This is a genomic window from Succiniclasticum sp., from assembly GCF_056977735.1.
This window is the reverse complement of record NZ_DBMCWA010000006.1, coordinates 1-57671: the sequence shown is the minus strand read 5'-3', so window position 1 is coordinate 57671 and position 57671 is coordinate 1. Positions and strand designations below refer to the sequence as shown.

60 protein-coding genes and 3 tRNA genes (1 of these 63 running past the window's edge) are annotated in these 57671 nt (G+C 49.7%); 7 read left to right on the top strand and 56 right to left on the bottom strand.

The window, feature by feature from the left end:
* From ACZOWY_RS04750 to ACZOWY_RS04715, 8 genes are all read right to left on the bottom strand, one after another.
* On the bottom strand, positions 1–718 hold the 5' portion of the coding sequence (locus ACZOWY_RS04750) for a hypothetical protein (protein WP_484393364.1). It extends 233 nt beyond the left edge of the window; 718 of the gene's 951 nt are visible here — the first part of the coding sequence; the start codon lies at positions 716–718; its stop codon lies off the left edge, out of view.
* A complete protein-coding gene (locus ACZOWY_RS04745; protein ID WP_484393361.1) occupies positions 715–1104 on the bottom strand; it encodes a hypothetical protein in 390 nt (129 codons plus the stop codon). The genes ACZOWY_RS04750 and ACZOWY_RS04745 overlap by 4 nt, the downstream gene beginning before the upstream one ends.
* 130 nt (positions 1105–1234) lie before the next feature.
* Entirely contained in the window at positions 1235–1645 is a 411-nt protein-coding gene (locus tag ACZOWY_RS04740; RefSeq protein ID WP_484393359.1) for a hypothetical protein, read from the bottom strand.
* Positions 1642–2127: a pilus assembly FimT family protein gene (locus ACZOWY_RS04735; RefSeq protein WP_484393356.1), complete on the bottom strand. Its 486-nt coding sequence runs from the start codon at positions 2125–2127 to the stop codon at positions 1642–1644. The genes ACZOWY_RS04740 and ACZOWY_RS04735 overlap by 4 nt, the downstream gene beginning before the upstream one ends.
* Entirely contained in the window at positions 2096–2512 is a 417-nt protein-coding gene (locus tag ACZOWY_RS04730; RefSeq protein WP_484393355.1) for a type II secretion system protein, read from the bottom strand. The genes ACZOWY_RS04735 and ACZOWY_RS04730 overlap by 32 nt, the downstream gene beginning before the upstream one ends.
* Before the next feature lie 20 nt (positions 2513–2532).
* Positions 2533–3729, bottom strand: a complete 1197-nt coding sequence (locus tag ACZOWY_RS04725; RefSeq protein WP_484393351.1) for a type II secretion system F family protein — start codon at positions 3727–3729, stop codon at positions 2533–2535.
* Between the two features lie 178 nt (positions 3730–3907).
* Positions 3908–5014 (bottom strand): SLC13 family permease, encoded by a 1107-nt coding sequence (locus tag ACZOWY_RS04720; RefSeq protein WP_484393349.1) that lies wholly within the window; start codon positions 5012–5014, stop codon positions 3908–3910.
* A 76-nt stretch (positions 5015–5090) separates the two neighbouring features.
* Positions 5091–5969: a LysR family transcriptional regulator gene (locus ACZOWY_RS04715; protein WP_484393346.1), complete on the bottom strand. Its 879-nt coding sequence runs from the start codon at positions 5967–5969 to the stop codon at positions 5091–5093.
* 164 nt (positions 5970–6133) lie between these two features.
* Here ACZOWY_RS04715 and ACZOWY_RS04710 point away from each other — a divergent pair, with 164 nt between their 5' ends.
* From ACZOWY_RS04710 to ACZOWY_RS04700, 3 genes are all read left to right on the top strand, one after another.
* Positions 6134–7051, top strand: a complete 918-nt coding sequence (locus ACZOWY_RS04710; protein ID WP_484393344.1) for an alpha/beta fold hydrolase — start codon at positions 6134–6136, stop codon at positions 7049–7051.
* 67 nt (positions 7052–7118) lie between these two features.
* A complete protein-coding gene (locus ACZOWY_RS04705; RefSeq protein ID WP_484393342.1) occupies positions 7119–8387 on the top strand; it encodes a 3-isopropylmalate dehydratase large subunit in 1269 nt (422 codons plus the stop codon).
* Entirely contained in the window at positions 8384–8905 is a 522-nt protein-coding gene (locus ACZOWY_RS04700) for a LeuD/DmdB family oxidoreductase small subunit (RefSeq protein ID WP_484393340.1), read from the top strand. The genes ACZOWY_RS04705 and ACZOWY_RS04700 overlap by 4 nt, the downstream gene beginning before the upstream one ends.
* Positions 8906–9005: 100 nt before the next feature.
* Here the strand turns inward: ACZOWY_RS04700 and ACZOWY_RS04695 are convergent, their stop codons facing one another.
* The 37 genes from ACZOWY_RS04695 to ACZOWY_RS04515 all read right to left on the bottom strand — a co-directional run bounded on the left by ACZOWY_RS04695 (position 9006) and on the right by ACZOWY_RS04515 (position 38222).
* Positions 9006–9263: a type II toxin-antitoxin system HicB family antitoxin gene (locus ACZOWY_RS04695; RefSeq protein WP_484393339.1), complete on the bottom strand. Its 258-nt coding sequence runs from the start codon at positions 9261–9263 to the stop codon at positions 9006–9008.
* Positions 9264–9389: 126 nt separating this feature from the next.
* Complete coding sequence (locus ACZOWY_RS04690; RefSeq protein ID WP_484393337.1) at positions 9390–9617, bottom strand: hypothetical protein; 228 nt, start codon at positions 9615–9617, stop codon at positions 9390–9392.
* Between the two features lie 5 nt (positions 9618–9622).
* Complete coding sequence (locus tag ACZOWY_RS04685; RefSeq protein WP_484393336.1) at positions 9623–10846, bottom strand: DNA polymerase Y family protein; 1224 nt, start codon at positions 10844–10846, stop codon at positions 9623–9625.
* 263 nt (positions 10847–11109) lie between these two features.
* Positions 11110–11185: transfer RNA gene (locus ACZOWY_RS04680), tRNA-Trp, on the bottom strand.
* Between the two features lies 1 nt (position 11186).
* A tRNA-Gly gene (locus ACZOWY_RS04675) sits at positions 11187–11262 on the bottom strand.
* Between the two features lies 1 nt (position 11263).
* A tRNA-Asp gene (locus ACZOWY_RS04670) sits at positions 11264–11340 on the bottom strand.
* A 111-nt stretch (positions 11341–11451) separates the two neighbouring features.
* Positions 11452–12045, bottom strand: a complete 594-nt coding sequence (gene pyrE / locus ACZOWY_RS04665; protein ID WP_484393333.1) for an orotate phosphoribosyltransferase — start codon at positions 12043–12045, stop codon at positions 11452–11454.
* A 13-nt stretch (positions 12046–12058) separates the two neighbouring features.
* Positions 12059–12778: an orotidine-5'-phosphate decarboxylase gene (gene pyrF, locus ACZOWY_RS04660; RefSeq protein ID WP_484393331.1), complete on the bottom strand. Its 720-nt coding sequence runs from the start codon at positions 12776–12778 to the stop codon at positions 12059–12061.
* 150 nt (positions 12779–12928) lie between these two features.
* Positions 12929–13864, bottom strand: a complete 936-nt coding sequence (locus ACZOWY_RS04655; RefSeq protein ID WP_484393329.1) for a dihydroorotate dehydrogenase — start codon at positions 13862–13864, stop codon at positions 12929–12931.
* Positions 13858–14631, bottom strand: a complete 774-nt coding sequence (locus tag ACZOWY_RS04650) for a dihydroorotate dehydrogenase electron transfer subunit (protein WP_484393327.1) — start codon at positions 14629–14631, stop codon at positions 13858–13860. The genes ACZOWY_RS04655 and ACZOWY_RS04650 overlap by 7 nt, the downstream gene beginning before the upstream one ends.
* A gap of 80 nt (positions 14632–14711) precedes the next feature.
* On the bottom strand, positions 14712–16004 hold the full coding sequence (locus ACZOWY_RS04645; RefSeq protein WP_484393325.1) for a dihydroorotase: 1293 nt from the start codon (positions 16002–16004) through the stop codon (positions 14712–14714).
* Complete coding sequence (locus ACZOWY_RS04640) at positions 15988–16947, bottom strand: aspartate carbamoyltransferase catalytic subunit (protein ID WP_484393323.1); 960 nt, start codon at positions 16945–16947, stop codon at positions 15988–15990. The genes ACZOWY_RS04645 and ACZOWY_RS04640 overlap by 17 nt, the downstream gene beginning before the upstream one ends.
* A gap of 268 nt (positions 16948–17215) precedes the next feature.
* Entirely contained in the window at positions 17216–18571 is a 1356-nt protein-coding gene (locus tag ACZOWY_RS04635; RefSeq protein ID WP_484393322.1) for a hypothetical protein, read from the bottom strand.
* 49 nt (positions 18572–18620) lie between these two features.
* The gene (locus ACZOWY_RS04630; protein WP_484393321.1) at positions 18621–18824 is read right to left on the bottom strand and encodes a glutamate decarboxylase; all 204 of its coding nucleotides are present in this window, start codon (positions 18822–18824) and stop codon (positions 18621–18623) included.
* An 11-nt stretch (positions 18825–18835) separates the two neighbouring features.
* A complete protein-coding gene (locus tag ACZOWY_RS04625) occupies positions 18836–19840 on the bottom strand; it encodes an electron transfer flavoprotein subunit alpha/FixB family protein (RefSeq protein ID WP_484393320.1) in 1005 nt (334 codons plus the stop codon).
* Positions 19827–20027: a 4Fe-4S binding protein gene (locus ACZOWY_RS04620; RefSeq protein WP_484393319.1), complete on the bottom strand. Its 201-nt coding sequence runs from the start codon at positions 20025–20027 to the stop codon at positions 19827–19829. The genes ACZOWY_RS04625 and ACZOWY_RS04620 overlap by 14 nt, the downstream gene beginning before the upstream one ends.
* A gap of 10 nt (positions 20028–20037) precedes the next feature.
* Entirely contained in the window at positions 20038–20832 is a 795-nt protein-coding gene (locus ACZOWY_RS04615) for an electron transfer flavoprotein subunit beta/FixA family protein (RefSeq protein ID WP_484393318.1), read from the bottom strand.
* Between the two features lie 243 nt (positions 20833–21075).
* Positions 21076–21435: a CGGC domain-containing protein gene (locus ACZOWY_RS04610; protein WP_484393317.1), complete on the bottom strand. Its 360-nt coding sequence runs from the start codon at positions 21433–21435 to the stop codon at positions 21076–21078.
* Positions 21436–21634: 199 nt separating this feature from the next.
* Complete coding sequence (locus tag ACZOWY_RS04605) at positions 21635–22582, bottom strand: dipeptidase (RefSeq protein ID WP_484393316.1); 948 nt, start codon at positions 22580–22582, stop codon at positions 21635–21637.
* Positions 22583–22846: 264 nt separating this feature from the next.
* On the bottom strand, positions 22847–23983 hold the full coding sequence (locus ACZOWY_RS04600) for a hypothetical protein (protein WP_484393315.1): 1137 nt from the start codon (positions 23981–23983) through the stop codon (positions 22847–22849).
* A gap of 62 nt (positions 23984–24045) precedes the next feature.
* Complete coding sequence (locus ACZOWY_RS04595; protein ID WP_484393314.1) at positions 24046–24762, bottom strand: hypothetical protein; 717 nt, start codon at positions 24760–24762, stop codon at positions 24046–24048.
* Positions 24763–24827: 65 nt separating this feature from the next.
* Positions 24828–25670 (bottom strand): metal ABC transporter permease, encoded by an 843-nt coding sequence (locus tag ACZOWY_RS04590; RefSeq protein WP_484393504.1) that lies wholly within the window; start codon positions 25668–25670, stop codon positions 24828–24830.
* A 149-nt stretch (positions 25671–25819) separates the two neighbouring features.
* Positions 25820–26533: a metal ABC transporter ATP-binding protein gene (locus ACZOWY_RS04585; RefSeq protein WP_484393313.1), complete on the bottom strand. Its 714-nt coding sequence runs from the start codon at positions 26531–26533 to the stop codon at positions 25820–25822.
* A 137-nt stretch (positions 26534–26670) separates the two neighbouring features.
* Positions 26671–27738 carry a metal ABC transporter substrate-binding protein gene (locus tag ACZOWY_RS04580; RefSeq protein WP_484393312.1) on the bottom strand — a complete coding sequence of 356 codons (1068 nt, stop codon included), beginning with the start codon at positions 27736–27738 and terminating at the stop codon, positions 26671–26673.
* 53 nt (positions 27739–27791) lie between these two features.
* Positions 27792–27959: a hypothetical protein gene (locus ACZOWY_RS04575; RefSeq protein WP_484393311.1), complete on the bottom strand. Its 168-nt coding sequence runs from the start codon at positions 27957–27959 to the stop codon at positions 27792–27794.
* A 130-nt stretch (positions 27960–28089) separates the two neighbouring features.
* Entirely contained in the window at positions 28090–28707 is a 618-nt protein-coding gene (locus ACZOWY_RS04570) for an energy transducer TonB (RefSeq protein WP_484393310.1), read from the bottom strand.
* Complete coding sequence (locus ACZOWY_RS04565; protein WP_484393309.1) at positions 28707–29111, bottom strand: ExbD/TolR family protein; 405 nt, start codon at positions 29109–29111, stop codon at positions 28707–28709. The genes ACZOWY_RS04570 and ACZOWY_RS04565 overlap by 1 nt, the downstream gene beginning before the upstream one ends.
* The gene (locus ACZOWY_RS04560) at positions 29108–29665 is read right to left on the bottom strand and encodes a MotA/TolQ/ExbB proton channel family protein (RefSeq protein WP_484393308.1); all 558 of its coding nucleotides are present in this window, start codon (positions 29663–29665) and stop codon (positions 29108–29110) included. The genes ACZOWY_RS04565 and ACZOWY_RS04560 overlap by 4 nt, the downstream gene beginning before the upstream one ends.
* Positions 29666–29748: 83 nt before the next feature.
* The gene (locus ACZOWY_RS04555) at positions 29749–32481 is read right to left on the bottom strand and encodes a response regulator (protein WP_484393307.1); all 2733 of its coding nucleotides are present in this window, start codon (positions 32479–32481) and stop codon (positions 29749–29751) included.
* 288 nt (positions 32482–32769) lie between these two features.
* Entirely contained in the window at positions 32770–33561 is a 792-nt protein-coding gene (gene tatC, locus ACZOWY_RS04550; RefSeq protein ID WP_484393306.1) for a twin-arginine translocase subunit TatC, read from the bottom strand.
* Entirely contained in the window at positions 33536–33721 is a 186-nt protein-coding gene (gene tatA / locus ACZOWY_RS04545) for a twin-arginine translocase TatA/TatE family subunit (protein WP_093913018.1), read from the bottom strand. Before tatA ends, tatC begins: the two co-directional genes overlap by 26 nt.
* Before the next feature lie 168 nt (positions 33722–33889).
* The gene (gene tatB / locus ACZOWY_RS04540; RefSeq protein WP_484393305.1) at positions 33890–34186 is read right to left on the bottom strand and encodes a Sec-independent protein translocase protein TatB; all 297 of its coding nucleotides are present in this window, start codon (positions 34184–34186) and stop codon (positions 33890–33892) included.
* Between the two features lie 198 nt (positions 34187–34384).
* A complete protein-coding gene (locus ACZOWY_RS04535; RefSeq protein ID WP_484393304.1) occupies positions 34385–35776 on the bottom strand; it encodes a hypothetical protein in 1392 nt (463 codons plus the stop codon).
* Positions 35777–35797: 21 nt separating this feature from the next.
* The gene (locus ACZOWY_RS04530; protein ID WP_484393303.1) at positions 35798–36883 is read right to left on the bottom strand and encodes an MBL fold metallo-hydrolase; all 1086 of its coding nucleotides are present in this window, start codon (positions 36881–36883) and stop codon (positions 35798–35800) included.
* 22 nt (positions 36884–36905) lie between these two features.
* On the bottom strand, positions 36906–37052 hold the full coding sequence (locus tag ACZOWY_RS04525) for a hypothetical protein (protein ID WP_484393302.1): 147 nt from the start codon (positions 37050–37052) through the stop codon (positions 36906–36908).
* A complete protein-coding gene (locus ACZOWY_RS04520; protein ID WP_484393301.1) occupies positions 37049–37990 on the bottom strand; it encodes a hypothetical protein in 942 nt (313 codons plus the stop codon). Before ACZOWY_RS04520 ends, ACZOWY_RS04525 begins: the two co-directional genes overlap by 4 nt.
* On the bottom strand, positions 37956–38222 hold the full coding sequence (locus ACZOWY_RS04515) for a hypothetical protein (protein WP_484393300.1): 267 nt from the start codon (positions 38220–38222) through the stop codon (positions 37956–37958). The genes ACZOWY_RS04520 and ACZOWY_RS04515 overlap by 35 nt, the downstream gene beginning before the upstream one ends.
* Before the next feature lie 443 nt (positions 38223–38665).
* Here ACZOWY_RS04515 and ACZOWY_RS04510 point away from each other — a divergent pair, with 443 nt between their 5' ends.
* A complete protein-coding gene (locus ACZOWY_RS04510) occupies positions 38666–39139 on the top strand; it encodes an RrF2 family transcriptional regulator (RefSeq protein ID WP_484393299.1) in 474 nt (157 codons plus the stop codon).
* Between the two features lie 128 nt (positions 39140–39267).
* Here the strand turns inward: ACZOWY_RS04510 and ACZOWY_RS04505 are convergent, their stop codons facing one another.
* From ACZOWY_RS04505 to ACZOWY_RS04475, 7 genes are all read right to left on the bottom strand, one after another.
* Complete coding sequence (locus tag ACZOWY_RS04505; RefSeq protein ID WP_484393298.1) at positions 39268–40101, bottom strand: 5'-nucleotidase, lipoprotein e(P4) family; 834 nt, start codon at positions 40099–40101, stop codon at positions 39268–39270.
* 146 nt (positions 40102–40247) lie between these two features.
* Positions 40248–41714: a glutamate synthase-related protein gene (locus ACZOWY_RS04500; RefSeq protein ID WP_484393297.1), complete on the bottom strand. Its 1467-nt coding sequence runs from the start codon at positions 41712–41714 to the stop codon at positions 40248–40250.
* Between the two features lie 82 nt (positions 41715–41796).
* The gene (locus tag ACZOWY_RS04495; protein WP_484393296.1) at positions 41797–43248 is read right to left on the bottom strand and encodes a metallophosphoesterase; all 1452 of its coding nucleotides are present in this window, start codon (positions 43246–43248) and stop codon (positions 41797–41799) included.
* Between the two features lie 19 nt (positions 43249–43267).
* A complete protein-coding gene (locus tag ACZOWY_RS04490; RefSeq protein ID WP_484393295.1) occupies positions 43268–47086 on the bottom strand; it encodes a DNA polymerase III subunit alpha in 3819 nt (1272 codons plus the stop codon).
* Between the two features lie 119 nt (positions 47087–47205).
* On the bottom strand, positions 47206–48039 hold the full coding sequence (locus tag ACZOWY_RS04485; protein ID WP_484393294.1) for a tetratricopeptide repeat protein: 834 nt from the start codon (positions 48037–48039) through the stop codon (positions 47206–47208).
* A gap of 198 nt (positions 48040–48237) precedes the next feature.
* Positions 48238–49377 carry a M20/M25/M40 family metallo-hydrolase gene (locus tag ACZOWY_RS04480; protein ID WP_484393293.1) on the bottom strand — a complete coding sequence of 380 codons (1140 nt, stop codon included), beginning with the start codon at positions 49375–49377 and terminating at the stop codon, positions 48238–48240.
* A gap of 52 nt (positions 49378–49429) precedes the next feature.
* Positions 49430–49912, bottom strand: coding sequence for a 2-thiouracil desulfurase family protein (locus ACZOWY_RS04475; RefSeq protein ID WP_484393292.1), 483 nt, complete (start codon positions 49910–49912; stop codon positions 49430–49432).
* Positions 49913–50579: 667 nt separating this feature from the next.
* Here ACZOWY_RS04475 and ACZOWY_RS04470 point away from each other — a divergent pair.
* Together ACZOWY_RS04470 and panF are read left to right on the top strand one after the other, a co-directional pair.
* Positions 50580–50846 carry a YhdT family protein gene (locus tag ACZOWY_RS04470; RefSeq protein WP_484393291.1) on the top strand — a complete coding sequence of 89 codons (267 nt, stop codon included), beginning with the start codon at positions 50580–50582 and terminating at the stop codon, positions 50844–50846.
* The gene (gene panF, locus ACZOWY_RS04465) at positions 50846–52345 is read left to right on the top strand and encodes a sodium/pantothenate symporter (RefSeq protein ID WP_484393290.1); all 1500 of its coding nucleotides are present in this window, start codon (positions 50846–50848) and stop codon (positions 52343–52345) included. The genes ACZOWY_RS04470 and panF overlap by 1 nt, the downstream gene beginning before the upstream one ends.
* A gap of 158 nt (positions 52346–52503) precedes the next feature.
* Here panF and ACZOWY_RS04460 read toward each other — a convergent pair whose 3' ends face one another.
* From ACZOWY_RS04460 to ACZOWY_RS04445, 4 genes are all read right to left on the bottom strand, one after another.
* On the bottom strand, positions 52504–53328 hold the full coding sequence (locus tag ACZOWY_RS04460) for a mechanosensitive ion channel family protein (protein WP_484393289.1): 825 nt from the start codon (positions 53326–53328) through the stop codon (positions 52504–52506).
* A 167-nt stretch (positions 53329–53495) separates the two neighbouring features.
* Positions 53496–54398 carry a response regulator gene (locus tag ACZOWY_RS04455; RefSeq protein WP_484393288.1) on the bottom strand — a complete coding sequence of 301 codons (903 nt, stop codon included), beginning with the start codon at positions 54396–54398 and terminating at the stop codon, positions 53496–53498.
* Between the two features lie 46 nt (positions 54399–54444).
* Positions 54445–56331 (bottom strand): sensor histidine kinase, encoded by a 1887-nt coding sequence (locus ACZOWY_RS04450; RefSeq protein ID WP_484393287.1) that lies wholly within the window; start codon positions 56329–56331, stop codon positions 54445–54447.
* On the bottom strand, positions 56315–57082 hold the full coding sequence (locus ACZOWY_RS04445) for a LuxR C-terminal-related transcriptional regulator (RefSeq protein ID WP_484393286.1): 768 nt from the start codon (positions 57080–57082) through the stop codon (positions 56315–56317). The genes ACZOWY_RS04450 and ACZOWY_RS04445 overlap by 17 nt, the downstream gene beginning before the upstream one ends.
* A gap of 353 nt (positions 57083–57435) precedes the next feature.
* Between ACZOWY_RS04445 and ACZOWY_RS04440 the strand changes: the two genes are divergently transcribed.
* The coding region (locus tag ACZOWY_RS04440; protein WP_484393099.1) for an SLC13 family permease at positions 57436–57671 on the top strand (236 nt) is incomplete at its 3' end.

Here is a 57671-nt window from a genome sequence, read left to right as displayed (position 1 = left end):
TGTCACCTATGGTCACATCTTCGCCAAAACAAAGTATCCCATCGCCATTTACTTTTAGGCCTTTCGGAAGAGAAATTTCTTTCCTGCTGAGATATATCCATCCGCTCAATCCGTCACGCTGCATTTCCAATGGAGAGGGAAAACCAGTCGAAGCCCATTCTGCAATTTCCCCTATGGAAAACTGCGGAAAAACTGCGCCACCTGATTTGCTTGTGATAGTATTTTTCTTCTCTCCTGTTTCTTCCTTTCCTGCGGAACCTGACAAATCTGTAACCGGGTTTTCGAGCAGTTGAATCAATGGAGCAGGAAAGAACATGACACACTGCCGCAGTGAAAATTCATTCGAATTGGAATCTGCTACTTCAACTTTAAGAAATCGCAAACCCAAATCCTTCACCCTGTTAACTGAAACCACGATCCGTACTTCATTGTTACCGGGCTGTAAAAGGGGCAGGTTATAAACAGCATCACTGATTGCTGTTTCTTTTTCCTGCTGTAAAGAAATTAACATAAAACTTTGGGCAATAGTTTCCAGCTGCTTCCGGCATAAAAACTCACGAACGGCCTCCGCCTCCTGGTAAACACTGCGTCCATAACATAAGACTATACCCGAACAAGCCATCAGGAACAGCAGGAGCGGAAGTATAATGAATCCATTCTTCCTGTCCGTGCCTCCCACTGCCCCCTGATCATCAGACTCACTAACAAAACATTTCATAAAGAACTTTCATTTACTACAAAACCATTGCTTAAAAACAAAGCTGAAGCGATCCTTCTTTCCAAACCACTTTCCGGATCCTTAAACGCCATAATGACACCAATTTTATTCTTTCCTAACGGAAAAGTTTTAAAATCAGTCAACTTGATTTCCGGATTTGAAAATGAATTGACACCTGTCGTTGAATCTTTTAATGTCTTCCGATATAACATCGTATTCGACAAATACCAATACGCGCGAACATTTTTATATGTTTTCCAACAGATAATCTGATCCCGGTTATTGAAATCTTTTGCCAGCTTTACTTTTGCCGAGTTATAGGAAAGTTCTCTACGAATTATGCTTTCTGTATAGCGGGCTGCCTTTGCAATTTCAATAGCCGCCAATAGTTTCCTGCTATTGTTAAAGAATACCTGCACCGCGCTGCAATATACACTACTGGCAATAACAATAACCATAAAAACAATGTTTAATTCTAAAAGAATCGAGCCAGATTTTCTTTTATCAAAGCATCGTTCAGGATGTTTGTCCATCTGCCTTTTCTATTGGTATAAATTCCAGACGGTTTACCAATACCTTTCCTGTAGCTTTATTTCGCATTTCTTTAACAAGGAGAATATACGGTCCAAGTGTCTGCGTCGATATTACTTTTTCATAATCCTTTTCATAAGAATCATTTAATTTGTCAGCTAATACTTCTTTTTGCCAGACCGCTTGATCTTCCTCCATTATAGAATATGCCTGCAGCATCTCATTAGTATGTGCCATAGCGTGTAATGAACAAGAGATACAGCCGACCAATGCTGTAGTAAATGCAAGCAACACCAGAAATACAGGGATTATCATCAATATGACAAAACCATCCGAGTATCTCCCTTGCTGAAGCTCTTTTCGAGTAATTCTCAAAATCGTGTTTTGCCGTTTCATAAATTCACACGTTCTACCCGTACCCTCCCTGTAACAGGCTCAAGGCTCACTTTAACCTGAACGGAGGTAATCCTTTCATGCTGCAGTATAAATTGTCCACTTACAGACGGAGATCCATTGATGGAAAATTTGATAATGTAAGCAGGAATACTGCTAAATCGTACTGCTACAGACCCACCCGACGCAAAACCTCGTTTCTTATCAACCAGATTCGGCCTCCGGAAGACCCAATACCCTTTACGCCCGTTGCTTAATTCCACATACCCCATATCTGAACCCGCAAGAGCTCGTTCCCTGGTAAGAAGAATATCCTGAGCAAATTCCCGGGCCGTACTTTCCACCTGCACCACCGCTACCGTTTTTTCATATACGGAAATTCCTATAAACAGTCCTGAAAGGAGAATCCCATACAGGAAAACAGCTGTCAGCCATTCAACCAGCAGATAACCCTCAGCCCTGTGTCTCCGCTTCAACACTGCCATTAGAAGTTACAGTATTACCCTCTGCATCAGAACCGGTCAAAGTGTAAGTGCTACCGGATACAGAATACTGGAAATCTTCATTTTTGGCATCTTTAAAGCCTTTGTTTTGGGCAACATAGTCAGGGACTAAACTATCAAGTGAAGCAGGAACGCTTCCCTGCTCGAGTTTATATGTGGCAATTGCCTGATCCAATGTCGCAAGATCATTTCTCAGCTTTGCGTTACGTGCTTTAGAGCCTGCTCCGTCAATCGCAGGCATTAACATGGTAGCCATCACACCGATAATTATCGTAACTGCAATTACTTCAATCAGACTGAATCCCGCTTTGTGGGAAACATTCCTCCTTCCAACAGAATTAATTTTTTCTTTTATTCTTTTTAACATAACTGTTCCTCCGGCCATTGTTATTCCGGCATCTTCGTCATTAAATCAAACAGCGGCGACAGCATTACAGACATAACTGCAAAAATCATCGCAGCAATTATGACCACCAATACCGGTTCTAAAACTGCTTTTAAATCCCGGAGGCGGGCAAAAAGCTCCTGTTCCTGGATTTCCGCAAATTCCGTCAGCATACCCGGCAGATTACCGGAACTTTCACCAATGCTCAAAAACTCCAATCCTGTCTGGCTGAAAAGATTTCCCGACTGCATTGCTGCTTCTGTAATACCTACACCACGCAGGACATTCTCCGAAAACTTTTTTGCGTTATTCTTCATAGAGGTATCGGTCAACGCAACAGAAGCACGCAGAATAGCTTCCGGGAAAGAAATACCGCTATGCAGCATCAGCGCCATCAATCTTGTAAAACGTATTTCCAAAAAAGAATGGCGCATTCTCCTGATTCCGGGAAAACACATCAGCAAGGAAAAGATTTTTGCACGTTGCAACAATAACAACTTACCGCTAATCAAACACATACAGGAAAGAGCAACCGTATGATTTTGCAACTGATTGGAAATTGAAAGCAGTATCTGCAAAAGTAAAGTCTCCTTTACCCCAAGCGATTGATATAGCTCTGCAAAAGAGGGTACCAGCTTTACACTAAAAAAAACAAATGTAAGAAAAGCCAATACCAGCAAGAAACCTGGATATATACAGACATTACGTACCAGTTTTGCAAGCTCATCCTGCTGCTTGTAAAAATTTGAAAGAGAAAGAAGAACCTGGGAAATCTGTCCACTCACCTCTCCAGCCTCAACAACCGATACATTCATCCTTGAGAATATGTCCGGCTGTAAAGACATTGCATAAGATAAAGGTTGACCGCTTTGCAGGCTCAGATTTAGCCGCATACAAACCGGCTTGAACTTTTCGCTTAGCCTCCCGGCAACCATCTCTATTCCTTTCACAATAGGAATACCCGCATCCAACAATGTGGATAGCTGTTTGTAAAAAATCGCCCTTTCCTTATTTGAGAATTGCAAACGCGGTTCAAACCAACGCTGAAAGGCCTTTTTATCTTTTATCCTTTCAATGTTTGTAACATACCCATAATTTTTGTGGATGAAGTCAATAACCTGTTCTTCGCATTCTGCATAATATTCGCCGTTATATACTCTTCCACCTGAACTCCGGGCTCGCCATCGGAATAACCGCAATGTATCAGCCTCCTTTCGCCTGGCACAAGTCAAAGTTTAGAGGCAGTCAACAAAAAAATAAAGTGTTTTTTCAAAAAAACTGTGAAGAAAATTTCACATTCAAAGACCATTTTTGTCCTTTTTTGAAAAAACACTAAATATAGCAAATTTTTGTGAAAAAATTGTGAACAATATGGTTTTATCTCACCATCCACCAGTACACGATCCCCCCGATTCCGATCAGTCCGGCGAAGTTGTAGAACAAAAACATGCGCAGGTAGTTCATCACCTGATGGGGATAGGCATTGGCGTACAGCTTGTAGCTGATCACGCTGGCCATGGAGGCGATCAGGGTGCCCAGGCCGCCTACGTCAACCCCCAGCAGCAGTTCACCGGCGTTGCGGGTGAAACCGGCCAGCAGCATGGCGGCAGGCACGTTGCTGATAAACTGGCTGGCCACGATGCCGGCCAGGTATACGATACCCCGGGCATGGTGCAGGTACTGGTGCAGCTGCCGGATGGCATCCCAGTGGGACAGGTTGCCGATAAAGATGAAAAAGCCGATAAAGGTCAGCAGCAGGGAGTAGTCCGCCTGTTTCAGCAGGCTGCGGTCCACCGCGGCTACCACGGCCACTACGGCGGCGGTACACACAAGGGGGCTTATTACGTGCAACACCGAAAGGAAGCACAGCAGCAGCAGGCCGGAAAAGACAAGGATCCGGGAGCGCAGGCCGGTTTCCGTTTCGCTGTGTTCCAGCTGCAGTCTGCGGTTTGGCAGTCCGTGCACCAGAATGGCCAGCCACAGAGCGCTCAGTACAGACAGCGGCCCCAGCACGGAAAAAAAGTAGCTGGTGGTCAGCTGGTAATGGTAATAGATGAACAGGTTCTGTGGGTTCCCCATAGGGGTGCAGGCACTGCCCAGATTGGCAGCCAGTGTCTGGAATATCACGATCCGCCCTACGTCCAGTTTCAGCTGTTTGCCGGTGATCAGGGCCAGGGGTACAAAAATCAGCAGGGAGACGTCATTGGTGACAAGCATGGATGTGAAAAATGGAAGCCCGACCAATACGGCCGCCACGTGCCGTGTGGTGCTGCAGTGAACAAACAGGAAGCTGGCGGCTTTTTCCAGCACCTGCAGCTTCCGGAAGCCGGCTACCACCAGCATAAAGGACAGCAGCATGCCCAGTACGGGAAAGTCTATGTAAGCAGGAGTCGGGTTAAAAAAAAGAGAAGAAACCAGCGCCAACAACAGGGAGACTGTCAGTACTATGTCTCTCTTCAGGATGCTTCTGATTTCTTTTTTCAACTTAACTGACTGTATCGGTAGTTCAATACGCATAATCTGAATTTACCTCAGGTTGTATCTGGAAAACTTTGTTGTATCAACACGCTAGAATTATCTGCCGGATGAACCGGAAAAGCCGGTCCTCGTCATGATAAACCGGCCTGTCACGGCGCGTCACGATACCTGTATGGATGGTCTGCACCGGCTCCATGGACAGCATCGCAATATCATCTTCCGGGCAGATGGCCTGCCGCATCAGGAAGGTGGATGCAACCCCGGTCCGCACAAGGTGCTTTATAGTATGCAACTGGCCGCTGTACAAAAGAACCCGGGGTGAAACGCCCGCTTCCTGAAACATCTCGTTCAGCCGGCGGGTAATGAAAAAGCCCCCGTTCAGCAACACCAGCGGTTCCTTTGCGGCGGAGCGGATGGAAACGGGCATTCTGCCTGCCAGGGGATGGTTCTTCCCCGTGCAGAAACAGATTTCGCTTTTCCCAATGGTATGATACCGCAGCGAAGGAATAAAGTGATCGTCATAATTGGTTACGGAAATGTCCAGCTCGCCCCGTTCAATCATGGGCAGCGCATCGATTCCCCCTGCTTCCACGATGTCGAAGGTCAGCTCCGGAAAGGCACGGGGAAACTCTGTAAACAGAGCCGGCAGCAGCTTTACGCCGATCTGCAGCGGCACGGCCATGCGGATATGGTTCTTACGGTGGGCCATATCCTGTATTTCCTCATCCAGCTGCTGGAACCGGTCCAGCAGGGGTGTGATCTTCGCCAGCAAAACCTGTCCGTCTTCGGTCAGGACAATCTGCTTACCCATACGGTAAAACAGGTGAAGTCCGGTTTCTTTTTCCAGGGCCCGTATGGCCACAGAAAGGGTTGGCTGCGAAACATGCAGGGCTCCCGCAGCCTGGCTGATATTCTGGAATTTTCCGGCCGCATAGAAATAGCGAAGCTGTGTCAGTGTCATAAAGACCTCCGGTTCGTTTGTGCTGTCAACATTATACAATTTCTTATAGCAAAAAGCTATAAGAATATTAAAAAAGAGTATTTTACAAATCTTTTAAAAAATCGGATACTTATTATTAAGAAAGCATTCCATATTTCAATCCATAACAAAACAGGGAGGAGTTCATGATGACAATTGATGAAAAGTACTTTCCCGGATTCCGACAGACACACATTGAAACCGAACCCGGAATTGAAATCAACACGCTCATCGGCGGCAGCGGGAAAGAAGCAATCCTGCTGGTGCACGGGCATCCGGAGACGCACCTGATGTGGCGCTTCCTGACACCGGAACTGACGAGGCATTACACCGTTGTCATCACCGATCTGCGCGGGTATGGCGACAGCAGTAAGCCGGAAGGCCTTCCCGACCATTCTAACTATTCCAAACGCGCCATGGCTGACGATCAGGTGAAAGTAATGCAGGCGCTGGGCTTTGAACGGTTCCATGTGGCCGGACACGACCGGGGCGCACGGGTACTGCACCGCATGATCATGGATCACCCGGAAAAAATAAAGAGCTGCACCCTGATGGACATTATCGCCACGTATGACATGTACAAAGAAACCAACGAAGAATTTGCCACCAAATACTGGCACTGGTTCTTCTACATCCAGGGAAAAGGGTTCCCCGAAACGGCACTTTCCGCAGATCCGGACCGGTTTATCAATTATAATCTGAATTTGAAGATAGGTCCCGCAGCCCGGGCTAACTTCCCGCCGGATGTGCTGGCGGAATATACCCGCTGCTTCAGCGATATTCGCACCGTCCACGGCATCTGCGAAGATTACCGCGCCAGTGCTACCATCGACATGAAGCTTGATGAACCGGACCGCAAGAAGAAGATTGAAACTCCTCTGCTGCTGTTATGGGGGCAGAACGGCGTGGTCGGAAAACTCTGGAACGTAATGGACAAATGGAAACCGCTGGCCAGTAACATCGAAGGTGCCGCTGTTCCCCAGTGCGGTCACTTTGTTCCGGAAGAACAGCCTGAATTCGTATTGGAAAAGATGCTTCCGTTTTTGGAAAAATATAGCGGATAACCGAAAGAAACCGTTCAAACGGTTGCCTGTTTATAGTATCCTGTAATGTAAAAAGGAGGTTTCCATCATGCATGCCATTGAAAAACTGCTGGCAAAAAAAGCCGGCAAAGATTCTGTCCACGCCGGTGAAATCGTAATCTGCGACGTAGACATTGCCGGCATCAACGATCTGTATTACCAGACCGTGAAATCGTTTTACGAAATGGGTGGCGAAACGGTCTTCGATCCGGAAAAAGTCATCCTGTTCTTTGACCACTACGCCCCCTGCGCCACCGAAAAGCAGGCGGACAATCACAAAAAGTTCCGTCAGTTCACAAATGAACAGGGTATCCCCCATCTTATGGATATCAACGAAGGCGTCTGCCATCAGCTGATGGCGGATTACGGTTTCTCCCGTCCGGGACAGATCATTGTCATCACCGATTCCCATACTACCACCCACGGCGCATTCGGGGCTTTTGGCACGGGTGTGGGCGCAACGGATCTGGCCACCATCCTGGTAACGGGAAAACTTTGGTTTAAGGTGCCGGAAATTATCCGCATCAACCTGACCGGCAAACTGCAGCCCGGTGTGTATGCCAAGGACATCATCCTGAACATCATCGGCAAACTGAAAGCGGACTATGGCGTATATAAAGCAGTAGAATTTGCAGGGCCTGTGCTGAAACAGCTCAGCATTTCGGAACGCATGGCCATGTGCAATATGTCTACCGAAATGGGTGCCAAGACCAGTTACATCCAGCCGGACGAAATCACCATGGCCTATCTGGCAGAACACAACATTACTGACTATACGGTTTACGAAACAGATCCGGATTATGTGTATGATGCCGACCTGACCTTCGATGTGACGGAAATCGGCCCCCAGATGGCAGCGCCCTTCAGCGTGGATAACGTGGATGACCTGGCAGCCTTTGCGGGACTGCATGTGGATCAGTGCTATCTGGGTTCCTGCACAGGCGGACGTACGGAAGACTTTGCGGTTGCCGCGAAGATCTTAAAAGGCAAACATATTGCGTACGGTACCCGTATGATTTTGGTGCCGGGCTCCCGTTTTGTTTTGCAGGAATGCCTGGAAAAAGGATACATCCAGACACTAATGGAAGCAGGCGCCACCCTCACCGCGCCAGGCTGTGCGGCCTGCCTGGGCATTCATCAGGGCCTGCTGGCGGAAGACGAAGTCTGCGTTTCTTCCACCAACCGTAACTTCCCCGGCCGTATGGGCCACGTGAAGGGACGTATTTATTTGGGTTCGCCTGCCAGCGTCGCGGCTGCCGCGCTGAACGGTAAAATTACGGATCCGCGTCTGTATCTGGAAGGAGGGAAAGCAGAATGAAACCGATTGCTGAAGGGACAGCGTACGTATTTGGTAACAATATTGACACCGACCAGATCTATCCGGGCAAATATGTGGAACTGACCGAAATGGAAGATATCCGGAAACATGCCTTGAGCGGCAGCGAAGAACCGAATCTGGCAACATTTTTCCTGCCGGGGGATATAATTGTGGCCGGCACAAACTTCGGCTGTGGTTCCTCCCGCGAGCATGCAGCCATGACCCTGAAGGGAATCCAGGTTGGTGCGATTCTGGCTGAATCCTTTGGGCGGATCTTTTACCGCAACGCCATCAACCTGGGAGTCCCTGCTATCACCTGCAAGGGAATTCATGCGCTGGTGAAGCGTGGAGATAAAGTCTGCATTGATTTTACTACAGGGGAAATTATCAATAAAACCACTGGCGCCAGAGCGAAGGCGGAACCGATGAACGAGTATATGATGGGCATTTTGCAAAATGGCGGAATTAAACCTATGATTCGCAAAATGCAGGAAGAAAAGAAAAAGCAGAATAAATAACCGAATATATAAAGAAACAGAGGCTGACGAACGTTGTTTCGCCAGCCTCTTATTTTACTCTGTTTAAATTAAATAAAAACAATGTTTTCCGGATGTAAGTTTACCGTTTCGCCCGTTGCCAGTTATGGGATACGGAAAGAACCCTGTAAGGCGGCTGTGGAATGGGGATGTGCCGTTCCAGCATGCCGGTGATCCATTCGCATTTTGCCACATTCAGGTACCGCAGCGCTTCCTCTTCCGTCTCCCCGTGGGCAATACACCCGGGAAGCAATGGGATTTCCGCATGAAAACCGCCGTCCTCTTCGGGCGTTATTTTATACGGGTAATCCAGGTTCATGTAAAAGTTGATGTCTTTCATAATTGAGTTGTCCCCTGCCAAAATCAAAAAAAGTTCCTATATATTATATCACTTTTCTGAACGGAAAGAAAGAACTATCCGCAACAGCTGATGCGAAAAGTTTCCGCTGAAATGAAAAGTTCCTTGTTATTTTTCCATAAACCAGTGACCCTCTTCGTTGAACAGCAATACCTTCTTACCCCGTATCCGGCAAATGTACCGCATCCCCACTCCTCCGGCTTTCAGCGACGCCGCCCGCCGCACATCCAGGATGCGGTCTATTTCGAACACTCTTCCGTCTTCCCATACGATGGACGTAGGCCGGATAGTTCCATCTATATCAAATTCTGCATTGACTTTCAAATTGATTTTCATTTTCTTTACCTGAAATAGCTGTATGGATGTATCGTATGGTCTTCTTTCGGATTGAAACCGGTCAGCCCAGGGTCAAGCAATGCGCTGGCCCGCAGGATCGCGTTATGCCCGAAACGGCTGCGCAGCCGGTCAACGGTCTTTTCGATCTGTTCCTGTACAAGAAGCTGCTCCGCTGTGTCGTCAAATAATGAAAGTTGTATGTGCTTGTTGCCGGTCACGAGATAAATGGCGGACAGGCTCACGCCGCGCAACGGTTTGGGCCAGCGATAATGCTGGCGGAATAATTCCATGGCGGTTTCCAGAAGCGGCGCCGACGTGCAGCAGGGACAGGTAAGTTTCTTTTGCCGTGAAATGGTGAACAGGTCATTATCCCGCAAATAAATCTGCACCCCCTGGCATTTCACGCAGCAGTCCCGCAGCCGGGCCGCTACCGACTCCGCCAGTACGGTAAAAACCAGTCTCACGTCTTCGTCCGTCTGCAGATCGCGGGGGCAGGTGGTACCGTTGCCGATGCTTTTGATCTGTTCGCTTTCGCTGATCCTTCGTACCGGCGCCGTATCCCGTCCATTGGCAAACAGCCAGAGGACTTCGCCCCACTTCCCCAGCCTGCGTTTCAATACGTTCACATCCATCCGCGCCAGATCGCCGATGGTGTTGACAGCAATCAGTTCCAGTTTCCGCGCCGTAGATTTTCCCACATACAGCAAATCACTGACCGGAAGCGGCCACACGATTTCTTTATAATGCTCATAGGGGATCACTGTGGTTGCATCCGGTTTTTTCATATCGCTGCCTAATTTGGCAAAAATTTTGTTAAAGGACACACCCACGCTTACCGTCACGCCTAATTCTTCTTTCACGCGCCGGCGTATCGTATTCGCAATACTCACCGGATCGCGCTGCAGGTATGGCAGCGAGTTCGTAAGGTCGATCCAGTTTTCGTCCAGGCCGAACGCCTCCACCTGGTCGGAATACTCATAATAGATTTCCCGTGCCATGCGGGAAAAACGAAGATACTTTTTGTAGTCCGGCGGCACCAGCACCAGCCCCGGCGCTTTCAGCTTCGCTTCCCAGATCGCTTCCCCGGTGGTAACGCCCAACTTTTTCGCAAGCATGTTTTTAGCCAGTATGATACCGTGCCGGTTCAGCGGATCCCCCGCCACCGCCACAGGGAATCCCCGGATTTCAGGGCGGTACAGGCATTCTACCGATGCATAAAAATTGTTCATGTCAACATGGAGCACCGAGCGCATTTTTAAAACACACTTTCTTGTTTAGAACTATTGTTTGTGTATATTGTAGCACAGGTACGGGAAAAAGAAAAGCGAACAAAATAAAAAAACTGATGCATGTGAACACGCATCAGGAGTGTAAATTGTTAATAAGAAGATCCGGCGGAGACGGCGATCATTGGCACGGAACCGGAAATCCATACATATAACTAAAAGAAAAAGTCCCCATGCGGAAACCCGCATGGGGACTACGTTTTTCATGGCAGGGGCAGAAAGAATCGAACTCTCAACACACGGTTTTGGAGACCGTTGCTCTACCAATTGAGCTATACCCCTGTGGAGCGGAAAACGAGACTCGAACTCGCGACCCCAACCTTGGCAAGGTTGTGCTCTACCAACTGAGCTATTTCCGCGTGGCGACCCGGACGAGACTCGAACTCGTGACCTCCGCCGTGACAGGGCGGCATTCTAACCAACTGAACCACCGGGCCGTTTGTCAGTTCACCTGACGTTTTAGAATTATATCACAGATATATGTTTTAGGCAAGCATTTTTTCCGTTTCACAAGTCATTTTTCAAAACGTTGCCTGTTTATTGATCTTTTACTTCTTTACCGGATTGTTTTTTCCGGTGCTTCCCCGCTTGGTCAGCTCCACACCGTCGCGGCACAGGGGGCATTCATCCGCTTTAAAGGTAGGTACGTCAAGATGCAGCAGCGCTTCCGTCCGCACACCAAAGTCCACTTTGCCGCCGCTGCGGTCCACCAGCAGGCCCACGCCAATTACGTTGCCGCCATGTTCCCGCACTACGTCCATCACTTCTTTTACGCTGCCGCCGGTGGTAACAATATCTTCTACTACCAGCACGCGACAGCCTTCCGGAATCTGGAAGCCACGTTTCAGGGTCATCTTTCCGTTTTCCCGTTCCGTAAAAATGGCGCGGGTACCCAGCGCCTTACCGGTTTCATGGGCCAGCAGGATACCCCCGGTAGTAGGACCTACCACTAATTCGATATTGTCGCTGGCATACCGGGCCGCAATCTCCTTGCACAGTTTTTCCGTATAGGCAGGATGCTGCAGCACGTTGAATTTTTCTACATACATGGGACTGTGCAGGCCGCTGGTCAGCAGGAAATGGCCATGCAGAACAGCCTGCGTCTCTTCCAGCAGGTGCAGTACTTCTTTTTCGCTTAACATGAAAGCGCCTCCTCTATTTTATATTCCTTATCTCTTCCACAATATCTGCAGCCGCCTGCCTCCGGTCCGCCGCTTTCATGATGGGCCGCCCCACTACGATGTGGGAGGATCCGTTGGCGAAGGCCTGGGCCGGCGTGGTCACGCGGCTCTGGTCGTCCAGCGCGCTGCCGGCCGGACGCACACCGGGGGTGACGATCAGAAAATCCGGGCCGCAGGCTTTGCGGATTTCCGCAGCTTCTTTCGGGGAAGCCACCACGCCGTCCAGTCCGGCTGCTTTCGCCAGTTTGGCAAGGGCCAGCACCTGTTCCGCAATGGTGTTTTTGTAATTCAAATCGGCAAACTGTTCCTCGTCCATGCTGGTGAGGATGGTCACTGCCAGCAGTTTCGGCCGTTCGATGCCCAGCTCTTCCGCCTTTTCCCGAATGGCTGCCGCTGCCGCTTCCATCATCTTTTTCCCGCCTACGGCATGGACGTTGATCATGTCCACGCCCAGTTTCGTTTCTACTTTCAGGGCGCTGGCTACGGTGTTGGGAATATCCTGTAATTTTAAATCCAGAAATACCTTTTTGCCACGTTCCTTCAGGAAACGGATCATCTCGTTCCCCGCCGCATAGTACAATTCCATGCCTACCTTATAGTAGACTACCGCGTCCCCGATTTCTTCTACGGCCTGTTTCGCCGCTTCCGCCGTGGGAAAATCCAGGGCGGCAATCAGCCTCGGATCATTTTGCATACTGTTACGTCACCTCAGTTCGTTTGCGTTTTGCTTTTCGCTTTTCTTGCGGATCAATGTCGCCATCGTCAATAAGTCATCCGACTCATCCGATAATATTCTTCTCTTTGCCGATTACACTAAACGATGTATTACGCAAAATCTGCTGTTTCAGCCCCGTCCCGGTAATGCCAGCCCAATCATATCCTGTATCTTTTTGATATTGTGCTGATCCATGTACTCCAGAATTCCCAGGCTGATGGTCTCAGCGATAGCAGGGTTCACAAAATTCGCAGTACCTACCGCAATGGCGCTGGCGCCGGCCAGGAAAAATTCAACTGCATCTTCCGCGCACATAATGCCGCCCATACCGATAATGGGCACTTTCACCGCCTGCGCCACTTCATAGCACATACGCACCGCCACCGGACGGATGCAGGGACCGCTGAGGCCGCCGGTCACGTTACCCAGCACAGGACGCTGGCGGTGGATGTCAATCTTCATGCCTATCAGGGTATTGATCAGGGAAAGGGCGTCCGTGCCCGCGTCTTCCGCCGCTTTGGCCATTTCGGTAATGCTGGTCACATTGGGGGAAAGCTTGGTGATGACTACTTTGGAGGTGTTCTTTTTTACTTCTTTGACCACCTGGGCCATGCTTTTGGCGTTGGTGCCGAAGACCAGGCCGCCGTCTTTGATGTTGGGGCAGCTCACGTTGATCTCCACCGCGTCCACACCTTTTACGTCCAGTTTCGCCGCCAGTTCGCCGTATTCTTCCGGACTGGAAGCGTCAATGTTGACAATAATGGGTACTTTATATTTGCGCAGTTTCGGCAGCGTCTCTTTCAAAAAGTACTCGCTGCCCGGGTTTTCCAGCCCCACGCAGTTCAGCATGCCGGAAGGGGTTTCCACTACCCGTTGGCCCTTATTGCCTGCCCGGGGCGCCAGGGTGGTGCCTTTTACCGTAACGGCCCCCACCTTTTCCAAATCCAGAAAGTCCGTAAACTCCAGACCGAAGCCGAAGGTTCCGGAAGCGGTGGTCACCGGCGTTTTCATTTTCAGCCCGGAAATATCCACGGCCAGACGGTTATGATACAGATACCTTACCATTCCGTCACCTCCTCCGCCCGGAACACAGGGCCGTCCTGGCAGACCTTCATCCGTTTTCCGATGCCCTGGCAGCTGCAGGACAGACAGGCGCCCAGCCCGCAGGCCATATATTTTTCCAGTGATACCTGGCATTTGATGCCTTTTTCCAATACGGCAGCGGAAACCGCTTTCATCATGGGCGCCGGGCCGCAGACATACACGCAGTCATATTTGATACGGCGCAGCAGCGTGGGCAGCTCCGCCATAACCGTTCCCTTTGTCCCCAGCGTTCCATCGTCCGTAGTCAGTCCCATCCGTTCCACAAGGTCAAGATAGATATCTTTCCAGAACAGATCGTCCGCCGTTCTGCCGCCCATAAGGACATCCGGTTTAATGCCACTGTCAACCATAGTCTGGGCCAGATACAGCAGGGGCGCCAGTCCGGTGCCGCCGCCTACCAGCAGCGGCTGTTTGGCACTCAGGTCAAAGCCGTGTCCCAGCGGGCCCACAATGCTCAGCACATCCCCGCTACAGGCATCGGCCAGAATTTTCGTGGCGTCGCCCACGATACGGTAGATCAGGCTGATGGCGCCATAGTTCCGGTCCACGCAGGCAATGCCCAGCGGACGGCGCAGCAGCGGCGCGGTACGCCGCGACACCTGCACATTCACAAACTGGCCGGGCACAGCCTCCTTTGCAATTTGGGGTGCAATCAAATCGATCTGTTTGGTCGTGGCGTTCAGGATCCGCTGCCCCACGACCTTTGCTTCTTCTATGTACTTAGTCATTCAAATCCTCCGGTTAATTTCCGGTTTCAGACAAACAAACCCTGCAAGCTATTTTGCAAAATCTTTGCCGGTTTACGGTTTTATTTTTCACACAGCTTGCCGTCTTTCATGACAAACTTACCGGCTACCACCGTCGCAACCGCTTTGCCTTTGCACTGCTTGCCTTCAAAAGGCGTAACTTTTCCAACCGTATAGAACGTTTTGGAGTCTACCGTCCATTCTTTATCCAGGTCCAGAACGGTGATGTCCGCCGGAGCTCCTGCTTTTAACGTGCCGCTCTTCAGTTTGAAGATCCGGGCCGGGCTGCAGCTCATCTTGTCGATGACCTGCTCCAGGGTCAGCACGTTTTTATGATACAGTTCCGTTAACACAACGCCCACCGCCGTTTCCAGTCCGCAGAACCCGTTGGGAGCCTTGCGGAATTCCACATCCTTTTCTTCCGGTGCATGGGGGGCGTGGTCCGTTACGATCATGTCAATGGTTCCGTCCAGCAGGGCAGCCCGCATAGCGTCTACATGGTCCTGGCTCCGCAGCGGTGGAGAAACACGGGTCGCCGTGCTGTACCCCAGGCAGGCTTCGTCGGTCAGGGTCAGGTGATGCACCGTCACTTCCGCCGTTACCGGATAGCCTTTGGCCTTGGCCTGACGGATGATATCCGCCGCGCCTTTGCTGGCCACATGGGCAATATGGATGTGGGCCCCGGTGTAACCGGCCACCAGCACATCCCGGGCTACCGCGATGTCTTCCGCTACGGAAGGCACACCGGGCACACCGATCTTCGCAGAGACTGCGCCTTCGTGCATATAGCCGTCCGCGTTCAGCTCGCTTTCAATACTGTGGGAAACCAGCGGCGCGTCAAAGCTGGTCATATATTTTGCCGCGTTCATCAACAGGCGGCTGCTGTACACATAATGGCCGTCGTCGGAAAAAGCCACCGCGCCTTTTTCCAGCATATCGCCCATCTCCGCCAGTTCCTTGCCTTCTTCATCCTTGCTGATGGAACCGATCACTTCTACATTCACATAACCTTCCCGGGCCGCCCGCTCTTTAATGCCGCTGACCACAATGGAAGTGGAGATAGCAGGCTTCGTGTTAGGCATGCAGGCGATGGTGGTGATACCGCCGGCCGCCGCCGCCATGGTGCCGGTGCGGATGCTTTCCTTGGCTTCCAGTCCCGGTTCCCGGAGGTGGGTATGCATATCGATGAAACCGGGCGCTACCACTTTACCGGTGGCGTCGTAGGTTTCATCGGCTTTTTCCGTCAGGTTCCTGCCGATTTTTGCGATTTTGCCGTCCTCAACCAGGACGTCACAGATTTCATCCAGTTTCTGAGAGGGGTCTACTACCCGTCCGTTTTTAATTAGCAGCTTCAATTTGTTTACCTCCAGTCAGTGTCAGGAATAACAGCGCCATACGAACGGCCACGCCGTTCTGCACTTCATCGCGGATAGCAGCCTGGTCGCAGTAGCCTACGTCCCAGGAAATTTCCAGACCCCGGTTCATGGGACCGGGATGCAGTACCACGCAGTCCGGTTTGGCCAGCTTCAGCCGCGCTTCGTTCAGTCCGAAGATGCGGGCGTATTCACGGGGCGACGGGAAGAGGCCGCTCTTCTGCCGTTCCAGTTGGATCCGCAGCACGTCGATGACATCCGCGCCTTCGATGGCTTCTTCGATCCGCTTATGATAGGTCACGCCCAGGCTTTCCACCGCATAGGGCATCAGCGGACGGGGACCCGCCACATGGATATCCGCCCCCATCTTGTTCCAGGCAACGATATTGGTACGGGCCACCCGGCTGTACAGGATGTCGCCCAGGATGACCATTTTCTTTCCTTTTAAGTCTTTCAGCCCCTTTTCCCGCAGGGTGAACATGTCCAGAAAACCCTGAGAGGGATGGGCATGGGCGCCGTCGCCGGCGTTGATGATGACCGGTTTCGCCACGTCTGCCGCATACACGGCAGCGCCTTCAATGGGATGCCGCATGACAATGGCGTCGCAGCACATGGACTGTACGGTAAGGATGGTGTCCCGCAGGCACTCGCCCTTTACCACGCTGGAAGAAGAGGTCGTAATGTTGACCACGTCCGCCCCCAGGTATTTGCCCGCCAGCTCAAAGGACGTACGGGTACGGGTGCTGGGTTCGTAGAACAGGTTGATGATGGATTTGCCCCGCAGGGACGGCACTTTTTTGATGTCGCGTTTCATGATCTTTTTCATTTCCGCAGCCGTCTGCAGAACCAGGTTGATCTCCTCGACGCTGAAGCTCTCCATGTCAAGGACGTCCCTGCCTGCCAGGGACACAGTAGATTTTGCCATTGCAGTTCCTCCTGTCTGATATCGGGCTCGCCTGCCTGTTGCTTTGTCAAACCTTTCCCGGCAACACAGAAACATCACGCAGCCCGTTTTCCCAAAAATAAAAAGCCTTCTCGTCCCGCAGGATGCAAGAAGGCTTATTCTCTTCCATAAATACTACTATGCTAAGTCACCTTACAGTCTCACAGGACCGATTTAAAGGTAATGCTATTCAGTTTTGTTAATTATATCACGAAGCGTCTGCCGCTTCAACCAAAAATTCTGTATACAATCACGAAATCAGCCGGATCACTTCCAGATGCTTGTCAGATAATACGAAAGGTTTTACGACCTCCTCCATAAAGCTCCACTGCTTTTGGCTCCGGGAAGGCTGGGTACTGTGCCAGAATTCCGTCACCATCTGCATAAAAAGCCGGACCTGTTCCCGGCGTTTCTCTTTGCCTGCAACGGCAGACAGCCATTCACGCCGCCAGGAAACATACACTTCCCATTCGTCTTTCATCAGCAGACGCGCGCAGCCTGCCACCATATCCCTTCCGTTGCGCAGGACGAAACGGACTACATCCAGGGCGTTTTCTTTTTCCTCCAGCAAGTCCATCTTACGTTCCACCTGACCTAAGATACCGGACTTTTGGATTTCCGCTTCTACCTCCAGCACCTTCTCCGTCATCAGAGCCCGGTGGTATCGCTTCATACCCCACTGCAGCATGGCCAGTTCAAACAGCAGGCAGGGATAATACATCCGGACCGCCGTCTCAAAATCATCCCATTTACTCTGCATCTGTATGTGAACGGAAATATCCGTCAGCACTTTCTTCACCAATACTATGTCACGTACTGTACCTAAAAACAGGCACAGATGTTTCAATAATAACCGGCACTCTTCTTCCCAGCCGCGTTGGGCCATCTGCGCCGCTATGCTGCTCCATTCCACAGCAAAATGCTGCCGCATGGCCGAATCCACCGATTCATGCCGCATAACACTGCGGCTTAACCCGCAAATCATCTTTAAGGCGCTAATCTGACGTCTGTCTGCCGCCACAAACAGCAAATCAGATAATATTGAAATCAAACCTGGTGTGACTTTCCCTTTGCTAATGTTCCAATACTGATTCAGTGCGGAGACAATTTCCCGGAAGTCCCATTCATTCCGGGTACGGACAGCAGTGTCCGTTACATTCTTAAACTGCAGATAACCCTGTTCGATATTTTCCAGTTCTTCCTGATCTAATAAACGTATGGCCGTCAGAATGGCTTCCCCGCAAAAACGGCCCAGACGGGGCATATCCCGTTTGAAAGCCATGCACCCCAGAAATCCTGCCTGCCCAATCAGGTCTTCACGGATAGTCGGATGTAACTGCAATGTTCTCTTAAAGAGATCCATAAACTTCTCTGCAGTATCTTCTTCCCCGCTCCGCAGATAATACAGGCCGCCATTTTTCAGCTTCTCAGCCAGTTCCCGGGAATACTCTTTGCTTTCCACCATCTGATTCAGCAGTTTAAAGTCCGGCGCCTGCAGCAAAAGCTGCCGGCGCCGTTCTTCTTTCTCTTCTTCCAACTCCTGATCAAGGCGTTTGTCAAAATCCGTATATGCTTTTTTAAAAATACGTTCTTCCTGTTTTGCCATATATTCCGTTACCGCAAATTGAAAAAGGGACTGACACCGTTACAGTTTTTTATGCCTGAAAGCCATGCTCCGCCAGCACTTCATAGGCGTCTTCCGCTTCTGAAACCGGCACTGAAATTTCAATCAGGGAAGCTTTCCCGTTACGGTGCGTTCCCGCTGCTTTCAACTGGCAAAGAAAACCGTTGTCCGCCAGCTGCTGCTTTATTCTTTCAGCCCGCTCCTGTGTCGGAGCAATATAAATCACCTTCCACACAGAACCGCACCTCAGGATTCTTTGTAAGCTTTGATCTTTTCGATCAGTTTGGGAATGACCACATGCACATCTCCTACCAGACCGTAATGAGCTATCTCAAAGATCGGCGCATTTTCATCTTTGTTGATGGCAACGATCACTTCCGATTCTTTCATGCCGGAAACATGTTGCAGCGCGCCGGATACCGCACAGGCAAAATACAGCTTCGGCGCGATGGTCTTGCCGGACTGGCCTACCTGGGACGCATGGTCTACCCACTTTTCATCCACTGCCGCACGGGAACCGGCCACTGCGGATTTCTCAAACAGGGCAGCCAGGTCTTCCAGTACCTTGAAGCGTTCTGCATCACCGAAACCGCGGCCGCCTGCGCATACCACTTCCGCGTCTTCAATCTTCAGCTTGCCGCCGGTGGAAAGCGGTTCCTTCTTCAGGATCTCCACTTTGCTTTCCACTTTGTTCTTAACTTTGTAATCAATTACTTCACCCTGGCGGGAAGCATCTGCTTCTAAAGGAGCAAAAATCTTGGGACGGACAGAGCCCATCTGGGGACGCAGATCCGAGCATACGATGGTCCCCATCAGATTGCCGCCCAAAGCCGGACGGGTCCACTTCAGCAGGCCGTTCTCTCCCATTTCTACTTCCGTGCAGTCCGCGCACAGGCCGGTCTTTAACCGGGCGGCCACGCGGGGAGCCAGATCGCGGCCGTCGATGGTCGCGCCGAACATGATCCCGTTGGGATCGTATTCTTTGGCCAGCTCGCAGATGGCATTCGTATACAGTTCCACATTATAATTTTCAAATTCATCCCCCAGCACGGTGTACACCACGTCCGCGCCCTGGGCGATCAGCTGTTCCGCATGACCTTTATTCTCTTTTCCGATCAGGATTACAGCGGTATTCTGCCCCACCGTGTCGGCCAGGCGGCGGGCCTGCCCTAACAGTTCATACGTTACGCCAAGGATCTCCCCGTTTTCCATTTGGGCTGCTACCCAGATTGCATTATCAGTCTTTGCCATTATCAGAATCCTCCCTACGAAGAGTAATTGCATCCATAGGACAGTCATATATACACGCGCAACATTCCACACAGTCCTGTTCTTTTACAGAAGCTTTTCCGTCTTCTACCTGTATGGCGCCCGTCGGGCAGATTGCCGCGCAGTTTTCACAGCCTATGCAGCGTGTCATTTCAACTTTTACTGCCACGATTCGGCTCTCAGCGTTTGATCGCGCCGGCTTCGATGAGTTTCTCCACCAGCTTGTCCACAGCTGCATCCACATCATCTTCTTTGATGATCTGGGTATCCACTTTATGTACTTCCGGCGTGAACACTTTGATAACCCGGGTAGGGGATGCTTTCAGCCCTACGCTGCTATCGTCAAGGCCCAGGTCTGCGGCAGTTTTTACCGGAATTTCTGTCTTGCGGGCTTTCATTTTGCCGCGGATGCTGGCAAAGCGCAGCTCTTTTTCCGCACGGGTCATGGTAACCAGCACCGGAGCCGGAACTGCCAGGGTCTCTGCCCAGTTTTCTGTTTCCCGTTCAATGACAAAGCGGCCATCTGTAAATTCAACCTTCAACGCAGAAGTGATTTGGGGAATGCCCAGATGCTCGGCCATTTCCGGTCCCACCTGCGCCGTGCAGCCGTCAGCGGCTTCACGTCCGCAGAGGATCAGGTCGTATTCGCCCAGATGTTTGACCAGGGCTGCCAGCGCCACACTGGTAGCCAGCGTGTCAGAGCCGCCCAATACCCTGTCGCTGAGCAGACAGGCTTCATCCGCCCCCAGCGCGATAGCGTCCTTCAGGATATCCTTTGCCTGAGGCGGTCCCATCGTAACCACCTTTACCTTCGCGCCGTATTTATCTTTTAAGATCAATGCAGTTTCCAATGCTTCCGCATCATAAGGATTTAAAATGTTTTCCACACCATCCCTGACCAGGGTATGGGTCTCCGGATTCAGACGGATCTGGGTCGTATCCGGCACTTGTTTTACACAGACGATAATGTTCATGTGTGCCTCCTGCTTGTGTAATCATTTTATACTTACGGCAAAAACCGTTCCTGCCCGGCGCCCCGTACCGGCACGCCGGCTCAGTCTCTTTCCCCGCAAATACCCCGTACCTGCAACGGTACATTTAATTATACCATATTAATTTATGTTTTCCAAACGGAAAGAGGCTGCTGCACCGTGAATGCAACAGCCCTTTTGAAAACTTTGTGTAAATTTTAAGGAAACGCTGATGAAACGGGATTGTTAATGGTGCGTACCGTACACCACTTCCACGCCCTTGCTTTCCAGATAGTCTTTCATCTTTTCTACCCAGGGGCAGCGTTTCTTCATTTCCGGATTTTCTTTATCCTTTTTGTTGGTGCAGCTGCTGAAATGAACCACATCTACCGGTTCCTCCGCCAGGCGGTCCAGCTTTTTCTTCAGCCCCTCATCGTTCTCTACTGTCTGCCCGCAGCCGTTGCAGGTCAGACTGGCAAACAGTTCCAGTTCTTCATCCCCGTACCGTTCAAACTTTACGGTATGTTCGTTAAAGGATTTCATACAGGATGCGCCCACACAGCGCATGCTTACATCGAGGCAACGGATAATGGCAACTTTTTTCATGATGTTTCCTCCCGGATAGCGTTTTCTGTAAAAGCCTGCGCAGCAAACGCGCTGCAAGAAACAACGCGCAGACACGCGGCCTTTCTATTTTGATGCTATCTCTTAACAAGAACAGTATAGCATATCTGCAGGCACAAAACTGTGAAAGGTTCATGAAGAAAAACAAAGATACTGTTTACAGGAAATACTGATTCATTGCCTATAAAATCTTCTTCAGATAGGCAACGCAATTCTTATAGGCCAGCTTCTCTATCGTTTCGTCACTGAACTTTGTACCCAAATACTCAAACAGCGGCGCAAAATCCTGCACGCCCTGCAGATTGTACGGCGGATGGCTGATGCCGTCAAAATCGCTGCCGAAACCAAGGTAGTCGTCACTGCCCATCATGTCCATCATATAGGCCAGATGGCGGTACACGCTTTCGATGCAGGCATCCTTCCAGTCTTTTTCCAAAAACTGCCCCGCAAAGTTGATGCCCACAAAGCCGCCGCTTTGAACCAGCGCTTTTAACTGGTCGTCCCGCAGGTTCCGGGGATGGCCGCACAGGCTGTAAGCACAGGAATGAGTAGCGATGACCGGCTTCGTACTGTGTTCCAGTACATCCCAGAAACCGTAAGTGGAAATGTGGGACACATCTACCGCCATGCCCAGCCGGTTCATCTCTGCCACCACCTGGCGTCCGAACATGGTAAGGCCGCTCTTGCTGCACTCCTCGTTCACGCCGTCCGCAATGTCGTTTCGGTTGCTCCACACCAGCGTCATGCAGCGCACACCCAGTTCGTAATACACGCGCAGTACCTCGATGCTGCCGTCCAGCGCGCCCCCTTCTTCAATGGCCAGCAGGGTATTGAATTGTCCATTGGGCAACTGTGCCATATCCTCCTTTGATAAAATCCGATGGGACTGTATGCCTTTTTGTTCCAGTTCCTTCAGACCGCGCAGATACGTGTCGATCAGCTTCAGTGTGTACGTCGCACCGGCTCCTGCCCGGAACACTTCCGTGGGAATGAACATAGCCATGAACTGCAGGCCGCCGCCGTTTTTCAGGATCCGTTCCGCATCCAGCATCAGATCATTCGCATATAAACTTTTATTTTGTTTGTACAGCTCGCTCAGTGTGTCGCAATGACAGTCTGCAATAAACATAGAAGGGTCTCCTTTCCAATGGGTCCATGATTCCTGAATCAAATCAAAATATTTATAGAAATGCTTTGCAAACGTTGGCCTTTTGTAAAATGATAGCACAAATTGCAGAAGATAGCAAAACCCGAAAGACTTACCCACTCCGGTTGAACCCGGGTATTGGCGCTAAAGCCCGAAAATAAAAGTGCAGCAGATTGCTCCACTGCACTTTGCATTTAACACTACATCAGGTTGTAACATAAGCGGCTCACGACACAGCCACCGTTATTACAGATTATTTTCTTTCTTAAACTGTGCCAGCAGTTCCAGCACTTTGGCTTTCATGTTGCCGCCTTCCGTGAAGCGGGCCGCATTGCCGTTCACACCGTCGATCATGGCCTGGGCACGGTCTTCCTGCATCTGCATGATGTTGGCTACCGGTTTCATCAGGTCAGCGTATTTACCGTTCAGGTCTCCATTGGCTTTTTTGATTTCGGCCAGCGCGTTTTTGCCTAAATCCAGCAGCGCTGCTTTATCAACCGTTCCGGAGTTGATGGAATCCGCTAATTTCTTCAGGGTCGCTTCGTTTTTGTCTGCGAATGCGATAAAGTCTTTTACCATAGCGGCCTTGTCGCCCTTGGCAGCATCGCCGGCTTTGGCTGCATCACCGGCCACAGCGCCTGCAACAGCACCGGCCAGCTTCTTCATATCCCAGCCCTGAGGTTTCAGTTTTTCAAAAATACCGTTCAGGTCCAGCCCTTCCAGACCTTTCACACCGTCGCCCCATACCAAGGATTTGATAGCTTCTTTCGCTGCCGCAAAGCTGAATGCGCCGTCTTTGTTTTCCAGAATGGCCTCTTTGTTCAGGGCAACCTTGCCGTTGGCATAGTCAAAGGCTACGTTTTCAAAACCCAGAGCCTTTCCGCCTTCACCAATCTTCATGATCCAGGCATAAGCTTTTTTGCCCAGGTCGTCCGTTACCACATCTTTCGGGTCATAGTAACCGGTGATTTTGCCGGCTGCATCTTTGATTGCTACCCAGCCGTTCTTTTCCATGTCTTCCAGCTTGAAAGTCTTGGGATCAATGTTCAGATTGCCTGCAGCCAGACCACGGCTGATCTTTTCAGATAACCCGGTGGCCTTGCCCATCAGGTCGGCTACGTCTTTTTCCGCAGCTGCATTGCCTTTTGCTGCTTCTTTCAGCTTGGCAATCTTGTCCATCAGGCCTTTGAAACCTTCCGTCGCCTTCTTGGCTGCATCGCCCTTCAGTTCATCGGCTGCCAGTTTATCCACGTTGCCCAGCATGGTGCCGATTTCCGTTTTGAGGCCTTTGATCAGCTCTGCCTTTTTGTCGCCTCCGCCGCAGCCCGCGACTATAGACAGGGACAGCAGCATGGCCATCACAACCATCAAAAATTTCTTCACAATACTTCCTCCTTTACAAATACGTATTACAGGAACTACGCTCAGGTTTCTGTGATAATATTTTACCACATTTTTTCTATTTCCGCATCCGCCAGTTCGCAGAAAAGTTCCTTCCCTTCCTTGTAGGAAGAAAACCGGCCGGTCACGATGATCGGCTCATCCAGTTTCGGATAATTCTCCGGATAGTTGTGCCTGCCCTTCCTAGAAAATTCCATGCCGGTAGAGCAGCAGGCCGTTGCGTCCATGACCACACAGCCGTAATAATGCTTTCCTGTTTTTTCGTCATAATAATGGCCGAAGGTTCCCTGCATGCGGACGACTTTCCCTTTATATTTATCCGGTTCCTTCAGCATGTTGTAAATCTGGGTATACATCATGGTTTTATCCATCCGGCTGAAATCGTAATCCGCCTTCGTATAAGTGGGATGCAAATCATACACGTCATGGCGGACCGTATTTTTTTCCAGTTCCTTCATCTTTTGGGCGCTGACAGGCGCGCCGGCGCCCTGTTTATTTTGTATACCTGAAGCTTCTCCGGTTGCCTTCCCGCCGGCAGCTGTCTGTCTATCAGCAGCTTCTTTCCCTTTGTTTTCATTTGCGTTTTTCTTGTCTACTTCAGCCATTTTCTGTTGCAGCACCGCATCCACGCTGTTTTGTTTAGGAGGAACGAAACTGCCTGCCTTTTTATCGCTGTCGCTTCCCCCGCAGCCAATAAACAGGAGGGGCAGTAAAAACCAGATAAGCAGAACGGAAAAAAAGCGCGCTGTGTTATCTTTCATATTCGTACCTCCTGAAATGTAGTGTAACTGCTGAAATTAGTCTCATGATTTAACAACATTCATCTTTAACGCCCGCAGCTTTTTAAAGAGCCTATAGCGTAAAACGCGCCAAACGCCAGCATGTCGATCATAACGACGGTCGCCCCCACCGGCGTGCCTGCCAGTATGGACAAAACGATTCCTACAAAGGCACAGACCACGGAAAATACAGCCGAGCAGAGGATCACCGATTTAAAACTGTTAAAAATGCGCATGGCCGACAGGGCCGGAAAGATGACCAGCGCAGAGATTAGCAGCGAGCCCACCAGGTTCATAGCCAGCACAATGATCACCGCAATCAGTACCGCCAGCAGCAGGTTATAGGCGTCTACCGGCGTACCTGTCGCTCTGGCAAAATTTTCATCAAAGGTTACGGCAAAAATTTTATGGTAAAACAAAATGAAAACGCCTATGACGACAGCGGACAGCACGCCGCACATCCCTACCTGCATCTTTGTCAGCGTTAAAATCGAAGTGGAACCGAACAGGGTGGTGCAGACGTCGCCGGAAACATTGGCAGAGGAAGAGAATACATTCATCAGAAGATAACCCACGGCCAGCGCTCCCACGGAAATCATGGCAATGGCCGCATCCCCCTTGATCTTCGCGTTTTGTCCCGTGCGCAGCAGCAAGATGGCAAAGGCCACCGTAACCAGCAGGATAAAGGGCATATCATCGGTAAAACCCGCCACCGCCGCCACGGCCATGGCCCCAAAGGCCACATGGGACAGGCCGTCCCCGATAAAGGAATAGCGTTTCAGCACCAGCGTCACCCCCAGCATGGAGGAACACAGGGCAATCAGCACCCCCACGATCAGGGCGTTGACCACAAAGGGATATTGCAAATACATGATCAGTTTGTCTGACATCTTAATTTCCATTCCCCGCCCTTGGATGGCGGCACAAACAGTAACGAAAGCATTATCTTTCACACTACGCATCCGGTTTCTTAAAAAATCAACCTGATTATAAACGGCCAGAACGCCTTGCCTATGTCCCGGCCAGACGACTGTTAATGTTAAGCAAGTGATTCATGTCCCGGCAGAAACGCTGTCCCGAATTCCGACTTGCGGTATTCCTCCGCCGTGCCGAAGAAGTATTCCCTGCCCATATGGAGGATGTGCGTGGCATACGGGATCGCTTCCTGAACATCGTGGGAAATCATGATAACGGTAATTCCTCTCTCCCGGTTGATGCGCTCCACCAGTCGGTACATCGTCTCTGCCATTTTGGGGTCCAGTCCCGAAACCGGCTCATCCAGTACCAGCATTTTATCCGAAGCGCACAGGGCCCGGGCAAGCAATACCCGCTGCTGCTGCCCGCCGGAAAGATCCCGGTAACAGGTTTGCGCCAGCGGTGTTATTTCCAACTGCTCCATCGCCCGTAACGCGATTTGCTTTTCTTCCCGGTTATAGAAAGGGCGCAGGCCGCAGCGCCCCTGGCAGCCGGAAAGGACTGCTTCCCACACGGAAGCGGGAAAATCACGCTGCACGAAAGTCTGCTGGGGCAGGTATCCGATCTCGCTTTGCTGCAGGTCGCCGCCAAACATAATCTTGCCGGCCAGCGGTTTCTGCAACCCCAACAGGGTGCGCAGCAGCGTACTTTTGCCCGTTCCGTTCTCTCCAACGATACACAGGTAATCGCCTTTTCCTACAGAAAAAGACAGACCGTCCACCAGAATGCCGGCACCATATCCTAATTTTAGATTATCACAACTGATTTGAACTTCCATTTCATTTTCCTCTGAACTCTGCATTCGGAAATGGGAATACTTTTTTTCATAAGCGCCATACTTACTGTAATCAAAACAATCGCCACATATCAAATCGCAGAGCGTTTCAACCGGCAACACCTTTTCAGGCCATCGCGCTATTTTGCCTGCAGCGCTTCCTGCAAAACTTTCAGATTCTCTTCCATAAAAGAAAGATAGGTGACGCCTTTCTTCATTTCTTCTTCCGCTACGGATTGCATGGAGTGCAGCGTCAGAATCTTCTGGTTCTTTGTCTTCGTATTTTCCACGATAGTCTGCGCCAGCTTGTGCTGCCGGCCCTCAATGGTCAGGACCGCAGGCAGTTTCAGCTCGTCCATCTTCTTCGCCAGAAACGCAACGGTTTCAAAGCTGGCTTCCGTTTCCGCTGAACAGCCTTTAAACGCCGCATAATACTTCAGGCCGTAATCATCGGTAAGGTAACGGAACGGGAAACGGTCGCCGAAGAGTACTACTTTAACCGGCGCTTTCGTTACAGTTTCTTTGTATTTTCCGTCCAGAGCCGTCAGCTTTTTACTGTAGTCTGTATAATTGGCCCGGTAAGTTTCCGCGTTTTTCGGATCCAGCGCTGCCATATGATCCGCTATAGCTCTGCAGATGATGTCCGCGTTTTTCAGCGACAGCCATACGTGTTCATCGTACTCTTCCTCGTCGTGATGATGCCCGCCTTTATCATGGTCATGCTTGTCCTTATCGTGTTCATGCTTGTCCTTATCATGTTCGTGGTGGTCGTGCTTCTCCATGCCTTCCACTTCTTCTTCCGCTTTGACCCGGTTCCCCAGCAGTTTCATCAGGTTGATGGTCTTCCGTTTCGGGTTGCCGCCTTCCTTCAGCGCCTTGTCCACCCATTTATCCGATTCGCCGCCTACATAAATGAACAGATCGCAATTGGCAATCTTAATGATGTCGTCCGCGCTGGGCTGGTAGCTGTGCATGTCCACACCCTTTTTGGAAAGCATCGCAAGCTCCGCCCCGGCTGCTTCTTTCCCCAAAATCTCTTTCGTCCAGCTGTATTCCGGGAAAATCGTGGCCACGATTTTCAGCTTCGGCGCGCCCGTTCCCGGCGCCCCGTCCTTTTTCCCGGCGCCGCTACCGGAATTACCGCAGCCTGAAACGCCGGCAACAGACAAAAGCAATAACAGAAAAAATACAAAAATACGTTTCATCATGTTACATCCCCCTCAAATAAATACAGATAAAACAGTCGCAAAACATCGTTGCTTTACGCTAAGGCAGACATCACGCCTGCATCCCGGGCCCGCAACGCCGATACATTTGAATACATCAGCAAATAAAGAACTGTTCGTAAAACAGAAGAAACCGCCGAATCGCTTCGACGGTTTTCTACAAGATAACAGAAAGCGGATTGGCCATCATCCGCTTTTTCCATAACTATTATAACATTCTTGTCAAGTCCGGCAGGGAAAATAGCACAATCATTCATAACAACCCGTTATATCTCTTACGGAGCGCTGATTAAATTCGCTCCTTAATACCTTGCGGCCTGCGGGCGGCAACACCTACGGTTTTACCGTAACCGGAATATAAACCAGACAGCGTACCAGACGTCCTTTATCATCCCTGGCAGGAGTAAAGCGCCAGGAAATGCAATGCTCTACCGCCGCCGCGTCTAGAAAGCGGTTCCCGGAAGATTCCGCAGTGGATGCGTACTCCGGTCTTCCGTCATAGCTCACCAAGAAGCATACGATAACCGTTCCCGCCGCGCCGTTGGCTTCCGCCGGATAGGGTACCGGGCTGAAGGAAACCAGTTTCGGCTTCGTGGCCGGATTCTTGCTGATGGGAACACTCTTTCCTTCCTTTTTCAGTTTTTCATCCTGAATCTGGCTGGCAACATGCCGGGTACGGGAATCCACTTTTTTCACCTGGTCACGGTCAAGGATGACAAGGGTAATACTGCTTATATATTTTTTGCCCTTCTGGATGTTTTGCCTTTCCACTTTTTCAGGGGTCTTTTCTGCCAGTCCCTCCACCACGTCGCTGGCCTCATAAATCTCGTCAGAGGTTTCACCAAGCGGATAGCGGCTGGCATATAAGATACTGCCGGAAAGAACAATCCCGTGTAAAATAAATGAAATCAGAAAAGCAGCCAGAAACCGGTGTTTTATCTGCATCATCATTACTCACCTGCATCGGAAGCGATGCCAATCTGAGAAACGCCGGCCTGTTTCAAAGCGTCCAGCACTGCGGAAAACTGACCGTAATGGCTGTGCGTATCCGTCCGGAGCACAATCATCGCATTGGGATTACGCGCCATTTCGTCTTCCGCATATTTTTTCAGCGTTTTCATATCAACTTTTGTGTCCCCGATAAATGCGTCTCCCTGTTCATTGACCGTAACCGCAAAAGAAATTTCCTGGGTGATCTTGCTGCCGGAGAGATCCGCCAGTTTCACCTGCACCGTTTTCAGATTTGTCATGTACATGGTGCTCAGCATGAAAAAGACTAACAGGAAAAACATAATATCGATCATAGGAATCACTATGATCGACGGCATTTCATCCGAAGATTTCTTTAATCTCATCGGGCTTCACCACCATTTTCATGAAGTTCCAATGCAGCACAGCATTTCGTTATCTTTTTGGCCAGAACTGTGGAGCGGTATTTCAGGAAACCATATAACGCTAAGGCAATAATGGCTACAATCAGACCGAAAGCGGTTGCAATCAGCGCTTCGCCTATCCCAGCCGTAATCGCAAAAGGTTGTCCCGCGCGCAAATCAAACACCTTGAAGGAGTTGATCATGCCTATTATGGTACCTAACAACCCCAGCAGGGGTGACACGGTTACAATCATGTTTAAAAACACAAGATGGTCGCTGTAAGAATCCAGCATCATATTGGCCTGGGTTTCCACACCGGCGATACCGGCCCCTTTGTGCGTCAGGTAATACTCTGTCAGCCTGGCACAGTCGCCTTCTGCCTGCCTGACCTGTTCGGACACTTCTTTTTCCGGCAACCGCAGCAACGCCTCCAGCTTTGCCAGGAAAGAATTCTCCGTATCACAGTGACTGTAATACATAATCCGCTCTGCCGCCAGCGCAACACTGAAAATCGAACAGATCAGAATCGGATACATCACGTATCCGCCTTTTTGAAACGTTGCCCACAAGTCCGCTAACATAATACACACACCCTTCAAAAAATATTAAGAATTACCTGTTATGAATTCCGGATGACAGAAAGGATCAACTTCAGCAGTTTATCTCCTTTAATCGGCTTGGGAATGAATGCATTCATTCCCGCAGCAAGGCATTTTCCTTCATTATCTTCCGCCAGGTTGCTGGACATGGCAATGATAGGAACGGTTTTCGCCTGCGGATGGTCACAGGCCCGTATCATCTGGGCAGCTGCATACCCGTCAGCCTCCGGCATGTGCAGGTCCAAAATGATAAGATTATAGAACCCTTTTTCAGATTCCATAAACTTCTGGAACGCTATTTTACCGTTTTTAACATAATCAGCTTTGACTCCTTTGCTTGCCATCAGTTTTCTGGCCACCAGAATACTTACCAGTTTATCCTCGGCAATCAAAGCCCTGACATCCTGCAGTTCAAGATTGCTCCGGGCGCTGATGGATGCTGTTTTTTCACGTTCCGGTTCCGCAGCGGCAAACGGGAAATGCATCTCCGTTATAAATTCCAGACCTGCTTCGGCTAAGCATTTTACATCTAAAGTACCCTGATATGCCGCGGCAAGACCTTTGGATATGGAAAGTCCCATCCCCGACTCACTGCGCAGGACTCCGTTGCTGCGCTCCAGCCAGGCAAAGGCTTCCATACGGTTCCGCACATCTTCCTCGCTCACGGCCGCCTGTTCGGACTGCAGGGAAAAACGGTAGTGGACAAAACCGTTCTTCAGGCTGGGAAGTTCAAAAATCTTCAGCCTGATAACTCCTTTGGAAGGTGTCACCTTGGAAACATATTCCAGAAGGTTCGCCATAATTTTCTGAACAGCAGAACGGTCAGCATAAAACGTGGTATGGTAAGCCTGTTTTTCCACAGACAGTTTCTGATTTTTCGTTGCCAGCAGCGGTTTTAAATGTTTTCGCAGCAGCTCTGTACTTGCATCGATGTCACAAAATTCGTTTTTTAAAGAAATGGTTCCACTTTCAATGCGGCTCAGGTCCACCATGTCATTCACTATGTTTACAATGTGTTCCGTTGATTTCCTGATTGACTGGAGGCTCTGTTTCACCATCTTCTCATTGCGTATGTCTTCTTCCGCAATATCCGTCATACCCATGACCGTATTAAGGGATACCTTCATTTCCTCACTTACGGCTCGCAGAAAATCTGTCTTGCGCCTGTTTTCCTCATTTTTCGCGTTTAATTCCGCAATCAGGTTATCATTCTGCCGGGCTTCGTGCTCCAGCACATCTGTTATATCCACAACAGACAAAAAGATCATGCCGTATTTTTTGTCATAATTGGCAAACCGAACCTTTTTCTGCCGGAACTGTCCGTGTTCCTTAACTTTTACAATAATCTCGTAAATATCTTTATCCTGCAGCTCCTTACTGATGACAGGAACTGTGACTTTTTCCAGTGTTTCCAGCCGCTCTTCCTTTAAAACATATTTGCTTATGTAACGCTGCATCGTCTGACTGTACGGATATTCCTTTTTCAGGAAACGGTCCAGTCTTCTTTTATTCTGCGCATAGCACTTGATAGTTTCCGTAATCAGGTTTATATGCGCCAGGATATCGTAGTCATACCGCGCAGCAGCCTGTATGGTCTCCTGGATCATCCGCATTTCATTAATATCATAGGTGTACAGGAAAGCGGTCAGCTCACCGGATTGCGGATCTTTCATCAGCTGGATCGTGGAGCGGGCCCACATAATAATGTTATCCTGCCGGCTGTACCTGCGATAATCAATGGACAGGAACTTGTTCCCTTCTTCGTAGGCCTTACGCATATTTTCCAGCCTGAGCAAGTCCGCAAACTCCCGGCGCTTGTCAAAGTCGATGACCGTAGGCAGTACGTGCTCGATAAAATCGCTGATGGGATGCCCGGGCGCGATAGTGGGAACAGGGAAACCGTGGGGATCGTGTTCCAGAACCGTCCCTTTGGTCACGTTCATCAGCAGGTAGGCCATAAAATCAAGATTGACGCGGCTCCTGCGCTGCAGCTCCTGCTGGTACCGCTTTTCCGCCAGCTCATAGGTCTTTTTCTGTTCTGTGATATCTTCTTCATACAGGATATAGGAAGGACGCCCCATCCATTCCATCATCCGCACTCTCACCTTTACAGTGCAGTCTTTATGGGGCAGATACATTTCCGCAGTATTCTGATTGGTATGGGCAATGGCAACCTTGCAAAATTCACAGGGCTCGTTTTTCCCCATTAAATATTTATAGCATTTTTTCCCGGAGTAATTCTGAAAACTGCAGCCCATCAATTTGGAAGCCGCATGATTAACGTAATACAGGTTATAGTTGATCGCATCCACAACATAAATCGCCGTATCCGTTTCATCCAGGATATTACTCTGCATACCGTAGCGGCTTTGGGTCGTCAGCAACAGTTCCCGGTTGGTTACCACGTTCCGGATTTTTGCCAGCAGGAGTTCAGGATCACAGGGAATATGGATCACATCGTCCGCGCCTGCCGTCAGGTCCAGGATTTCATCCGAAACCCGGCCGCTTTCCACAACGACTACAGCCATGTGTTTGAACCGGGGATCCGAGCGGATCGTCTGAAGCGTTTCCGGTCCGTTCAGTCCCACCATGGGAAACACCAGCACCACAACGGAAACAGATGGATTGGCATCCAGTACGGACAAACCCTCCACCCCGTTATTCACTACAATTACATCAAACTCCACAGCCAGCGTATCCCTGATGATTTCTTTATGCTGCTGTGTAGTGTCGATCAGCAATAACTTTTTCAAAACAGTCCTCCTTCTGATGTCAGGACGCAGAAAATCGGCCCACTAAGTATTTCCTGTTAAAAACCATACGCAGGGCAATGCTTCATTCAGTCAGATATAATATACCGATTACGTTTATCAGGTTCATTATAATCTTTTTTCTCTCCGTTGACATCAGAATTTGATCAGCAATTCCTATTTAACATTACTGCCTTCCCCCTGTAACAGAAACAGGCAATCGGGGTTGCTCCTGCCCCGATTGCCTGTTCCGTAGAGGAGGAGGTATCAGTTTTTCTCCCATATAATCTTTTATGCTTCCGCCGCGGATTTTTTCCCGCAGGTCAGTTTGGCGACAATGATTCCCACTTCATATAATACAATCATGGGCAGGGCCATCAGGACCTGGGACAACACGTCCGGCGGCGTCAGAAACGCGGCCACGATAAAAATACAGAAGATAATGTATTTACGCAATGCGGTCAGCTGGTCCGGTGTCACAATGCCAATCCGGCATAACACATATGTTACGATTGGCATTTCAAACACAATCCCGAATGAGAGCACGAAAGTAAACATAAAACCCACGTACTGGCTTATGGATAACATCGGTGTCGCGATACCGGCTCCGGTAAAGACAAAAAAGTTAATTGCCGAAAGGAAGACCACACCGTATCCGAAACAAATCCCTGTCAGGAACAGCAGTACGGAACATCCCATAAACACAAGCAGCGCTCTTTTTTCGTTGTCGTATAACGCAGGCTCGATGAATCCCCAGACCTGGTAAAAGATGAACGGGGAAGCCGCAATCATCGCTGCTATAAAAGAAACCTGCAGCTGGGCCGTCAGCGCTTCCGCCAGACCTACATAAACAAACTCTATTCCTTTTGCCTTGATGGGGACAGAAATCAGCTGTACCAGGGGTTCCGCAAAACAGGTGGCAATCACAAAAAACGCAACCGTCACGACGATGAAGCAATACAGCAGGCGCTTCCGGAGCTCCTGAAAATGTTCTTTCAGCGTGCCCTGGCCTTCCTGCTCCGCAGCTTCCCGGGTTTCGGGACCGGCTGCCACCAGATCATTTGCCTGCCGGTTTTCCGACATTGCCTTCACCACCTTCAGCATTACCGGTGCTCTTCACTTCCTCCTTGAATTCACGGATACTGGTTCCCAGCGCTTTGCCTACACCGCTTAACCGGCTGGAACCAAATACAACCAGCGCAATGACCAAAATCAGTAAAATCTCTGTAGTTCCTAATCTCATGATATGCCTTCTTTCTTTTTGACTGATACATGAAATTTACATTTATTCCGACAGTCCTATCGCTGTCATCGCTGCCACACCCCAGGCAGTCAATTACACAGTTATAAAGATTCTGTTATGAAAATCCACGTGCTTTCAACGCTCTTACACTACATTCGCTGTCTGAAGCTAATTTTTTAAATCTGCTGCAGCTTCTTCCCGTCTGGCATTTTCCAGAACCTGCTGCTGAATCCGTGCCAACTCCGAATTTGCCTGTTTAAAATCGCTTGTCAGGGTGTCTTTTGCCTGGATAAAATCCTCTTTTTCCAGATTCTCTTCAAAAGATCCGCTGATGTCTTTCATCGTCTTTCTGGCCGTTTTGACCCAGCGCGCCAGCGTTCTGGCAACTTTAGGCAGGTCTTCCGGGCCGACGACGATAAACGCCACTAACAAAACGATTACAAATTCACCTAAACCGATTCCCACAATAACACCTTCTTTTCAGGCTTCGCGCCTGACGGCTTACATTCTGCTTGCCGGGAACGGGGCCATACTTCCGGAGGTATGGCCCCGCGCACCGGTTCGCAACTACAGATTGATATAGGAAAGCTTCTTACGAAGCCCAGGGTGTCATTTCCTTAAGCAGAAAATGCTTTGTCAGAATGACTTCCTTTAATCCATTCTTTATTCAACATGCTTATACATGGCTGTCGCCGGTTTGCCGTGCACTGCGGAAGGCTGTGTTGTTTCACAGTAAGCCCCTGCCAGATTGCCGGGAACAAAACCGGTTTCAGTTTCTTTTTCTTTACCGATTTCGTCGCCGTCTTCGTCCAGCATGGTTTCCACATGGCCGACCCGCTTTTTGCCGGGCCAGAAGTCCATAAACCAGTTATGGAACAGCATGCAGCAGATGAACAGGATGCCGGGAGCCATGGGGAACTGCTGCGGATGGGAATAACCCGCCTGGGTCCCTAATAAGCCGGGGCTGAATTTGTAATACAGGAAGTGGAACACGCCCATACCGACCAGGATGATCAGCATGCGCAGGGCGATGTTAACAGCCGTGCCGTATTTTTTCGGGCCATTGTCAAAGTAGAAATTCAGTATCATAGCCGGAATCAGCATCATGATTGCCAATTCACCGCTGTGCAGATAACGCCAGTCAGGCGCGTAGATACGTTTTGCGCCGTCGACGGCAGGACCCCAAGACAGATCCTGGATAAAGTTGAATGCGAAGAATATCAGCAGCGCAAAGGCCAGAACCCCGAAGAAACCGACAATGCCGCGGACAATCTTGTTTTTAATCATCGCGAAAGGATACCGGTCAAAGGTCACTTCCAGCAGCCAGATGGCTACCGTACCGCACATTACCCAGCCCACGTTGAAGTTGCCGTGTAAGGTATGGGCAAAATTGAACCACCAGGGATATGCCGCAGCGTATTCCTGCCAGGGCCAGAACAGTACATGGTAATGGGGATGCATCAGGCAGAAGAAACACAGTACCGAAGCGAACAGGGTTACCAGGAATACGGTTATACCCCGGGCCGGCTGTTTCATGTTGTGCCAGGGCTGGTTGTTAAAGCACACCGGCACGATGGGGCTCAGCCAGGAAGCGATGGCCGCGAACATCAGGATTGCCAGAGATGAATACTCACGGGCATAAAACTGAGTCATGCCTAATTTTGTCAGGCCGTCAACACTCAGGTACGGAATGGAGAACTTGCCCAGGAAATTGTAGAAGAAGCCCCAGATAACCGCGCCTACCAAAGCGAAGTTCACTGCAATCAGGCCAAGACCCGCAACAATCGGATGGGCGGTTTCCCTGAATTTGGCGAAGGGCCAGAAGTTGAAAATGTAGGCCTGCCAGATAACTACGATCAGGATCCAGCGTATATACATATAACCGTACTGCGGCGTGTACCAGCGCATAATGCCCCGGACATCCATGAAGATCCACCACAGCGCATAAAACATGATGAACGAAATCAGCACTCCCACGATACCCCGCAGAGGCTGCTGCATCTTATTTTCCAGAATGCGGCTCTCCAGCCACATGTGGTCTTTTAAGCTAATCATTGTCGCGCCTCCTTTTCCGCATCAGCCGAACATAACCTGGTCGCCGTTCCCCAGGAACAGTTTCTTTTTGCTCTTGAACCGCGCTGTGCCCTGTACAACCGGCAGACCGGCTTTAATCATCTTTTCCGCTGTCAGGTAACCGGTGCAGTGGTTGCAGGCCATAACTTCAATACCATAGTGCGGGATAGCTTTGATAAGGTCGTCATACTGAGGATCCCAGTCTTCGAAAGGAGAAATGTGCAGACCGCCCTGGATGGCATAAATCTTTTTGCCGCCTTTTACACGGTGCCGCACTTCCTGCAGCAGGGAAATGATGCCCATATGGCAGCAACCGGTGATAACGACCAGGCCTTTGTCCTTAACGTTCAGTACCAGGGCCTGCTCGCCCTTAACCCGTGTAATGATGGAAGAGTCAAAGGTGATTGACGCTACGCCGGGGTACAGGTGATGTACTTTGCCGGATTCACGGACAGTCACGTTCCCTTTGTGCGGGTAGTCATTCTTTACTTTTGCAATATCAAAGTGCTTGCCCTTCAGCAAATCAAAGCCTTCCTGATAAAAACCTTTCGGCACAGCCACAGGAATGTCCTGATGATGCTTCAATACAGACTCAATCCCCCAGTAATGATCAAAATGCTCATGGGTTACATACATCAGGTCAATTTCATGGTTTTCCAGCATCTTATCGACGCCTTCCCGTTTGAAGCATTCGTCCATCCAGGCCGTGTTCCAGCCGCAGTCAAACAGAATCTTCTTTTTGGAACCGTCTAAAAACTCAATGTCCAGCAGGGCGCTGTAACCGCCGGAGTTATCTCCGTTGTAACCGACTTTTACGCCTTCGTGGGTCCAGGGAATGATGTACTGGTTGACCAGAAGGCCGCCGGCTTTCTGCATATCATTAACCAGAACCGGATTGTCAAACCAGCTGGTTTCGGAAACCTGCGTAACCTTTACGCTTTTGATTTCACCGATATCGTCGTCGCCAACCGGTTCGTCGGGCAGGAACATGTCTTTCATAACGGTGGATGTAACGCCTGCCATTGCAAAATAACCTGCAGTGCCTCCCACTGCAAGGCCTTTCAAAAAGTTTCTACGTGATACGCCCATTTACATTTCCTCCTTACAATAATCAGGCCGCCGTCAGTGAGAACATCAACGCCTTAACGATCTGGATCGTTAACAGGAATAATGCTCCGCCTACTACCAGTCCTACAATAAAGCCGCTCCACGAGAATTTGCTCTCTTCATTTTCCTGTACAACTGTAGTATCGTTCATGTCTTACCCTCCTTTTCTGTAAAAATATATTGAATGATTACATCTGAATCTTCGTCGCTCTTGCGAAGAGTTTCAGACGCCATTTCCGGCACTTGTATTATACGGGTTACGGCCTTTTTGTCTTTTGCCATCGTTGCAAGAAACCTGCCGCCAAAGAATTCCATAAACCGTTCTGCCAATTCGAAACCCGGAACATTCCGGTTCACTCCGCCTTTTTCGACCAGTTCCACGGTCTCCCCGCCCTGCCGGACGGTAATGGCTTCCTTGGCCGTTTCAACAAAACGTTTTCGGGTCTTTAATTCCGCCATAAAAGTTTTTCCTGAATTATCCAGGGTGATCACCAGCATTCCGATGCCGAACAGTTTTTTATTCATATCAAACTTTTTCAGCAGACCAGGAATACCTTTCGCCCGACGCAGCGGCCCGGTGTGCTCATGGGTATGGCCGCAATTACAATGTTCGTGATCGTGACAATGTTCGTGGCCGTGTTCATGACCGCTCTCTTCATGATGATGAATATCCGGTTCATCCTGTGCATCTATCCCGGCTTCCTTACGGGGCACTCCGCAACAGGGGCATATTTCATGCTCTTCCAGATCCGTGGTGATACCGCTGTCATCAAAGACAGTACTGTCAAACCGTATTACCTGTTCCTGTACGGAATATTCTTCCAGCACCTCTTCGTCCAGGGATGGATAATATCTTACATAAAATTCTTCCCTGCCGCTTCCCTGCCGGTTTTTTTCCGGATTTTCCCCTTTTAATTCAATCTCATATACGCCGGACACGTTCCTGAGCCAGAAGAACCAGCCCAGTTGGGAACACTCGGAACGGCTTACATATTCCAGTTCCCCCTCTTTGCCTCCCTGCATATACTGAACCAGGGCAGAAGTTAGTAGTTCGTTAACCGTCATGGTATACAAGCCCTCTTCTTTCATATACTTCTTTGGCCAGTTCCAGTTTGCTTTTTCCTGTCGGATCGATTCCGACCTGCGCAGCCGCCTGATACAGCATATCCATGCTTACTTCTGAAAGAAACGGATAGGCTGATTCAAAAGAATCAAAATATTCCCTGTTATCTTCTCCGATTCCGGCTTCTTCCACAAAACCGGAACCCAGTTTGTAGATATAGGACGGCAGGCCCCGCCTGAAGAAATCTCTGCGTTTCATGTTCAGCCTTTCTTTCATCTGCAATCTCATCACTTATCACTCTGGACAACTACTTTATCATCTTCAGGTTTTATTCAATCAGATAGTATTAAAAAAGCAAGACACCAGAAATCGCAAAAACCTATTATTCCGGTATGGGATTTTTTTATGCCTGAAAAAATATTACGGAGCTGCTTTATTGTTTTTATCATTTTTATCCGTAAATTCCCGATACAATCTTGCTGGCGCCATTCTTAAACAACAAAAAATACTTCTACCTATGTGATAGGTAGGAGTATAAAAGAAAACAAAAATTGTTTTAATTTTGTATTCAATTTGTTGGCAAAAAAAGATGTTTTTGTGATATAATTTCTTATAAGAAATCTCTTATTTTTATTCAGAATAATACGTTTTTTGAAAAACCTACCGCTTCAGTAGATGATTAACCGGAAAGCTGTGATACCATGCAAATATCAACTAAAGGACGTTATGCGCTGCGGGTCATGTTATACCTGGCAGACCGGTATACCCTGGAATGTGCATCCGCCAAACGCATAGCGGAAGATGAGAATTTTTCCGTTAAGTATCTGGAACATATTATGAGCTTGTTGTCCAAAAACGGTTTCGTTGTCAGCGAAAAAGGAGCAAGCGGCGGTTACCGGCTGGCCGACACGCCGGAAAATTTTTCCGTAGGAAAAATTGTGAGATCAATGGAAAGCGATTTTTCCCTCGTTCCCTGCCTGGACCAGCAGCAAAATCCCTGCCCGAAATACGATACCTGTACGACAATCGAAGTCTGGAAACTGCTTCAGGAAACCATTGACGAACTGCTGGACAATCTCACGTTGCTTGATTTACTGCGCATGCAGCAGGAAAAACTGAACAAGCCCAGTTTATACTTAACGTACCTGCTTCACCAAAACAGACATAACGAATGAGTTTTGTTTTGGCGGTTTTGTCCAAAAAAAATACATTACAAATCCATATGACATTATAACTCTTAAAATTTCAGCCCCTGCAGGACCGGATCCGGCAGGGGCTGTCTTATCATTGTTTGATTCATTATTTACCAGGCATTTCTTGTCGCTGTTTTCTGCCAGAGGGCGCGGTTTTCTTCCGAATCTTCCGGTTCGGACTGGCCGAAGATTGCGGCAATCCAATGACCGTCGGTAGGATTCGGCATAATAATATATTTTGTCCCAAACAGATCCTTATCCATGGCTGTCATAAGATTCCGTTCTTCGAAATCTTTTTTGATGTAATACTTTCTCTGGAAATCGTTCAGGCTGTCGCCCAGCTTAACAATTACATTATATTTTTCCGCAATTTCTTTCTGGCGCGGCTCTTTGTTGGAAGTATCTGCCAATACCGTGAGGTGCTCTTTGTCTGCATACGGAAACCCAAGAGCCTGCAAATTACCCAGCGCCATTTCATAGGTGCCCTCTCCCTGATCGCGGCTGGTCACATAAAAAACTTCCACGCCTTTTTCCCTGCAGTGGTTCAGAAAATCCAGCGCGCCGGGAGCCGGGAGCAGGCTGTTGGTGGGAATATATTTATCCCAGACCGGGTCATTGAAAAACTCTTCGCCGTTAGCGATCAGGTGCGCCCAGTACCGGTCATGGATTACTACAGTATCGTCCATGTCCGTGATAACCGCCAGCGGTTTGTCTTTTTTCTTTTTCTTTGCCACAGCTTCATCCACATATTTCTGTGCGATGTTGAAGCCCTGATAATACAGTGCGCGGTATTCTGCGGCAGTCTGTTTCCATACAGCAGCCATAGTCAGGATGTTGCTCTTCGTTACCGTCTGCGGCTCTGCCGCGGAAGCTATGGTTACTTCACTGCCAATGCCAAAGCTTAAAACTGTTGCTGCCAATGCGGATACTAATAACTTTTTCATAAAATGCCCCTTTCCGTAAAAGCCAACCGCTTCCTGCATCAATCAACAAGCACCGTGAACTGCAACAACTTCTTACAGGCCGGACCGCTTGTCTGCTTAATTTTATCATATTCGAAAGAAAGGCTGCAAACCCTTATTTAACAGCCTCATCTAATCCCTCGCCCCGCATGAGGGATGCCCGTAAATTCTTCGATATCTTTATCTAATGTAATCAGATCGGCAAGACTTAAATCATGCACAGAGGAATGTCCTGTAATCCGGGCGAATGTCTTCAGTTCCGACAGGGACACGTTCAGGAAGTTGGCCACCCGCTGTGCCGCAGCTTCCATGTTCAGACGGGCGCGCAGCTCCGGATTTTGCGTTGCAATACCCACGGGACAGTTGCCGGAACCGCAGATGCGGTACTGCTGGCAGGCCGCCGCAATCAGCGCCGCGCTGGCAATGGCCACCGCGTCGGCCCCCATGGCCAGCGCTTTGGCAAAGTCAGGCGACACCCGCAGCCCGCCGGTAATCACCAGCGCAATATCGGAATGAACCGAATCCAGATATTTCCGGGCGCGGCTTAAGGCATAAATGGTTGGAACCGTCGTGGCCTCCCGGAGGAAGAACGGGCTGGACCCGGTAGCCCCGCCCCGGCCGTCAATGGTTATGAAGTCCGGTTTCGCAAACACGCAGTGTTCCAGGTCCTGTTCAATTCGACCCGCCGCAATCTTTATCCCGATAGGTCTGCCATCCGAAAGCTCCCTCAGTATATCAACCATGGCTTTTAAATCTTCTTTGGAATTGATTTCCGGGAACTTGCTGGGACTCTGCACATCCTCGCCCGGCTTCTTGCCCCGCAGGGCGGCAATTTCCGGCGTCACCTTTTCACCGGGCAGATGACCGCCCATACCGGGTTTTGTCCCCTGCCCGATCTTGATTTCAATAGCGTCAGACGTCTTCAGATTTTCTTCCGTCACGCTGTATTTGTTTGGGATATACTCAAAAATATATTTGTAAGACGCAGCTTTTTCTTCCGGAAGGATGCCCCCTTCCCCGCTGCACATGGCGGTTTTGGCCAAAGCGGAACCTGTTGCCAGCGCTATCTTGGTTTCTTTGGAAAGAGCGCCGAAGGACATGTGGGAAATGTAAACCGGACTTTCCAAAACCATTGGCTTTTTCGCATGCTTACCGATAACAGTCCTGGTTTCCACCGGCGCGTTGTCTTCCAGCGGCGGCGGGTTCAGCTGAGTACCCAGCAACAGGATGTCATCCCAGCCGGGCATGGGCATCTGCGTTCCCATAGCACCGCCGATTGTGCGTCCGGTTACTGCCATTTCATGAATCTCCTTCATGTAGCGACAGCGTTCGTCCACCCTGGCAAATGCTTCATCGTAAGCCAGCGGTGCATAAGACGGCTTCGCGGCGCGGTCCGGTTCTGCTTTCACTGCACCGGCAGCTGCCGTTACCGAACCGGCAATTGCATCCGGTTTCGTTTCTTCCGAATCCGCAATCTTTTCAAAATTGGAAACCGGCTGCTTACAGACAGGGCAGCAGGGAATTTCACTTAACTTTTTCCCTTCTTTTGCTTCGTCAAAAATGGCGCCGCAGATACGGCAGCGGTATACGGCCATGGCAATCCCTCCTTCAGCTTACAATAATCCTGTTTTTATAATTTGGATATCTTTATGATTTTTTAATATATTTAAAGGGCTTTCAGAGCTTTAAATTAACCGCTCCCTGTTCCACCGCAACATTCCAGTATTCGCAGTTCCCCTTTTCGTCTTCTGCCACAACCAGCGTATTCCCGGCGGAAACAGGCTTCATCTTCCCCTCTTCCGCATTCACAACTTTTTTATCCCGGCTTTTCCAGATAACCTTCCCCTGCAACGCGGTGTGTAAAGCAACGTGCGAAGCGTCTGCCTTCACCTTTATACTGTCAAAATGTATGATCCTGTCAAAACCGGCTCCGTAACAGAATACATTTATGACACTCTTTTTCAGGTCGATAACGATTACACTGAAAGCAGTCGACTTTGCGGTACCCTCCGTTTTATTGTATGTATTGCCCTTCGCGTTGCGAAGCGGGCAGGCATTGGGAAGACCGACGGTAACCATTTCATTCCGGGCTACGTCTTTGGATATATTACTTACATTCATGTTTTTTACCGGGAAATTATGATTGTGCCCATGAATATACGGTAATACCCGCGCCGGGGTTATCCCTGAATAATCATATGGTAATTCTCTTCCTTTAAAGTTAAGCGTTCCCTTATGCTTTTGTACATACTCGGACAGGAGAAATGCCGCATTGGCTTCCGTGTTTTTCCATAGCCCGCCTTTTGTCTGGGACAGGACCAGATGAGACACCGGCAGAATGTTCCATGCTTCCGGGTCTTTAATCCCTTTTAGCTTTACCGTTTCAATCAGCCACTCCGCCTGCCGCTTACTCATATTATGAGTTGTCGCCGTGTTTTTATTATGATCCTTTTTGTCCGGCACTACAGTTGGCTTTCCCTCATCCGTAAAGTCTGAGGTGTTCAAACATATTATCCTGATTTTCTTTTCCGGAATATCGACATAGCCATAGTTCCCTTCCGGGTTCAGGCTGTCTGTGATCATGTTCCCATTATATTTTCCAACAAACCCGTACAAGTCATGCATGGTGAAAAACTGTTTCAGTTCACCCTTGTCAAGTTCCATCGCGTTGGCGTCATGGTTTCCGGTTAAGCGGATCTGATTTCCGCTTTGCCCGAACGCCTTATCCAGTATTCCGGCTGCGGCCTGCATTTCCTCCACGCCGTCCCGGTAATTCTCACAGCCTTTACCGCGGTATATATAATCTCCAAAAGCGATTTTATAATCCACAGGTACCTGTGAAGAAATTTCTTTTATCCCGAGCGCCATCTCGTTCAGAGCCCTGCCAATCTGTGCATTGCCTTTCAGGTAATGCAGATCGCTGACGGCAACAATCGTAAACGTATGCGGATTCTGTACAGCACGGACTAAACCGGAAACCCGTTTCGCTTCCGCTTTTACATAAGCCGGAACGGTATCGTCAGAAGCTGCTGCCGGCTTCGGGCCAGGTTTGCCCTGGGCTGTATTGACACTGCATCCAAACAGGGCAACTAACAGTAACGCCAGACAAAAATAAACAATTTTTCTCATTTTCCAAGTCCCCGGCACCCTATATCTCTTTCACCCGGAACGCGTTGTCCCCCAACAGTTCTTTCAGTTCATCCTGCAGCGCCATGTCCTGCCCGTTTACATAGTAGCGCGGGTCTAACCGGATACGCCGCCGGGATCCCATCAGTTTCAAAAAGACCATAGTGCTGCCGTGATGCTTCTGCAGGATGGCAATCAGCGCCCTGGTCACAATTTCCGATTCCCGTTCCGGCGTTATCACCAGTTCAATAATCGCGCTGACAGGAACTTTTATGCGCCCTTGTTCGTCCTGATTTGGAGATGTTCCGGCAATGTTTTCTGCAGCATCCCTTACAGTGTGTTGTGAGAATGAATTTACAGTTTGCTGTACAGCTGTGTCATACGTTTCCGGACTTTCATTGGCAAAGTTGTAAGCGGCTGCATCACTGTTTTCGCTGTAATACGTGCTCCCGCCGTAATCATCATTTCCGCTGCGGCCGGCATAATTGCTTCCGTTTCCGCGCCGCGTATTCCGCGCCTGTGCGGACAGCACCGGCGGTTTGCCTTCTTCCTGCAGTGCCATTCGCGAAGCAATGATCTTGCTGCCCCGCTCGTCCACATTGAACCGGCCTTCCACTTCCACCACAGCGTCTTCACGCAGCAACGTATGATATTCGTTGTAGGCCTGGGGAAACACCACCACTTCAATGCGGGAGCTGAAGTCCTCCAGCGCCAGCACCGCCATGGAGTCGCCTTTTTTCGTCACTTTGATATCGGTGCTGCTGATGATGCCGCCCACATTGACAAACTGTCCGTCGCGCACCGCCGGCGTGTCGCCCGTCAGCGTATAGAGCGGCGTCAGTTTATCCAGCGCCTCCCGGTAGCCGTCCAAAGGATGACCTGTCACATAAAAGCCGATGAGTTCCTTTTCATTTTTCAGCCTTACGGAGCGGCTCATCTCGTCCATCTTCGGCAACGGCACAGAATTCACTTCCGCAAAATCGTCGCCGCCGAACAGACCTATCTGCCCGCTGTTGTAATCCCGTTGCTGCTGAATGCCCAAATCCAATGTTTTTTCATACACCGCCAGAAGTTGGGACCGGTAGGCCCCCAGGGAATCCATGGCACCGCACTTGATCAGGTTTTCCAGAAGCCGGCGGTTCAGCGTCCGGTAATTCACCCGCTTGCAGAAATCCAGAATATCCCGGAAGGGACCGCCTTCCTGCCGGGCCCGCACGATTTCCCGCACTGCGCCCTCGCCCACGCTTTTGATACCTACCAGTCCGAAACGGATGGCGCCCTTTTCCACAGAGAACCCTTCCTGGCTGGCGTTGACATCCGGGGGCAGCATGGGGATGCCCCGATCCTTGCAGACGGTGATGTACCAGCTCACTTTATCCGCGTCTCCGATGATGCTGGTGAGCAACGCCGCAAAATACTCCGCCGGCCAGTGGGCTTTCAGGTACGCCGTCTGATAAGCCACCATGCCATAAGCCACCGAATGGGATTTATTAAAGCCGTAGCCGGCAAATTTTAACAGGATTTCAAAAATCTCTTCACTTTTTTCCGGCGGAACGTTGTGCAGTTTCTGCGCCCCTTCTACAAAGCGCGTCTTCATGGCAATCAGGTCTTTCACCTTTTTCTTGCCCATGGCCCGGCGCAGGATATCCGCTTCGCCCAGAGAAAAGCCCGCCAGGATGGAAGCCGTCTGCATGACCTGTTCCTGATACAGCACAACCCCATAGGTATCCGCCAGGATTCCATCCAGCAACGGATGGATGCTTTCCACTGCGTGATGCCGCTTCCGGCCTTCGATGAACTTATCCGCCATGCCTGCGTCCAACGGGCCCGGACGGTACAGGGCCACTAAGGGAACCAGGTCCCGCATGGACTTCGGTGCCAGCCGTTCCACCAGCCGGGTCATGCCCGCGCTTTCCAGCTGGAACACCCCCTGAGTATCCCCGGCGCAGAGCATCCTGCTGACCGCTTCATCTTCCAGTGGGATGTTGTCCAGATCAACGGTCCGCCCCGTACTTTCCTGAATGAAATGTACGGCATCATCCATCACCGTCAGGGTACGCAGGCCCAGAAAGTCCATCTTCAGAAGGCCCAGCTCTTCCACCTGGTTCTTGTCAAACTGGGTGGTGATCATACGTTCCTGGCTGATGCCCGCTTCAATGTCCGCCGCTTCGTCCAGCTGCAGGGGCACCAGATCGATCAGGGGCTTCGGCGCAATTACTACGCCGGCCGCATGGGTGCCGCTGTTGCGGGGCAGGCCTTCCACGCTTTTGGCAATGTCGATGATGCGTTTCACTTCCGGGTCGCTGTCGTACATGGCCCGCAGATCTTTGGTCTGCAACGCCCGGTCCAGCGTGATTCCCAGTTCCCGGGGCACCGCTTTCGCCACCTTGTCCGTCTTCGGCAAACTGATGCCCAGGGCCCGGCCCACGTCCCGGACCGCCGCCCGCGCCTGCAACGTGCCGAAGGTAATGATCAGCGACACATGGTCCGCGCCATATTTTCGGATTACATAGTCCAGCACCTCGCCCCGGCGACGGTAACAGAAGTCCGTATCAATATCGGGCATGCTGACCCGTTCCGGATTCAGGAACCGTTCAAAGAGCAGATCAAAATCCAGCGGGTCGATGTTAGTGATATGCAGCAGGTAAGCCACGATGGAACCCGCCGCGCTGCCACGGCCCGGCCCCACCGGAATGGGATCCGGATGGCCCGCCGCGTCTGTATGGCTGCGGCAGTAATGGATAAAGTCCCAGACAATAAGAAAGTATGCCGCATACCCCATGGTCTTGATGATATCCAGCTCATACTCCAGCCGTTTGTTAATTTCCTCTTCTTTTTTCCGACGCGCTTCCTCCGGCATGTTTGCCAGCAACACGCCGTACCGTTTGGGTATTTCGTCTTCGCAGAGACTGCGTACGTAAGCGTCCGCATCGTTATGAAACTGCGCCGGTATAGGAAACTCCGGCAACAGCAACTTGCCAAATGTTAAATCTACGTTGCATCGTTTTGCAATCGCATGGGTATTGTGCAGCGCCTCCTCATCGTCGGGGAACAGCATCCGCATTTCCTCATAGCTCTTGCAGTAATACCAGTCGTTGTTGAAACGCATCCGGTCCGGATCGTCCACGTTTTTGTTTGTCTGGATGCAGAGCAGCACGTCCTGGGCGGAAGCGTCCTCCCGCTTCACGTAATGGATGTCGTTGGTAACAACCAGCTTCACGCCGTATTTTTCCGCAAAGATATGCAGCTGCTGATTGACGGTCCGCTCTTCTTCCAGATCGTGGTTCTGCATTTCCAGGAAGAAATTGTCTTTGCCGAAAATATCAATATAATCCTGCATCGCCCGTTCCGCGCCGTCCAGATTCCGCTGCAGGATCAGCCGGGGAATCTCCCCCTGCACGCAGGCGCTGAGACAAATGATTCCCTTGCTGTATTTTCGCAGGATATCCTTATCAATGCGGGGCTTGCGGTAAAAACCGTCAATAAAACCGAGGGAGACCAACCGCGCCAGATTGTGGTAGCCTTCCTGGTTTTCCGCTAATAAAATCAGATGGTACCTGGGCTGCTTGTCGATTCGGTCAAAGCGGCTCCCCGGGGTAATGTAACACTCACAGCCGAAGATGACCTTGATGCCTTGCTTCCCTTCTTTTTCCGCATCTTTATTCAGTTTCTGCGCCGTCTGGTACATGTCCACCGCGCCGTACATGTTGCCGTGGTCAGTGATGGCAATGCTGTCCATCCCCAGCTCCATGGCGCGCTGCAGCAGCTCCTTCGGTTTGGAGGCGCCGTCTAACAAACTGTATTGGGTATGCACGTGTAAATGAGTAAATGGTACGCTCATGATTGGTTCCGTTCCGCCGCTGAATTTTTATGCAATCCATCTTTAAATCCAGAATTGGTGTGATTATTCAGAAGTTTGCCAGATTATCCCTATCACTTTTTTTGCTTTTATCTATGCGTTCAAATCTTTTTCAACAGTTCTTTTAACCTGGGTTCCGCTTTTTCCAAACCTAAATCATACGCTTTTTGGAACCACCTGACAGCTTTTCCATAGTTCTTTTTAACAACAAACCCGCCTTCATAAGCAACTCCCAAGTCGAACATTGCGCCTCTTTCCCCTAATTTAGCAGCTTTCCTGTACCACTTTAAAGCCTCTTCCTGATCCTGCTTTACTCCACAGCCCTCACCGTACAGTATACCTAAAAACAACATAGCTTTGCTGTTATTTAATTCCGCTGCTTTTTGGTACCATCTGCGGGCTTCCTCATAATCTTTCCCAACACCCCAGCCGCCGGCATAACAAAAGCCCAATTGCATCATACCGTCCGGATTACCGGCTTCAGCAGCTTCACGGCACCATTTAAATGCTTCTTTATCATTTCTTTTTACATGGTTCGAAAAAACATATGTATAATACATTTCCATTTTCGCAAAAGCATTGCCTTCCATAGCCATAGCCTTCACTGCATCTAAACAATCGTTGAATTCGCTTACTGAAGTATTACCTTCCGCTTTAAAATCCACATCTTCAAGTACCCGCAGCGTTGCTAACGCATCACCCCTGCCGGCGCCAAGTTTAAACCACGCATTGCTCATTCCAAATGATTGTTTTACAACATTAACTCCCTTTATCCCATCATAGAAACAACCTAAAAAATACATGGCTCTGCCATTATTCTCACCGGCAAGCTCACAAAACAAATTAAACGCGGCTTCATAATTGCCTGTCAAATATGCTTTTGTTGCTTCTTGTAATTTCGGCGTGTCAAACTGCTTGTTGTCAAACTTGGTCATGTTATTCACCCCACATTGAATTTCAAATACTTATGTTCAAACTTCGCTATTTTATTTTACCATATTTTTCTGTTGTACTCTACACTTCAATGTTATTTCATTAATTCCGGTTCTTATAAATATTTAAGAGTAATTGGAGCCAAAGTCCAGTATCCATGCGGCTTTGCATTGCGAAGTTGATCGTTTTTACGACCAGCCTCATCTCTGCCTCGCTGCTTCCCCCACAATACCCATCACCCAACGGGCCGCGTTGTTCAGATCTTCCAGCGCAAGGCATTCCTCCGTGGTATGGATCTTGTCCATACCGGTTGCCAGCAACACGGTGGGCAACCCCATACCGCACAAAAAGTTGGCGTCACTGCAGCCGCCGGTAAAGCCGGTGCTGACAGGGAATCCCAGTTTTTCCGCCGCGGTTGCCGCCAGCTTTACTGTGGCATGGTCTTTGGCAAGGTTGACGCCCGGCGCTACATCTTTCATTGCAACTTCCACCGTTCCGCCTTTCGCCTCAACAGCGTTTCGGAATATCTCCACCGTTTCGTTCTTTAACCGTTCCAGTTTCGTTTCATCGGGGCAGCGCATGTCGATGACGATCTCACAGGCCTCCGGCACGATGTTGGTCGCAAGGCCGCCGTCGATCATATCCACACTTAAGGTTGTCTCTGCGTCGATTCGTCCGTAAGCGGGCAAAGCGTGCAATGCGTCCGCCGCCAGCATAATGGCATTGAGTCCCTTCTCCGGTTCCAGTCCGGCGTGGGCGCTCTTTCCTTTCACCGTCAGTTTCAGGTTGATTGCTTTGGGCGACGCGTTAAAGATGGCCCCCGGATGACCGCCGCAGTCCATGCAGTAACCTGCGTCAGCCCGGATCATCGTTTGATCCATGTAACGCACGCCGTAGCTGCCGGTTTCTTCCCCGATGGTAAAGCAGACCTGGATATCCCCGTGGGGCAGATCGTTTTCGATGATGCATTGCATGGCTTCCAGCACGGCAGCCACACCGCTTTTATCGTCTCCGCCTAACGTAGTCGTACCGTCAGAGTACAGCACGCCGTCTTTTTCAATCACCTTTGTTCCCGTTGTGGGCGCCACGCTGTCCATATGCGCTTCAAAAAACAGACGCAACGCGCCGGGCACGTTTCCTTTTAAGAAACCCCAGACATTTCCTGTGGTACCGCCGCATTGTTCACCGGCCCTGTCCACTTGCGGTTCCATACCCAGTTCCTGCAGTTTTTGTTTCAGCAACGCCGCCTCTTCCTTTTCATCACAGCTGGGGCAAGGAACGCTGACCAATTCGATAAATGTATTTTTTAAACGTTCTTCATTAATAATATTCGTATTCATAGCTTGTTAAAATCCTTTCTCGGTTCAGTAAAACAAAACATCAGTAGCAATATTAATCTGTTAACTCCTCCAACAATTCCGGCGTCACCATTGTTTCCGTATACACCCTGACGCCATGTTCCATGAGCAACGCCGCCGTAATCCCCTGCCCTGGGATTTTAGTTCCGGTAAACGTGCCGTCGTATATGTAAAACCCTGAGCAGGACGGGCTGTTTGCTTTCATGATGGCAGAAGTGATATTATGCTGTTTCACTAATTCCAGCACCTTTTCCGCTCCCCGCAGGAACGGCTCCGTCACATCCTCACCGGCTTTGTTGACGATACGCCGCTTTTCGGGAACTGCTCCGGAATTTGCTGCCAAGTACTGAATCTCCGCCGGAAGACGCGGCGTCGGCAGCCCGCCCATCACCTCCGGACAAACAAGCAGTACCTTTTCCTTATGCCGCTCAATCCACTCACAAAGCCAGGGCACTGCGTTATTACTTCCATTATATTTTACATTTCGGCCCGCCAGACAGGCGCTGATCAGAATCATGCTTTTTTCTCCTGATTTCATTACACATCCATTTATTTCCACTTTAATCTATTTTACCACAAATGGTTAACAGCAACATATTTTCAAAATAAAAACGCTGAAAAGGAAAAACTTCCGCTTACCTTATAAAAAACATATAAATGTCCTTTTTTTGACACAAACCCATGTTACATTTTAGAAAACGAAAAATGAAAAATGTTGATTAAAATAATGTAAAATACTGTTTGCAAGGTTGCATTCTCAGCAGATGTATGCTATCATACATGTGAATTTCCAGAGGAGCGGAAGACAACGTACAGTTTTACCACAAACCCGCTGAGAAAATGAACCAACAGAGTCTGATATCGCTTGGATCCGTAAGGAACTGAGAAGAAAGAAATTGAGCAAGATCGCACAGGATAAAATTTCCTGTACAAGGCGGAGGAAGGAAGCGTAGCCAAAGCTACGTCGACTGACGACAACGAAGTACAGGGAAATTTAGACAAGCGAACTGTTCAATTTCTTGATGAACAGTTCCTGATGACCGGGACGGGACGCAACAGTAAAAATGTATCGCGCATCCGGTTCCGGATGGGCGATTTTTAATTTGACTGTTCAAACGTTTTATAGATTCCGTTGTCAAAAGTTACGTAATCCTATCTGCATTACAAGGGAGGTACTTGTCATTATGAAACGCAGTGAACAATTCCGGCAGGCGAACCGGGAAGCCAAGACCACCGTTTTGGCCACGATTGTCGTCATCCTTTTCTGGATCGTGGCAGGTTTCGGTCTGGCCGATTCGGACATCGTCGTCTTCGACACCCCCATCTGGGTCATCGGCGGCTGTATCGTGTCCTGGCTTTTTGCCGTAGTCGTAGCCTGGTGGCTGGCTGAGTACGTCATCAAGGATGTTGACATGAAAGAAGACGCCACGGTGAAAGGAGGCAGTAAATAATGGAAAACTTCCTGAATCTGGCTCCCGCGCTTTTATTCCTTGCCGCTTTGCTTTACATCAGCTACTGGGTACAGCAGCAGTCCAGCGAAGCCCGTTCTTCCAACTTTGTGAAAGATTACTTCATCGGCGGACGTTCCTTAGGCGGCTTTGTCCTGGCCATGACCACGGTTGCCACCTACTCCAGCGTTTCCACTTTCGTCGGCGGACCCGGCGTGGCCTGGCAGATTGGGTACGGCTGGCTGTACATGGCCATCGTACAGATGGTAGTCATCTTCCTTGTCATGGGTGTTTTCGGCAAGAAAATATCCCTGATTGCCCGCGAAATTGACGCGGTCACCGTTATCGATATCATTCGCGCCCGGTACAAATCCGACGCGCTGGCCAATATGGCGGCTATCTTCATCGTAGCGTTCTTCTGCGCCACCATGGTCGCCCAGTTCGTAGGCGCAGCCAAACTGTTTGAAGCAGTTACCGGCTATTCCTACATGACCGGACTCACCATGTTCGGCATCATCGTGGTCATCTACACCACCATTGGCGGGTTTAAAGGCGTGGCCATCACGGACGCCATCTGCGCCATCGCCATGATGATCGGCATGGCGATCCTGTTCTACTGCCTGCTGGACAAAGCCGGCGGTTACAGTGCCATTATGGCCCACTTCCGGGCGAACGATCCCGCTATGCTGGAGCCTCTGTCCCGCGGCAAGATGCCGGTTTCCCTGTACATCAGCCAGTGGCTGTTGGTCGGCGTCTGCACCCTGGCGCTGCCCCAGTCCGTAGTCCGCAGCATCAGCTATAAAGATACCAAAGCCCTGCGCAATGCCATCATCATCGGCACCATCGTCATCGGCGTAGTGACCATCATCGCTACCTGGGTCGGCGTTCTGTGCAAAGGCGTGCTCACCAATCCGGACCTGGCTGCTTATGGCGGCAGCGTGGACAACATCATGCCCCGCACCATCATCAGCGTCATGAGTCCCTTCTGGGCCGGCGTTGTCATCATCGGGCCCATTGCGGCCACCATTTCCACCGTATCTTCCCTGCTGCTCACCTCTTCTTCTTCCATTATTAAAGACGTATATATGCGCCATCTGGAAAAGAGCGGGAAATCCCTGAGCAACGAGGGAGTCAAACGGTTAAGCATGATTTTCACCATCCTGCTGGGCTTCGGTATTTACCTGATTTCCATTGCGCCTCCTTCCGTTATCTGGAAGATAAACATGTTCGCCTTCGGCGGTCTGGAAACCGCCTTCTTCTGGGTGATGATCTTCGGTCTGTTCTGGCACAAAGCCAACAGCACCGGCGCCATCTGCGCCATGTTCGGCGGCGTGGCGGCCTACTGCATCACCATGGCCATGGGCTTCAAGGTATTTTCCCTGCATCAGATCACCATCGGTATCACCACTTCACTGATTTTCTTCTTCATTGGCAACGCCATGGGCAAAATGCCCGACATGGACACCCTGAAGCTGTTCTTCCCGGATAAATACGAAGATTAAGCGAAACGCTGACAACAAAAGTTAAACCGGTATCGCAACCAAATGCGATACCGGATTTTTTTGGTTAAATCTGCGTGGAAAAACGCTGAAACAAAACGCGGACGGTTTTGCGAAGCGCTTTTCTGACGTAATTAAACAACTTCAACCGTGTAACGGAGTTATTTGTCTTCGCCCAGTACCTTCATGGAAGGAACGCCGCCCACGATACCGTTCTTGTCTTTGAACTCGCCGACCTTCTGCATCAGGTCAAAATAGCAGTCCCAGTAATTGGCGGATTTAGTCCATACGCGAATCGTATAAACCACTGCGTAATCGGTATAACCGGAAACCCGTACGAACGGAGCCGGATCCTGCAACGCAGTAGGCGTATCTTTTACCGCTTCCAGCACGGCTTTGTAAACATCTTCAAACTTGTTGGCATAGCCGGCCTTGGTCTCAATGTCCACGCGACGCAGGTCTTCAGACGAGAAGTTAGTGATTTTTCCGCCCATGGCTTCCGAATTGGGAACGATGATGAGCTTGTTGTCGATGGTCAGCACTTTGGTGCAGAGCATGCTGACGTCTTTCACAAAGCCTTCAATCCCCGCAATACCAACATAATCGCCAACCTTGAAGGGTTTCGTAACCAGGATGAGGAAACCGTTGGCTACGTTAGACAGGGCTCCCTGTACGGACAGGGAAATTGCCAGACCTAACATGCCTACAACCGCAAGGACCGACGCGATGGGGATGCCGATGCTGTCTGCAACCACACAAAGGGCCACAAAGTTCAGGATCACCTTGATAAAGCCTTTGACAAACCCCTGTACCGTGGTTTCCAGTTTAAAGCGACCCAGAATCTTGTCAATGATCGGTCCCATAATCATACTGATGAGCCGGTTGAAGATGATCAGCAGGATCAGGCCCTGAATGACAGAACCTACGCTGATGGCACCAACTTTAAAGTCCAGTATCTGCTGCGCTGTAGCAATAATCTGATTCATAATTGTTCTTCCTCCTATAATTAAATTATCAGTACTCTGACAACATAATTATAGCACATTCAGCGTACAGTGGTAACATAAATACTGCATATTTTTACATTGTTATAAAAAGAAAATACCGGTTCTTTGCAGGAAAATTCCTGAAAAGAACCGGCGCTTCGCAACTCTCATTTTATGCTTTCCAGTATCTGCTCCGCCCGCAGGATTTCTTCCAGCTGCTTCAGCACTTCTTTATTGTAATGGTTCGCCGTGGATTCCCGTTTTAAAATGGAAAAAGTCAGTTCCCTGTCCTGCTTTTCTTTCAGCAGTGTAGTGTAACGGTTGACGATCAGCGCCAGTTCCGCCGCCTTCAGGCAGTTCTGTCGTTCCAGCTCCGGACGGAATGCTTCATTATCGTCTACAGGCGCATTTAAAAATCGCAACATGGGTTGCAGCCAGCGCCCCATGTACAGACCGTCTGTCAGAGAAATAATCTGTTCCACTGTAAGGTTGGTCTTTTTTGCCAGTTCAGCCGGAGACGGAAACATTACGGCAATACGCGCCTTCTTGGCCATGCCCCAATCCCAGTTCAGGGATTCCAGCAGTTTATTACAGTACACCATGTTGGGCGCATTGATATTTGTAGGCCGGCCCAGCAGAAGCTGTCCGAAACGATGAAACGCTTTCGCCACATTGCAGCTTTCTTCCAACGTATCTTCGTACAGCTTTTCTTTTAACAGCTTCTCAATAATCGCTTTCACTTCATTATAGTTGATAGGTTTTACCAGGAAATTATCAGCGCCCACCCTAAAACCGTGGATACGGCTCTCCATGTCCTCCAGCGCCGTCATCATGATCACAGCAATGGAATGGGTGCGCGCGTCCCGTTTCAGTTCGCTGCACACTTCATAGCCGGACAGTCCCGGCAGCATGATATCCAACAGAATAATATCCGGTTGTTCCTGCCGGGCAAGTTCCAGACAGGCACGCCCCTCGGTGGCAATCAGCGCCGTATAGCCCCAGCTTTCCAGCACATCCTTCAGCATGCTGCTTAACTGTTCATTATCATCCACTACTAAAATTTTCGGCATAACTGCCACCCCTTTCCGCTTTGATGAGAACGAAACAGTAACGAATTCATATGCTCTGTTGTATGGTTTCGCCTGCTTCGAATAAACTATCCTGCTCCAGCGGCAACAGCAATATGGCTTCCGTCCCTTTCCCCAGTTCGCTCTGCAGGGAAATCGTACCGTGGTGCAGTTCCGCCAGTTTTTTAACAATAGGAAGACCAAGGCCGGTACCTGGCCGTTTCTTGGTCATAGGGTTTTCAATTTGTTCAAATTCGTTAAAAATACGTTCCAGATTCTCCCGGGCGATGCCGATCCCTTCGTCCGCAATGCTGATCCGCATCTGACGGGATTCTTCCATTTTCTGTACCCGGATTGTAATCCGGCTGTCCGGCAGTGAAAACTTCAGGGCATTGGACAGAAGATTGAAAATAATCTGCCGCAGCATCTGCGGGTCTGCCGTAACTTCAAAATCCTCCGGTTCAAAAAACGTCTGCATACTGATATGGGCATCGGGACGGTAATTACGCATCTCATTGACAATGGTATCCACAAAAGCATGAACAGAAAAACGGGTGAATCTCGCTCTTGTTTTTCCCGAACGCAGACGAGTCAGGTCCAGAAGATTATTAATCAGCGTCAGCAGATGAGATCCACATTCCGAAGCGTTATCTACATACCGGTACTGTTTCTCGTTCAGCGTACCGCTGTAACCGCCCTTCAGGAAATCACAGGCATTAATGATGACACACAGTGGTGTACGGAGTTCATGCGTAATGTTAGAAAGAAAACGGTTCTTCGTTTCATTCAGCTGTTTCAGCTCTTCCACTGCCGATTCCAGATCTTTGGTACGGCGACGCACCAGCAATTCCAGATGTTTCTGGTTCTGCCGGACCTGAGCCGCCATCAGCCAGATCAGCGGTGCAAAAAGCACGAAGCAAAGGATACCGATAAACAGGGTCTGCTTCCGGTTGTCTTCAACAATACCGGAAAACTGGTCTTCCTGAAGACCAAAGCTGATGTATCCAACCAGATCACCGGAATAATTCCGTAACGGATGGTCAATAAACAGATGGGGCACGCCCCGCAGGTACACCTTGCCGGAGTACGTGCCGTCATCGGCTTTGGAACTGGTTATGGAACCGGCTTTATGCCCTACGATCCAGCTCCGGTCCTCTCCCTCCGTAGATTTGGTGGAAACATGGACGCCATCTACCGTCAGCACCAGGAACCCATTGGTAGCTTTTGAATTGATGTAAGAAGGAAAATAGTAGTCACTGTTACAGATACCGATCAGTACCATGCAGGCAATAACCTTATCGGAATCTTCCGTATCCATGACAGGAACCATGGTCACTTCACAGAGGGCCTGTTGCATGTGCTCCCCTTCACCGGCAATCCCCTGTTTCAGTTCAACTGTAAATTTTTTAAACTCTTCACTTCCCTCTGCAAACAAATCGCTGAGAGGCATCTTCTCGTTGGCGTTGATCGGGTTTCCTGTCCGGCAGACATCCCGGTTCATGGCACCCAGCCTGTCATTCGGATTGAAACGGATATTCGCTCCTGACCGGGCAATGATATGGTTGTCCGGATCCAGCATGATAGCATAATCAACCTTATTAAAGTTATTCCGCAGCAGGGCCAGCTTCTCTTCCAGCACCTTGGTATCTTTCTGTTTTACGGCCTGCGGCGTGCTGACCTCCTGCGCAATACAAAGCGCGGCTGTCCGAACACTGTTCTGCCGCTGTTGCATTTCACTGGTCGCAATGGCCAGCGTAGAGCGCAGATACTGATCCTGATTCCGGCTGAACTGTTCCTCCAGATAGCGGGTAGAAAAAAACGTGATCAGCGCAATCGGTAAAATTACAAAGAGGGAGATAGTAAAAATCAGCCGGACCTTTAAGTCATGATACCACTCATTCAGCAGTCCGGATATCTGTTCAAACAGTTTCTTCATTATTAATTATATTCGCCACTGACGCATCCGCGCCATCCGTCTTATTATAATAATACACGACAATCTGCATGCGGTCATGCAGGTTCAGTTTTGCAAGGATATTACTGATATGGGTTTTTACAGTCGTTTCACTGATAAACAGCTGTTGGGCGATTTGTTTGTTGGTATAGCCCTTGCACAGCAGCTGCACGATTTCCTGTTCCCGCCTGCTGATCCGTTCATCCCGTACCCGGACCGGAAGCGCGTCATCCGGCTTCTGTGCCGTATCTTTCTGTGAAACGGTAATATTGACGTTCAACAGGCGAAGCATGCTTTCTAACAACAGCAGGATATTCCAGGTTGTTTCCTTGCTGTAACTGGTAATATGGAAGCGCTGTTTCAGCGTATCGGGAATCGGACTGTTGTCGTAGGTGAGCCCGCCGATTCCTGCAAATGCAGTCAGGCGGTTATTAAAATAAACCGGAACATACAGGCAGGCAATCCCGAAAGGACAGACGTGGATAAAAGACTCGCCTTTCTGCATCGTCTCCCTGTCCATCAGGAAATTTTCACGGCAGCGCACCGCATGTTCTTTTTGGATGGTAAAGCAGAACAGGGAATTTTGGGAACCGACCGTCAACGGATTCCCATCCATATCCAAAAAAATCATGCTGATACCATAGGCTTTGGCAAAATTATCCTGGAATGTCTGCAGTTTGTCTTTACCAATAAACTGAACCCACTGGTCAACCGAACCTGTCTTCTTTTTCATGATTACGCACAACCTTTTTATGTTATTACCACTAAAAATAATTCTACAGAAGTATTCTTCATCTGCCACAAGTATATTCAATAGTTTCAAATTTAGCAATACATAAAGGGTTTAAGATTTTTTTAATCCGCATTGCTAATTCTAAAGTATTACTACTTTTGTAATAAAAAATGTTAAAATTTTTAGCATCATACTTTAATTGTCAAAATTACACCTTAAGGATTACGCTTAAAATAAGCCGATACATTCTCTTCCTACTTTCAGCGAATGCAGGATTACTCCAAACGTGTTACTTTAATAATGCAACTGTGAGACTCAAGGTATGTGAGACTCAGTAAAAAGGAGGAGTTATTATGGCTCAGTCCACAAAATGTCTTATTCTTCTTGCTGTAATTGCCTTATTCTTCGTTACCGAAATTATCCCTCTGGCAGTTACCGCTATGGCCGGCTCTATCGCCTGCGGCCTGCTGGGATTTATCCCGGCTAAGCAGGTATTCAGCGGCCTGTCCAACTCCACCGTTGTTCTGTTCGCAGGCATGTTCGTCGTAGGCGCAGCAATGTTCTACACCGGCCTGGCCCAGAAAATCGG

Coding starts and splice junctions, on each gene's coding strand:
- ACZOWY_RS04740 (WP_484393359.1), bottom strand. CDS start 1,645: ATGAAACGGCAAAACACGATTTTGAGAATTACTCGAAAAGAGCTTCAG.
- ACZOWY_RS04735 (WP_484393356.1), bottom strand. CDS start 2,127: ATGGCAGTGTTGAAGCGGAGACACAGGGCTGAGGGTTATCTGCTGGTT.
- ACZOWY_RS04730 (WP_484393355.1), bottom strand. CDS start 2,512: ATGTTAAAAAGAATAAAAGAAAAAATTAATTCTGTTGGAAGGAGGAAT.
- ACZOWY_RS04715 (WP_484393346.1), bottom strand. CDS start 5,969: ATGACACTGACACAGCTTCGCTATTTCTATGCGGCCGGAAAATTCCAG.
- ACZOWY_RS04710 (WP_484393344.1), top strand. CDS start 6,134: ATGATGACAATTGATGAAAAGTACTTTCCCGGATTCCGACAGACACAC.
- ACZOWY_RS04705 (WP_484393342.1), top strand. CDS start 7,119: ATGCATGCCATTGAAAAACTGCTGGCAAAAAAAGCCGGCAAAGATTCT.
- ACZOWY_RS04700 (WP_484393340.1), top strand. CDS start 8,384: ATGAAACCGATTGCTGAAGGGACAGCGTACGTATTTGGTAACAATATT.
- ACZOWY_RS04695 (WP_484393339.1), bottom strand. CDS start 9,263: ATGAAAGACATCAACTTTTACATGAACCTGGATTACCCGTATAAAATA.
- ACZOWY_RS04690 (WP_484393337.1), bottom strand. CDS start 9,617: ATGAAAATCAATTTGAAAGTCAATGCAGAATTTGATATAGATGGAACT.
- ACZOWY_RS04685 (WP_484393336.1), bottom strand. CDS start 10,846: ATGAACAATTTTTATGCATCGGTAGAATGCCTGTACCGCCCTGAAATC.
- pyrE (WP_484393333.1), bottom strand. CDS start 12,045: ATGTTAAGCGAAAAAGAAGTACTGCACCTGCTGGAAGAGACGCAGGCT.
- pyrF (WP_484393331.1), bottom strand. CDS start 12,778: ATGCAAAATGATCCGAGGCTGATTGCCGCCCTGGATTTTCCCACGGCG.
- ACZOWY_RS04655 (WP_484393329.1), bottom strand. CDS start 13,864: ATGGTAAGGTATCTGTATCATAACCGTCTGGCCGTGGATATTTCCGGG.
- ACZOWY_RS04650 (WP_484393327.1), bottom strand. CDS start 14,631: ATGACTAAGTACATAGAAGAAGCAAAGGTCGTGGGGCAGCGGATCCTG.
- ACZOWY_RS04640 (WP_484393323.1), bottom strand. CDS start 16,947: ATGGCAAAATCTACTGTGTCCCTGGCAGGCAGGGACGTCCTTGACATG.
- ACZOWY_RS04635 (WP_484393322.1), bottom strand. CDS start 18,571: ATGGCAAAACAGGAAGAACGTATTTTTAAAAAAGCATATACGGATTTT.
- ACZOWY_RS04625 (WP_484393320.1), bottom strand. CDS start 19,840: ATGGCAAAGACTGATAATGCAATCTGGGTAGCAGCCCAAATGGAAAAC.
- ACZOWY_RS04615 (WP_484393318.1), bottom strand. CDS start 20,832: ATGAACATTATCGTCTGTGTAAAACAAGTGCCGGATACGACCCAGATC.
- ACZOWY_RS04610 (WP_484393317.1), bottom strand. CDS start 21,435: ATGAAAAAAGTTGCCATTATCCGTTGCCTCGATGTAAGCATGCGCTGT.
- ACZOWY_RS04605 (WP_484393316.1), bottom strand. CDS start 22,582: ATGTTTATTGCAGACTGTCATTGCGACACACTGAGCGAGCTGTACAAA.
- ACZOWY_RS04595 (WP_484393314.1), bottom strand. CDS start 24,762: ATGAAAGATAACACAGCGCGCTTTTTTTCCGTTCTGCTTATCTGGTTT.
- ACZOWY_RS04590 (WP_484393504.1), bottom strand. CDS start 25,670: ATGTCAGACAAACTGATCATGTATTTGCAATATCCCTTTGTGGTCAAC.
- ACZOWY_RS04585 (WP_484393313.1), bottom strand. CDS start 26,533: ATGGAAGTTCAAATCAGTTGTGATAATCTAAAATTAGGATATGGTGCC.
- ACZOWY_RS04580 (WP_484393312.1), bottom strand. CDS start 27,738: ATGATGAAACGTATTTTTGTATTTTTTCTGTTATTGCTTTTGTCTGTT.
- ACZOWY_RS04575 (WP_484393311.1), bottom strand. CDS start 27,959: ATGGAAAAAGCGGATGATGGCCAATCCGCTTTCTGTTATCTTGTAGAA.
- ACZOWY_RS04570 (WP_484393310.1), bottom strand. CDS start 28,707: ATGATGATGCAGATAAAACACCGGTTTCTGGCTGCTTTTCTGATTTCA.
- ACZOWY_RS04565 (WP_484393309.1), bottom strand. CDS start 29,111: ATGAGATTAAAGAAATCTTCGGATGAAATGCCGTCGATCATAGTGATT.
- ACZOWY_RS04560 (WP_484393308.1), bottom strand. CDS start 29,665: ATGTATCCGATTCTGATCTGTTCGATTTTCAGTGTTGCGCTGGCGGCA.
- tatC (WP_484393306.1), bottom strand. CDS start 33,561: ATGTCGGAAAACCGGCAGGCAAATGATCTGGTGGCAGCCGGTCCCGAA.
- tatA (WP_093913018.1), bottom strand. CDS start 33,721: ATGAGATTAGGAACTACAGAGATTTTACTGATTTTGGTCATTGCGCTG.
- ACZOWY_RS04535 (WP_484393304.1), bottom strand. CDS start 35,776: ATGATTAGCTTAAAAGACCACATGTGGCTGGAGAGCCGCATTCTGGAA.
- ACZOWY_RS04530 (WP_484393303.1), bottom strand. CDS start 36,883: ATGGGCGTATCACGTAGAAACTTTTTGAAAGGCCTTGCAGTGGGAGGC.
- ACZOWY_RS04525 (WP_484393302.1), bottom strand. CDS start 37,052: ATGAACGATACTACAGTTGTACAGGAAAATGAAGAGAGCAAATTCTCG.
- ACZOWY_RS04520 (WP_484393301.1), bottom strand. CDS start 37,990: ATGAAAGAAGAGGGCTTGTATACCATGACGGTTAACGAACTACTAACT.
- ACZOWY_RS04515 (WP_484393300.1), bottom strand. CDS start 38,222: ATGAAACGCAGAGATTTCTTCAGGCGGGGCCTGCCGTCCTATATCTAC.
- ACZOWY_RS04510 (WP_484393299.1), top strand. CDS start 38,666: ATGCAAATATCAACTAAAGGACGTTATGCGCTGCGGGTCATGTTATAC.
- ACZOWY_RS04505 (WP_484393298.1), bottom strand. CDS start 40,101: ATGAAAAAGTTATTAGTATCCGCATTGGCAGCAACAGTTTTAAGCTTT.
- ACZOWY_RS04500 (WP_484393297.1), bottom strand. CDS start 41,714: ATGGCCGTATACCGCTGCCGTATCTGCGGCGCCATTTTTGACGAAGCA.
- ACZOWY_RS04495 (WP_484393296.1), bottom strand. CDS start 43,248: ATGAGAAAAATTGTTTATTTTTGTCTGGCGTTACTGTTAGTTGCCCTG.
- ACZOWY_RS04490 (WP_484393295.1), bottom strand. CDS start 47,086: ATGAGCGTACCATTTACTCATTTACACGTGCATACCCAATACAGTTTG.
- ACZOWY_RS04485 (WP_484393294.1), bottom strand. CDS start 48,039: ATGACCAAGTTTGACAACAAGCAGTTTGACACGCCGAAATTACAAGAA.
- ACZOWY_RS04480 (WP_484393293.1), bottom strand. CDS start 49,377: ATGAATACGAATATTATTAATGAAGAACGTTTAAAAAATACATTTATC.
- ACZOWY_RS04475 (WP_484393292.1), bottom strand. CDS start 49,912: ATGATTCTGATCAGCGCCTGTCTGGCGGGCCGAAATGTAAAATATAAT.
- ACZOWY_RS04470 (WP_484393291.1), top strand. CDS start 50,580: ATGAAACGCAGTGAACAATTCCGGCAGGCGAACCGGGAAGCCAAGACC.
- panF (WP_484393290.1), top strand. CDS start 50,846: ATGGAAAACTTCCTGAATCTGGCTCCCGCGCTTTTATTCCTTGCCGCT.
- ACZOWY_RS04460 (WP_484393289.1), bottom strand. CDS start 53,328: ATGAATCAGATTATTGCTACAGCGCAGCAGATACTGGACTTTAAAGTT.
- ACZOWY_RS04455 (WP_484393288.1), bottom strand. CDS start 54,398: ATGCCGAAAATTTTAGTAGTGGATGATAATGAACAGTTAAGCAGCATG.
- ACZOWY_RS04450 (WP_484393287.1), bottom strand. CDS start 56,331: ATGAAGAAACTGTTTGAACAGATATCCGGACTGCTGAATGAGTGGTAT.
- ACZOWY_RS04445 (WP_484393286.1), bottom strand. CDS start 57,082: ATGAAAAAGAAGACAGGTTCGGTTGACCAGTGGGTTCAGTTTATTGGT.